The 56,184-nt window shown below is 72.2% G+C and carries 53 protein-coding genes and 1 pseudogene (1 of these 54 only partly in view); 32 read left to right on the forward strand and 22 right to left on the reverse strand.

Going from position 1 to position 56,184, the window contains the following annotated elements; genetic code table 11:
- Positions 1-19: 19 nt before the first annotated feature.
- From ABT034_RS26620 to ABT034_RS26630, 3 genes are all read right to left on the reverse strand, one after another.
- Entirely contained in the window at positions 20-1,330 is a 1,311-nt protein-coding gene (locus tag ABT034_RS26620) for a peptidoglycan-binding protein (RefSeq protein WP_351219456.1), read from the reverse strand.
- Positions 1,331-1,342: 12 nt separating this feature from the next.
- Positions 1,343-1,930 carry a hypothetical protein gene (locus tag ABT034_RS26625; RefSeq protein WP_351219458.1) on the reverse strand — a complete coding sequence of 196 codons (588 nt, stop codon included), beginning with the start codon at positions 1,928-1,930 and terminating at the stop codon, positions 1,343-1,345.
- A gap of 79 nt (positions 1,931-2,009) precedes the next feature.
- A complete protein-coding gene (locus ABT034_RS26630; protein ID WP_351219619.1) occupies positions 2,010-2,648 on the reverse strand; it encodes a MerR family transcriptional regulator in 639 nt (212 codons plus the stop codon).
- Positions 2,649-2,935: 287 nt separating this feature from the next.
- On the opposite strand from ABT034_RS26630, the gene ABT034_RS26635 reads away from it, so the two are divergent.
- The 4 genes from ABT034_RS26635 (at position 2,936) to ABT034_RS26650 (ending at position 6,706) form a co-directional block, all read left to right on the forward strand.
- Complete coding sequence (locus ABT034_RS26635) at positions 2,936-4,531, forward strand: flavin-containing monooxygenase (RefSeq protein ID WP_351219460.1); 1,596 nt, start codon at positions 2,936-2,938, stop codon at positions 4,529-4,531.
- On the forward strand, positions 4,528-5,454 hold the full coding sequence (locus tag ABT034_RS26640) for an alpha/beta fold hydrolase (protein ID WP_351219462.1): 927 nt from the start codon (positions 4,528-4,530) through the stop codon (positions 5,452-5,454). The genes ABT034_RS26635 and ABT034_RS26640 overlap by 4 nt, the downstream gene beginning before the upstream one ends.
- Positions 5,451-6,332 (forward strand): SDR family oxidoreductase, encoded by an 882-nt coding sequence (locus tag ABT034_RS26645; RefSeq protein ID WP_351219464.1) that lies wholly within the window; start codon positions 5,451-5,453, stop codon positions 6,330-6,332. The genes ABT034_RS26640 and ABT034_RS26645 overlap by 4 nt, the downstream gene beginning before the upstream one ends.
- A gap of 128 nt (positions 6,333-6,460) precedes the next feature.
- Positions 6,461-6,706 (forward strand): hypothetical protein, encoded by a 246-nt coding sequence (locus ABT034_RS26650; RefSeq protein WP_351219466.1) that lies wholly within the window; start codon positions 6,461-6,463, stop codon positions 6,704-6,706.
- A 57-nt stretch (positions 6,707-6,763) separates the two neighbouring features.
- On the opposite strand, the gene ABT034_RS26655 is transcribed toward ABT034_RS26650, so the two are convergent.
- Positions 6,764-7,072: a barstar family protein gene (locus ABT034_RS26655; protein ID WP_351219468.1), complete on the reverse strand. Its 309-nt coding sequence runs from the start codon at positions 7,070-7,072 to the stop codon at positions 6,764-6,766.
- Between the two features lie 43 nt (positions 7,073-7,115).
- On the opposite strand from ABT034_RS26655, the gene ABT034_RS26660 reads away from it, so the two are divergent.
- A complete protein-coding gene (locus ABT034_RS26660; RefSeq protein WP_351219470.1) occupies positions 7,116-7,625 on the forward strand; it encodes a GNAT family N-acetyltransferase in 510 nt (169 codons plus the stop codon).
- A gap of 60 nt (positions 7,626-7,685) precedes the next feature.
- Here the strand turns inward: ABT034_RS26660 and ABT034_RS26665 are convergent, their stop codons facing one another.
- On the reverse strand, positions 7,686-11,030 hold the full coding sequence (locus tag ABT034_RS26665) for a S41 family peptidase (RefSeq protein WP_351219472.1): 3,345 nt from the start codon (positions 11,028-11,030) through the stop codon (positions 7,686-7,688).
- A gap of 269 nt (positions 11,031-11,299) precedes the next feature.
- On the opposite strand from ABT034_RS26665, the gene ABT034_RS26670 reads away from it, so the two are divergent.
- On the forward strand, positions 11,300-11,872 hold the full coding sequence (locus ABT034_RS26670; protein ID WP_351219474.1) for a TetR/AcrR family transcriptional regulator: 573 nt from the start codon (positions 11,300-11,302) through the stop codon (positions 11,870-11,872).
- Positions 11,873-11,997: 125 nt separating this feature from the next.
- Complete coding sequence (locus ABT034_RS26675; RefSeq protein WP_351219476.1) at positions 11,998-14,166, forward strand: MMPL family transporter; 2,169 nt, start codon at positions 11,998-12,000, stop codon at positions 14,164-14,166.
- Positions 14,167-14,202: 36 nt separating this feature from the next.
- Here ABT034_RS26675 and ABT034_RS26680 read toward each other — a convergent pair whose 3' ends face one another.
- The gene (locus ABT034_RS26680; RefSeq protein ID WP_351219478.1) at positions 14,203-14,562 is read right to left on the reverse strand and encodes an SsgA family sporulation/cell division regulator; all 360 of its coding nucleotides are present in this window, start codon (positions 14,560-14,562) and stop codon (positions 14,203-14,205) included.
- Between the two features lie 178 nt (positions 14,563-14,740).
- Between ABT034_RS26680 and ABT034_RS26685 the strand changes: the two genes are divergently transcribed.
- From ABT034_RS26685 to ABT034_RS26705, 5 genes are read left to right on the forward strand one after another with little or no spacing between them, the layout of a single operon-like run.
- On the forward strand, positions 14,741-15,787 hold the full coding sequence (locus tag ABT034_RS26685) for an energy-coupling factor ABC transporter permease (protein ID WP_351219481.1): 1,047 nt from the start codon (positions 14,741-14,743) through the stop codon (positions 15,785-15,787).
- A 1-nt stretch (position 15,788) separates the two neighbouring features.
- Complete coding sequence (gene cbiQ, locus ABT034_RS26690) at positions 15,789-16,553, forward strand: cobalt ECF transporter T component CbiQ (protein WP_351219483.1); 765 nt, start codon at positions 15,789-15,791, stop codon at positions 16,551-16,553.
- Positions 16,550-17,296 carry an energy-coupling factor ABC transporter ATP-binding protein gene (locus ABT034_RS26695; protein WP_351219485.1) on the forward strand — a complete coding sequence of 249 codons (747 nt, stop codon included), beginning with the start codon at positions 16,550-16,552 and terminating at the stop codon, positions 17,294-17,296. Before cbiQ ends, ABT034_RS26695 begins: the two co-directional genes overlap by 4 nt.
- 37 nt (positions 17,297-17,333) lie before the next feature.
- Entirely contained in the window at positions 17,334-18,530 is a 1,197-nt protein-coding gene (locus ABT034_RS26700) for a serine hydrolase domain-containing protein (protein ID WP_502973062.1), read from the forward strand.
- Between the two features lie 53 nt (positions 18,531-18,583).
- Positions 18,584-19,099 (forward strand): YbaK/EbsC family protein, encoded by a 516-nt coding sequence (locus ABT034_RS26705; RefSeq protein ID WP_351219487.1) that lies wholly within the window; start codon positions 18,584-18,586, stop codon positions 19,097-19,099.
- 13 nt (positions 19,100-19,112) lie between these two features.
- On the opposite strand, the gene ABT034_RS26710 is transcribed toward ABT034_RS26705, so the two are convergent.
- Positions 19,113-19,730 (reverse strand): LysE family translocator, encoded by a 618-nt coding sequence (locus tag ABT034_RS26710; RefSeq protein WP_351219489.1) that lies wholly within the window; start codon positions 19,728-19,730, stop codon positions 19,113-19,115.
- A gap of 155 nt (positions 19,731-19,885) precedes the next feature.
- Here ABT034_RS26710 and ABT034_RS26715 point away from each other — a divergent pair, with 155 nt between their 5' ends.
- Entirely contained in the window at positions 19,886-20,677 is a 792-nt protein-coding gene (locus ABT034_RS26715) for an SDR family NAD(P)-dependent oxidoreductase (RefSeq protein ID WP_351219491.1), read from the forward strand.
- 91 nt (positions 20,678-20,768) lie between these two features.
- On the opposite strand, the gene ABT034_RS26720 is transcribed toward ABT034_RS26715, so the two are convergent.
- Genes ABT034_RS26720 through ABT034_RS26730 form a run of 3 tightly spaced genes read right to left on the reverse strand, consistent with a single transcriptional unit; the run spans position 20,769 to position 22,848 of the window.
- Positions 20,769-21,470: a DUF3618 domain-containing protein gene (locus tag ABT034_RS26720; protein ID WP_351219493.1), complete on the reverse strand. Its 702-nt coding sequence runs from the start codon at positions 21,468-21,470 to the stop codon at positions 20,769-20,771.
- On the reverse strand, positions 21,446-21,970 hold the full coding sequence (locus tag ABT034_RS26725) for a phage holin family protein (protein WP_351219495.1): 525 nt from the start codon (positions 21,968-21,970) through the stop codon (positions 21,446-21,448). The genes ABT034_RS26720 and ABT034_RS26725 overlap by 25 nt, the downstream gene beginning before the upstream one ends.
- A 2-nt stretch (positions 21,971-21,972) precedes the next feature.
- Positions 21,973-22,848 (reverse strand): hypothetical protein, encoded by an 876-nt coding sequence (locus tag ABT034_RS26730; RefSeq protein WP_351219497.1) that lies wholly within the window; start codon positions 22,846-22,848, stop codon positions 21,973-21,975.
- 280 nt (positions 22,849-23,128) lie between these two features.
- Here ABT034_RS26730 and ABT034_RS26735 point away from each other — a divergent pair, with 280 nt between their 5' ends.
- Positions 23,129-24,520 (forward strand): APC family permease, encoded by a 1,392-nt coding sequence (locus ABT034_RS26735; protein ID WP_351219499.1) that lies wholly within the window; start codon positions 23,129-23,131, stop codon positions 24,518-24,520.
- Between the two features lie 21 nt (positions 24,521-24,541).
- On the opposite strand, the gene ABT034_RS26740 is transcribed toward ABT034_RS26735, so the two are convergent.
- A complete protein-coding gene (locus tag ABT034_RS26740; RefSeq protein ID WP_351219501.1) occupies positions 24,542-26,014 on the reverse strand; it encodes a serine/threonine-protein kinase in 1,473 nt (490 codons plus the stop codon).
- A 487-nt stretch (positions 26,015-26,501) separates the two neighbouring features.
- Here ABT034_RS26740 and ABT034_RS26745 point away from each other — a divergent pair.
- Positions 26,502-26,924 (forward strand): annotated as a pseudogene (locus ABT034_RS26745) (protein kinase domain-containing protein); the annotation flags it as partial.
- On the opposite strand, the gene ABT034_RS26750 reads toward ABT034_RS26745, so the two are convergent.
- From ABT034_RS26750 to ABT034_RS26770, 5 genes are all read right to left on the reverse strand, one after another.
- Complete coding sequence (locus ABT034_RS26750) at positions 26,841-27,104, reverse strand: Scr1 family TA system antitoxin-like transcriptional regulator (RefSeq protein WP_351219623.1); 264 nt, start codon at positions 27,102-27,104, stop codon at positions 26,841-26,843. The pseudogene ABT034_RS26745 and the gene ABT034_RS26750 sit on opposite strands and share 84 nt — an antisense overlap.
- Positions 27,105-27,282: 178 nt before the next feature.
- Entirely contained in the window at positions 27,283-28,134 is an 852-nt protein-coding gene (locus tag ABT034_RS26755; protein WP_351219503.1) for an EamA family transporter, read from the reverse strand.
- Positions 28,131-28,655, reverse strand: a complete 525-nt coding sequence (locus ABT034_RS26760; protein ID WP_351219505.1) for a YbaK/EbsC family protein — start codon at positions 28,653-28,655, stop codon at positions 28,131-28,133. Before ABT034_RS26760 ends, ABT034_RS26755 begins: the two co-directional genes overlap by 4 nt.
- Before the next feature lie 60 nt (positions 28,656-28,715).
- The gene (locus ABT034_RS26765; protein ID WP_351219507.1) at positions 28,716-30,356 is read right to left on the reverse strand and encodes a penicillin-binding transpeptidase domain-containing protein; all 1,641 of its coding nucleotides are present in this window, start codon (positions 30,354-30,356) and stop codon (positions 28,716-28,718) included.
- A gap of 107 nt (positions 30,357-30,463) precedes the next feature.
- Positions 30,464-30,871, reverse strand: a complete 408-nt coding sequence (locus ABT034_RS26770; RefSeq protein WP_351219509.1) for a MerR family transcriptional regulator — start codon at positions 30,869-30,871, stop codon at positions 30,464-30,466.
- Positions 30,872-30,926: 55 nt separating this feature from the next.
- On the opposite strand from ABT034_RS26770, the gene ABT034_RS26775 reads away from it, so the two are divergent.
- Positions 30,927-31,838: an NAD(P)-dependent oxidoreductase gene (locus tag ABT034_RS26775; protein WP_351219511.1), complete on the forward strand. Its 912-nt coding sequence runs from the start codon at positions 30,927-30,929 to the stop codon at positions 31,836-31,838.
- A 173-nt stretch (positions 31,839-32,011) separates the two neighbouring features.
- Positions 32,012-32,845 carry an NAD(P)H-binding protein gene (locus tag ABT034_RS26780; protein ID WP_351219513.1) on the forward strand — a complete coding sequence of 278 codons (834 nt, stop codon included), beginning with the start codon at positions 32,012-32,014 and terminating at the stop codon, positions 32,843-32,845.
- An 18-nt stretch (positions 32,846-32,863) separates the two neighbouring features.
- Here ABT034_RS26780 and ABT034_RS26785 read toward each other — a convergent pair whose 3' ends face one another.
- Positions 32,864-33,433, reverse strand: coding sequence for a hypothetical protein (locus tag ABT034_RS26785; protein ID WP_351219515.1), 570 nt, complete (start codon positions 33,431-33,433; stop codon positions 32,864-32,866).
- A gap of 128 nt (positions 33,434-33,561) precedes the next feature.
- Positions 33,562-35,304 carry a dolichyl-phosphate-mannose--protein mannosyltransferase gene (locus tag ABT034_RS26790; protein ID WP_351219517.1) on the reverse strand — a complete coding sequence of 581 codons (1,743 nt, stop codon included), beginning with the start codon at positions 35,302-35,304 and terminating at the stop codon, positions 33,562-33,564.
- Between the two features lie 52 nt (positions 35,305-35,356).
- Here ABT034_RS26790 and rsmI point away from each other — a divergent pair, with 52 nt between their 5' ends.
- The 14 genes from rsmI (at position 35,357) to ABT034_RS26860 (ending at position 52,082) form a co-directional block, all read left to right on the forward strand.
- Positions 35,357-36,244 carry a 16S rRNA (cytidine(1402)-2'-O)-methyltransferase gene (gene rsmI / locus ABT034_RS26795; RefSeq protein ID WP_351219519.1) on the forward strand — a complete coding sequence of 296 codons (888 nt, stop codon included), beginning with the start codon at positions 35,357-35,359 and terminating at the stop codon, positions 36,242-36,244.
- A gap of 138 nt (positions 36,245-36,382) precedes the next feature.
- Positions 36,383-36,802, forward strand: coding sequence for a hypothetical protein (locus ABT034_RS26800; RefSeq protein WP_351219521.1), 420 nt, complete (start codon positions 36,383-36,385; stop codon positions 36,800-36,802).
- Between the two features lie 64 nt (positions 36,803-36,866).
- Complete coding sequence (locus tag ABT034_RS26805) at positions 36,867-37,736, forward strand: TatD family hydrolase (protein WP_351219523.1); 870 nt, start codon at positions 36,867-36,869, stop codon at positions 37,734-37,736.
- A gap of 95 nt (positions 37,737-37,831) precedes the next feature.
- Positions 37,832-39,166, forward strand: a complete 1,335-nt coding sequence (locus tag ABT034_RS26810) for a resuscitation-promoting factor (RefSeq protein ID WP_351219525.1) — start codon at positions 37,832-37,834, stop codon at positions 39,164-39,166.
- 16 nt (positions 39,167-39,182) lie between these two features.
- Positions 39,183-40,055, forward strand: a complete 873-nt coding sequence (gene rsmA, locus ABT034_RS26815; protein ID WP_351219527.1) for a 16S rRNA (adenine(1518)-N(6)/adenine(1519)-N(6))-dimethyltransferase RsmA — start codon at positions 39,183-39,185, stop codon at positions 40,053-40,055.
- The gene (locus tag ABT034_RS26820; protein ID WP_351219529.1) at positions 40,052-40,969 is read left to right on the forward strand and encodes a 4-(cytidine 5'-diphospho)-2-C-methyl-D-erythritol kinase; all 918 of its coding nucleotides are present in this window, start codon (positions 40,052-40,054) and stop codon (positions 40,967-40,969) included. The genes rsmA and ABT034_RS26820 overlap by 4 nt, the downstream gene beginning before the upstream one ends.
- Positions 40,970-41,084: 115 nt before the next feature.
- Positions 41,085-42,890, forward strand: coding sequence for an ABC-F family ATP-binding cassette domain-containing protein (locus ABT034_RS26825; RefSeq protein WP_351219531.1), 1,806 nt, complete (start codon positions 41,085-41,087; stop codon positions 42,888-42,890).
- Between the two features lie 113 nt (positions 42,891-43,003).
- Entirely contained in the window at positions 43,004-44,875 is a 1,872-nt protein-coding gene (locus ABT034_RS26830) for an outer membrane protein assembly factor BamB family protein (RefSeq protein WP_351219533.1), read from the forward strand.
- A 13-nt stretch (positions 44,876-44,888) separates the two neighbouring features.
- Complete coding sequence (locus ABT034_RS26835) at positions 44,889-46,790, forward strand: outer membrane protein assembly factor BamB family protein (RefSeq protein ID WP_351219535.1); 1,902 nt, start codon at positions 44,889-44,891, stop codon at positions 46,788-46,790.
- Between the two features lie 216 nt (positions 46,791-47,006).
- On the forward strand, positions 47,007-47,690 hold the full coding sequence (locus ABT034_RS26840; protein WP_351219625.1) for a response regulator transcription factor: 684 nt from the start codon (positions 47,007-47,009) through the stop codon (positions 47,688-47,690).
- Between the two features lie 124 nt (positions 47,691-47,814).
- Positions 47,815-48,858 carry a galactose-1-phosphate uridylyltransferase gene (gene galT / locus ABT034_RS26845; RefSeq protein WP_351219537.1) on the forward strand — a complete coding sequence of 348 codons (1,044 nt, stop codon included), beginning with the start codon at positions 47,815-47,817 and terminating at the stop codon, positions 48,856-48,858.
- Positions 48,855-49,883: a UDP-glucose 4-epimerase GalE gene (gene galE / locus ABT034_RS26850; RefSeq protein ID WP_351219539.1), complete on the forward strand. Its 1,029-nt coding sequence runs from the start codon at positions 48,855-48,857 to the stop codon at positions 49,881-49,883. The genes galT and galE overlap by 4 nt, the downstream gene beginning before the upstream one ends.
- Positions 49,880-51,019 carry a galactokinase gene (gene galK / locus ABT034_RS26855; RefSeq protein ID WP_351219541.1) on the forward strand — a complete coding sequence of 380 codons (1,140 nt, stop codon included), beginning with the start codon at positions 49,880-49,882 and terminating at the stop codon, positions 51,017-51,019. The genes galE and galK overlap by 4 nt, the downstream gene beginning before the upstream one ends.
- Before the next feature lie 241 nt (positions 51,020-51,260).
- A complete protein-coding gene (locus ABT034_RS26860; protein WP_351219543.1) occupies positions 51,261-52,082 on the forward strand; it encodes a LuxR C-terminal-related transcriptional regulator in 822 nt (273 codons plus the stop codon).
- On the opposite strand, the gene ABT034_RS26865 is transcribed toward ABT034_RS26860, so the two are convergent.
- Complete coding sequence (locus ABT034_RS26865) at positions 52,041-52,538, reverse strand: MarR family winged helix-turn-helix transcriptional regulator (RefSeq protein ID WP_351219545.1); 498 nt, start codon at positions 52,536-52,538, stop codon at positions 52,041-52,043. The genes ABT034_RS26860 and ABT034_RS26865 overlap by 42 nt on opposite strands.
- Before the next feature lie 163 nt (positions 52,539-52,701).
- Between ABT034_RS26865 and ABT034_RS26870 the strand changes: the two genes are divergently transcribed.
- Positions 52,702-53,535, forward strand: coding sequence for a trans-aconitate 2-methyltransferase (locus ABT034_RS26870; protein WP_351219547.1), 834 nt, complete (start codon positions 52,702-52,704; stop codon positions 53,533-53,535).
- Positions 53,536-53,586: 51 nt separating this feature from the next.
- On the opposite strand, the gene ABT034_RS26875 is transcribed toward ABT034_RS26870, so the two are convergent.
- The 3 genes from ABT034_RS26875 to ABT034_RS26885 all read right to left on the reverse strand — a co-directional run.
- Positions 53,587-55,296, reverse strand: a complete 1,710-nt coding sequence (locus ABT034_RS26875; protein ID WP_351219549.1) for an FG-GAP repeat domain-containing protein — start codon at positions 55,294-55,296, stop codon at positions 53,587-53,589.
- Between the two features lie 157 nt (positions 55,297-55,453).
- A complete protein-coding gene (locus tag ABT034_RS26880) occupies positions 55,454-56,137 on the reverse strand; it encodes a TetR/AcrR family transcriptional regulator (protein WP_351219627.1) in 684 nt (227 codons plus the stop codon).
- A protein-coding gene (locus tag ABT034_RS26885) for an acyl-CoA desaturase (protein WP_351219551.1) crosses the window boundary here: on the reverse strand, positions 56,137-56,184 show its 3' portion. 963 nt of this gene lie beyond the right edge of the window; the window shows 48 of its 1,011 coding nt (coding positions 964-1,011); its start codon lies off the right edge, out of view — the gene reads right to left on this strand; it ends in the stop codon at positions 56,137-56,139. The genes ABT034_RS26880 and ABT034_RS26885 overlap by 1 nt, the downstream gene beginning before the upstream one ends.

Genomic DNA, 56,184 nt, shown 5'->3' on the forward strand with positions numbered 1-56,184 from the left:
GCGGGATCCGTGCCGCCGCTCACTGCGGGATCCTCACCTTCAGGCCCGCGCGGAGCTTCGGGCCGCTGACCTCCACCATGCCCTCGGCGAAGAGGCCCGTCCGGGCGGTGACGAAGAGGCCGTCCTCGGTCTCCAGGCCGTGCCCGCCCTCGGCGAGCGCCACCAGGGCGGCCACCGGGACGGTCAGGACGTTCTCGCGCTTGCGGCCCACGTACTCGACGCTGACCGGGCCGCTCTCCAGGCGGCCCAGGGCCTGCTGGTCGGGGACGGTGATCGTGACCGGAACGGTCGGTGGTCCGCCGTTGCCGCCCTCTCCCTCGGGCGCGGTCGCCTGTTTGCCGACCGCCGCGACCTTGCCCTTCACCGGGCTTCCGTCGGGCAGGCCGACGGTGACGTCCGCGCCGCGTACGGCCCAGGAGGCTTCGAGCGCCGAGGCGTTGACCACGACCTTCCGGGTCGTGCCGGTGTAGGTGAGGGCGTTGTCACCGGCCGCCGCACCCAGTCGTACGCCGGCCTGGCCGAGGCGCACCCGGCCGGAGGCGTACACGACGTCACCGAGACCGATCCGGCCGGTCACGGGCACGCCGAGCGCCTTCTGCCAGCGCTTCACGGCCCGTTCGGTGCCGGAGGTGAACTTCTCGTCGACGGTGAAGCCGTCGTAGCCGAGCGCGGCGAGGTTGGACTCGAACTGGAGGACGTCCATGCCGCGGAGGGGCTGGGGCGGGGGCGGCGTCGCCGCTGGTGGGGGCGTGCCGGTGTCGTTTTCGGAGCCTGTACCCGCACCCGTACCCGCGCTCGTACCGGCGGTGCCCTTGCCTCCGGCGCCCCCCGGCGCCGGTGGCGTGGGGGCCCCGGACTCCGGGGCCGTTGGGGCCGCCGGTGCCGCCGTGAGGCCCAGCTCGCGGTACATCGGCAGCGTGCCGTAGAGCAGCACCACCGGCCGGTCGTCCACCCGCAGCAGGGTGTCCCCGCGCTCGGCGGTCGCACCCGCCTCCGGGAGCCAGGTCACTGTGCCGGTCGCCTTGACCGGCAGCGGTATCTCCGTCCCGTACCCCAACGTGCCCTCCACCTTGGTCCGTTCGACCAGGGTGGTGCGGGTGACGGCGACCGCGGAGCCCGCCCTCGGCGGGGCCTGCGGGCCCTTGTCCCCGCCGCCGAGGCCGAGCGCGCCGACCACGGCGACCGCCGTGACCACCACGAAGGCGGCGGCGATGAGCGCGGTACGGCTCCGCCGGCGGCCGGGCGCGTGCGGGGGAGCCGTCCCCTCCTGCGTCGACTCCACCTCCGCGCCGACGGCCGGTTCCGTACCCGTGCCCCTGTCCGTGAACATCCCGCTCAACGCTCAACCCTTCCCCGGGCCCTGCTCGACCGGGTCGCCGATGATCGGGGCGCAGGTGCGGGAAGCCTGCTTGGCGGCGGCCGTGGTCGAGTCCCACTGGATGTCCCCGTACACGTTGCCGTCGGGCTCGGGGTCGGGGAAATCGGGGGCGCCGTTCTTCTGCATGCACTCGGCGAACGCGAACTGGGTCTTGATCTGCTCGGGGGTGAGCTTGGGCGCCATCCTCCGCTCGATCTCCTTGGGGACCGGCGGGCTGAGCGGGGAGCACTTCTCCGAGGCCGTGAGGAAGGCCGGGTTCTTCTTGAGGGCCGTGTTGTCGCCGAAGTCGACCTGGCCGTTCGCGTCGGGGTCGGGCGCGTCGACGCCGTTCTCGCGCAGGCACTTCACCCAGGCGCGCCGGGCCTCGACGTACGCGGCGACCTCGTCCTTGCCCGAGCCGCCGGCGGCCGTGTCCGTCCCCGTACCGGTGGACGTGGTGCCGTCCGCGGCCGTCGGGATCTTCCCGGCCTCGTCGCTCCCGCCGCCGCAGCCGGTCAGCGCGAGCGCCACGACCGAAGCCGCCGCGACGGCCAGCATCCGTGTGGTCCTCATCGGTTCTCCCGTTCCTCGGTGGGTGGAGCCGACCGTAGGACGCGGGTGATGAAGAACTCTTGAAGAACCTGTCAGGCGATCATGAGGCCGGTTCTCCGGGGGCGTCCGGGCGCAGCCGCCGGTCGAGCGCCATCGACAGTTCGGCCTCCACCACGCTCTTGGCGAGCGGGCGCAGGCGCCACAGGTCGTCCTCGGCCGCGTGGGTGCGGAGCAGGTCGGTGAAGAGCTCCGCGAGGGCGTCGGCGTGCTCGCGGACGCGGGCGCCCGCCTTGAGGACCTCGGCGAGCGGGATGCCCTCGCGGACGAGGGCCGCGGAGACGTCGAGCAGGCGGCGGCTGATGTGGATGATCTCCTCGCCGTCGGTGACGAGGTAGCCGAGGTCGAGGGCGGCCGCGAGGTTCTCCGGGGTGACCTCGCCGGCGAAGTGGTCGGCGAGTTCCTCGGGGGTGAGGCGGACGGGCTCCTCCTCGGAGGGTGCGGGGAGGGCGAGAACCTCGCGGACGTTGCGGCCGCTCTCGAAGGCGGTGGTGAGGTCGGCGATGCCGTTGAGGGTGTGGCCGCGCTCCAGGAGGGCGGCGATGGTACGGAGCCGGGCCAGGTGCTGTTCGTCGTACCAGGCGATCCGGCCCTCGCGGCGGGGCGGGGGGATCAGGCCGCGCTCGCGGTAGAAGCGCAGGGTGCGCACGGTGATGCCGGCGGCGGCCGCCAGCTCTTCCACGCGGTACTCGCGTACGGCGCCGGTGCGCGTACCCGTGTCCGCGCCCGTGTGCGCGGCCGTCTGCGTGCCCGCGTCCGCGCCCGCGTCCGCGGCCGTCCGCGCGCCCGCGTCCGCGCCCCTGTCCGTCCCCGGTTCTCCGTCTGATCCGTCTGCCACGCACGCCAGCCTATGTTGTACCGCCGGTAACTTTCCCTCGCCCGACCCCTACCGCTTGGTAGGGAGCTGCTCTACAGTCCCGACTGTGCCAGTGATTGCTGGCGTGATTGGCCGGGTGTACGGGAGGCGGCATGGCGAAGCACGAGCACGTACGGGTGGTGGTGATCGGATCGGGATTCGGTGGCCTCGGCGCCGCCGTCCGGCTGCGCCGCGAGGGGATCACCGACTTCGTGGTCCTGGAGCGGGCCGACTCCGTGGGCGGTACATGGCGGGACAACAGCTACCCCGGCTGCGCCTGCGACGTCCCCTCCCACCTCTACTCCTTCTCCTTCGCGCCCAACCCCGACTGGCCGCGGACCTTCTCCGGACAGCGCCACATCCGCGCCTACCTGGAGCATGTCACGGACACCTTCGGGATCCGCCCCCACCTCCGCCTGAACCACGAGGTGCGGCGGATGGAGTGGGACGCCGAGGCGCTCCGCTGGGAGATCGAGACCAGCGCCGGCGGCTTCAGCGCCGAGGTCGTCGTCTCCGCGACCGGACCCCTCTCCGACCCCAAGATCCCCGACATCCCCGGCCTCGCCGACTTCCCCGGCAAGGTCTTCCACTCCGCCCGCTGGGACCACGACTACGACCTCACCGGCAAGCGGGTCGCCATGATCGGAACCGGCGCCTCCGCCATCCAGATCGTGCCCGCGATCCAGCCCCAGGTCGCGAAGCTGACCCTGTTCCAGCGCACGCCCCCGTGGGTGATGCGCCGCATGGACCGGGCCATCAGCGGCCCCGAGCGCTGGCTCCACCGCGCCCTGCCCGTCACCGGCACCCTCCGCCGCGGCCTGCTCTGGGGCATCCGCGAACTCCAGGTCGGGGCCTTCACCAAGCACCCGAACGAACTCGGGCTCGTCGAGAAGCTCGCCAAGGCCAACATCGCCAAGTCCGTCAAGGACCCGGTCCTGCGGGCCAAGTTGACCCCCTCGTACCGCATCGGCTGCAAGCGGATCCTGCTCTCCAGCACGTACTACCCGGCGGTCGCGCAGCCCAACGTCGACGTCGTCGCCTCCGGCCTGCGCGAGGTCCGCGGCTCGACCGTGGTCGCCGCCGACGGCACCGAGACCGAGGTCGACGCGATCGTCTTCGGCACCGGCTTCCACGTCACCGACATGCCGATCGCCGAGCGGATCGTCGGCGCCGAGGGGCGCACGCTCGCCGAGACCTGGAAGGGCGGCATGGAGGCGCTGCGCGGCGCCACCGCCGCCGGCTTCCCGAACTTCATGACGGTCATCGGCCCCAACACCGGCCTCGGGAACTCCTCGATGATCCTGATGATCGAGTCCCAGCTGAACTACATGGCCGACTACCTGCGCCAGCTGAACGTTCTCGGCGGGCGCGCCGCCCTCGCCGTCCGGCCCTCCGCCGTCGGCGCCTGGAACCGCAAGGTGCAGGCGCGGATGGAGCGGACCGTGTGGAAGGCGGGCGGCTGCGAGAGCTGGTACCTCGACGCCAACGGCCGCAACACCACGCTGTGGCCGGGCACCACGGGCGAGTTCCGGCGCGAGACCCGGCAGGTCGACCTCTCCGAGTACGAGGTGATCCGCGCCCCCAAGCCGGCGAAGCCGGCCGTCACGGAGGCGCCGGCCGTCACGGAGGCGCCGGCCGTCACGGAGGCGCCCGCCGTCACGGAGGCGCCCGCCACCGCGAAGGCCCGCAAGAAGGAGGCCGCCCAGTGAGCCGCCGTCTGATCTCGCTGCCCGTGTCCCGCGAACTCACCGCCGTCTCCGCCGACGGCGCCCGGATCCACGTCGAGGTGTACGGCCCCGAGGGCGCCCCCGCCGTCGTCCTGGCCCACGGCTGGACCTGCTCGACCACCTTCTGGGCCGAGCAGATACGGGCGCTCGCCTCCGACCACCGGGTCATCGCCTACGACCAACGCGGCCACGGCCGCTCCCCGGTGCCCGGCCCCGGCGGATACTCGACGACGGCGCTCGCTGACGACCTGGAGGCCGTGCTCGCGGCCACCCTCGGCCCCGGCGAACGGGCCGTCCTGGCCGGTCACTCCATGGGCGGCATGACGATCATGGCCGCCGCCGGGCGCCCCGGCTTCCGGCAGCACGCCGCCGCCGTCCTGCTCTGCTCCACCGGCCCGTCCCGGCTGACGGCCGAGGCCACCGTCGTACCGCTGCGGCCGGGCGGGCTCCGCACCCGGCTGACCAAGGCCGTCCTCGGCGCGAAGGCGCCGCTCGGCCCGGTCACGCCCGTGTCGAAGAAGGTCCTCAAGTACGCGACGATGGGACCGGGCACGGCGCCCGACCGCGTCGAAGCCTGCGCGCGGATCGTCCACGCCTGCCCCCGCACGTCCCGGTTCGGCTGGTCGCAGGTCCTGGCCGGGCTCGATCTCGGGGAGGGCCTGAGGGAGTTGCGGCTGCCCGTGGCCGTGCTCGTCGGCACCGCCGACCGGCTCACCCCGGCCGTCCACTCCCGCGCGATGGCGGACGCACTCCCGCACTGCACGGGTCTCGTCGAACTGGCCGGCATGGGCCACATGACACCGGTGGAGGCCCCGGAGGCCGTCACCGCGCAGATCCGCGAACTGACCCTCACGTACCTGGGCGTGAAGTCCGGGGAGCAGCCGAAGGAGAAGGAGCAGGCATGAGCAGGGTGAGCCTGGAAGGACAGGTCGCGGTCGTCACCGGAGGGGCCCGCGGGGTCGGTGAACTCCTGGCCCGCAAGCTCTCCGCGCGCGGCGCGCGGATCGCGCTCGTCGGCCTGGAGCCGGAGCAGCTCAAGGAGGTCGCGGGCCGACTGCACACCGAGGCCGACTGGTGGCACGCCGACGTCACCGACCACGAGGCGATGGCCAAGGTCGCGGCCGAGGTGAAGCAGCGGTTCGGGAAGGTCGACATCGTCGTCGCCAACGCCGGGGTGGCGGCGGGCGGGCCGTTCGTCGACTCCGACCCCGACGCCTGGCGGCGGGTCATCGAGGTCAACCTCATCGGTGGCGCGGTGACGGGCCGGGCGTTCCTGCCGGTCCTCATGGAGTCCCGGGGATACTTCCTCCAGATCGCCTCGCTCGCCGCGCTCACCCCGGCCCCGATGATGACGGCGTACTGCGCCTCCAAGTCGGGCGTGGAGGCGTTCGCGCACAGCCTGCGCGCCGAGGTCGCGTACAAGGGGGTGAAGGTCGGCGTCGGCTATCTCTCCTGGACCGACACGGACATGGTGCGGGGCGCCGACCAGGACGACGTGATGAAGGAGCTGCGGCAGCGGCTGCCGTGGCCCTCGAACCGCACGTACCCCCTCGGCCCGGCCGTCGACCGGATCGTGGCGGGCATCGAGCGGCGCTCCGCCCATGTGTACGCGCAGTGGTGGCTGCGCGGGATGCAGTCGGTCCGCGGCTATCTGCCGGGCGTGATCGCCGCGGTCGGGCAGCGCGAGATGAAGCGTTTCGAGCCACGGCTCGGCTCGGTGTCCAAGGGCCTGGTGGGCGCGGGCGGCGCGGCCGACGAACAGGCGCGGACGGGGAACGCCTGACCGCCCAGCGGGCCGCTCACCGTCCGTAACTGATCGAAATGCGTGGAATGTTCGCCCGTGCAAAGCTGGTCGAGGCCCAGGGGGCACGACGCCCCCTCCCCCGTACACCCTTCTAGGAGTGAACTTCCATGGGCATGCAGGACCAGTTCAAGGACAAGGCGGAGCAGCTGAAGCAGCAGGCCAAGGAGGCCATGGGCAAGGCGAGGGACGAAGCGTCCGAACGCGCCTCCCAGGGCCGAGGCCGCTCCGACGACGAGGCCCGCAAGGCCCAGCAGGAAGCCAAGGAGCGGATGGACCGGGACCGCCCGGACCAGGACCGCATGGACCGGGAGCGCATGGACCGGGACCGGATGGACCGGGAGTCCGGCGTCTGACGCCGGCCTTCCGTGAGCGAGGCGCACCCGCGACACCGGGTGCGCCTTTTGCGTGCGTCAGGCCTCCACCACGCGCATCCCGTCCTCCGCCAGGGCGTGGAGGACCGACGCGTAGAAGTCGTACGGCTCCCCCTCCGGCGTCAGCAGCCGGGAGAGGTGCGCGCGGGCGACGGCGGAGTCCCGCCAGACGAGCGTGCCCGGTGGGGTGAAGCCGAAGGTCCCGCCCAGGCAGTCGTGGAGGGCCTGGAAGCAGCCGCCGAAGTAGCCGCCGGGGCCCCGTACAGGCTCTCCACCGTGTGGCAGACGCCCCAGACGTGGTCGTCCTCGGACCTGATCAACGCGTGCACGGCAAGCATGATGGCGCATAACTCACGCGCGTCGGGATGCGGATCTTCGTACGGTGGCGTCCATGGCCGTACTTGAGCGACTGCGATCCGATCACGCCCCCGCCCTGCTCGCGTTCGAGCGGGAGAACCGGGGGTACTTCGCCGCGTCCGTGCCCGACCGGGGGGACGCGTACTTCACCGACTTCGAGCAGCGGCACCGGGCGCTGCTCGACGAGCAGGAGACCGGCACGATCCACTTCCATGTGCTGGTGGGGGAGGGCGGGGAGGTGCTCGGCCGGTTCAATCTGGTCGACGTCGACCTCGCCGACGGGGGCGCCGAGCTCGGCTACCGGGTGGCCGAGAAGGCGACCGGACGCGGCCTCGCGACGGCCGGCGTCAGGGAGGTGTGCCGGCTCGCGCGCGAGGAGTACGGGCTCAGCCGTCTCACCGCCGTCACGACCCTCGACAACGAGGGGTCGAGGGTCGTGCTCGGGCGGGTCGGCTTCGGCGCGGTCGGGAGCGTGACGATCGACGGACGGGCGGGGACCTCGTACGAGCTGGATCTCGGGGAGCTGATCGCCCTGGCCTGCTAGGGCGTGTCCGTTCAGGGCCTTCCTGTCTAAGGCGCCTCCGGCTTCAAGGCGCCTCTGGCTTCAAGGCGCCTCCGGCCTCGGCGGTAGTTTCGGGCGGGAGCGGTCCGGGAGGTCCTCGTAGGCCGGGGGGCTCGCCGCCGGGGTCTCCGTGAGGAGCGCGAGGGCGACGTGGACCGCGTCGTCGAGCTGGGCGTGGCGGCCCTCGGCCCAGTCCAGGGGGGTGCGGAGGACCGCGAGGTCGGGTTCGACGCCGTGGTTCTCCAGGGACCAGCCGTACTCGGGGAACCAGGCCGCGTTCATCGGAACCGTGATCTGGGTGCCGTCGCCGAGCCGGTGGCGGCCGGTCATGCCGACGACCCCGCCCCAGGTGCGCTGCCCGACGACGGGGCCGAGACCGAGGAGCTTGAACGCGGCGGTGATCATGTCGCCGTCGGACGAGGTGGCCTCGTCGGCGAGGGCGACGACCGGGCCGCGCGGGGCGTTGGAGGCGTACGCGACGGGCTGGGCGTTCCTGGTGAGGTCCCAGCCGAGGATGCGGCGGGTGAGCTTCTCGATGACGAGTTCGCTGATGTTGCCGCCGGCGTTGCCGCGTACGTCGACGATGAGGGCCGGCCGGGAGACCTCCATGCGCAGGTCGCGGTTGAACTGCGCCCAGCCCGAGCCGCCCATGTCGGGGATGTGGAGGTAGCCGCAGCGGCCGCCGCTGACCTCCCGTACCACCGCCCGGCGTTTGGCGACCCAGTCCTGGTAGCGCAGCGGGCGTTCGTCGACGAGGGGGACGACGGCGACGCGCCGCGCCCGGCCCTCGCCCTCGGCGGGGGTGAAGGTCAGCTCGACGGTGGTGCCGCCGGTGCCGGAGAGCAGCGGGTACGGCCCGGCGACCGGGTCCACGGGCCGGCCGTCGACATGGGTGAGGACGGCGCCCTCGCGGATGCCGGTGCCGGCGAGCGGGGAGCGGGCCTTGGAGTCGGAGGACTCGCCGGGCAGGATCCGTTTGACCGTCCAACCGGCTTCCCTCCGTACGAGGTTGGCGCCGAGGAGCCCCATGGGCCGCTGGTAGTGCGGCGGTCCCTCGTTGCGGCGGGCGGGCGTCACGTACGCGTGCGAGGTGCCCAGTTCGCCCATCACCTCCCGCAGCAGGTCGGCGAACTCGTCGGGGGACGCGACCCGTTCGACGAGCGGCCGGTACTGGTCGAGGACGGCCGTCCAGTCGACGCCGCCCATGCCGGGTTCCCAGAAGTAGGCGCGGACGATCCGTCCTGCCTCGTCGAAGGCCTGCCGCCACTCGGCGCCGGGGTCGACCTCGTGCAGGATGCGCCGCAGGTCCAGGTAGACGGTGGAGTCGCCGTCCCCGGACTCGGTGGCGGGTACGGCCCGCAGCTCGCCCTCGTCGGCGACGACGAGCCGGGTGCCGTCGCCGCTGACCGCGAACCAGTCGAGGTCCTTGGCGAGTTCGCTCTTGCGGGCCTTGACGATGGAGAAGTGCTCCAGGGTGGGGCGGCCCGAGGTGTCCGCCGGATTGGCGAAGGTCTCGCCGAGCGCGCCCGAGATGGGCCAGCGCAGCCAGACCAGGCCGCCGCCGCTGACCGGGTGCAGGGCGGAGTACTTGGAGGCGGCCACGGGGAAGGGGGTGACCCGCTCGGGGAGCCCCTCCAGCTCGACGGTGACGGTGCCGTCGCCGGTGTCCGTGTCGTCGTCGGCGGGGTCGAGACCGCCGGCCGCCGGGCGCCCGTCGGGGAGCAGCGCGAACGGCGAGGGCGTGGCGGAGGAGAGCGGGACGAGATAGGGGCGGCAGCCGAGCGGGAACGACAGGTCGCCGGTGTGGACGTCGTACACCGGGTCGAAGCCCCGCCAGGAGAGGAAGGCGAGGTAGCGGCCGTCCCGGGTGAAGACGGGGTTCTCGTCCTCGAAGCGCCCGTTGGTGACGTCGACGACGGTACGGGCGCCGGGGCCCGAGATCCGGGCCATCTTGATGGAGCGCAGGGACCGGCCGATGCCGGGGTGGGACCAGGTCAGCCAGGCGCCGTCGGGGGAGAAGGCGAGGTCGCGGACGGGCCCGTTGACGGACCTGATCAGTTCGGTGACCTCGCCTCCCCCAGACTCCGTCCGGGAGGTGCCCCCAGACTCCTCCGTGGCGTCGAGCAGGAGGAGCCGTCCGTCGTGGGAGGCGATGGCGAGCCGCTCGCCCTCGGGGTCGGCGACGAGCTCCTCGACCCGGCCGAGGTCGCCGGAGGCGAGGCGGCGCGGCGGCCGGTCGCCGGTGGCGCGCGGCAGATAGCCCACCTCGATGGCGTCCTCGCCCTCGGCGTCGGTGACGTACGCGACCTGGCCGCCGCTGCCGAGCATCTCGGGGAGCCGCACGCGGACGCCCGGCTCGTCGATGATCGTGCGGGCCGGGCCGTCGCGGTGGGTCAGCCAGTAGAGGCTGCCGCGCACGGAGACGGCGCTGGCGCGGCCGGTCTCGTCGACGGAGAGCGCGTCGATGTGGAGGGCGGCGGGCACCTGGTAGGCGCGCCGGCCGACACGCTGGCCGCCGAGCCGCACCTCCAGCTTCCGGGGGCGGGCTTCGGCGGCGAGCGAGTCGACGATCCACAGGTCGCCGGCGCACTGGTAGACGACCCGGCTGCCGTCGCTGGACGCGTGCCGGGCGTAGAACTCGTCGTGGTCGGTGTGGCGGCGCAGGTCGGTGCCGTCGGGCAGGCAGGAGTACAGGTTGCCGATGCCCTCGTGGTCGGAGAGGAACGCGATCCGGCCGTCGACGGCCATGGGGCAGTCGAGGTGGCCGCCGATGTCGGGCAGCAGCCGCTCGCCGTGCAGCCAGAGGCGTCCGGTGGCACCGCCCAGGTACCGCTTCCAGGCGGCCGGCTCGTGCGGCGGCTTGCCGGTGAGGAGGAGGGTGCGGTGGTTGTTGGCGGGTTGCTCGCCGTGACGGGTGGTGGCTGAGGCCGTGGTGACAGTGATGTCGGAGACCGGGCCCCAGGGCAGGCGCCGGCCGGGGGAGCCGTCGGTGGGGACGGTGTAGGCCCAGGAGTAGTACGAGAAGGGCTGGCCGTGCGAGGAGACGGCGAGGATGTCGGAGTGGCCGTCCTTGTCGGGGGGCGCCCAGCCGCACACCCGGGTGTCGGTGGAGCCCCAGTAGGTGAGCCGCCGGGCGGGCCCGCCGTCTATGGGGACGAGATGGATCTCCGGGTCGAGGCTGCGCCAGTTCGTGTACGCGATCCGGCGCCCGTCCGGCGAGAAGCGCGGGTGGCCGACCCGCGTCCGGTCGACGGTGAGCCGCCAGGCCCGGCCGGGGCGGTGGCCCTCGGGGACGAGCGGGGCGATCCAGAGATCGTCCTCGGCGGCGAAGCACAGCAGATCGTCGTGGAGGTGCGGGAAACGGAGGTACGCGACGTCGTGACTCACCTCCCCATGCTTTCCGCGTGGAGGGGGTGCGGCAACTCGTACATGTGTGGCAGGGCAACTCGTACGTGTGAACAGGCGTCTTCAGGGGTGTGACACCGATGCCAGTCGCGCCGCCGATGTCCGCCGTGACGCCGATGCCTGCCGTGCCGCCGCCGCCCGCCCGCTGTGGTCCAGGACACGTACGAAACGGTTTCGTTTCGTTGAGGGCGGGGGTATCTTCGTACTGTACGAAACCGTTTCGTTCGCTCATCCCGGATGGAGACCCGGCCATGGCACGCAGCAGACTCACTCCCGAGCGGGAGTCCGAGCTGTACGCGGCCGTGCTCGACCTCCTCCGCGAAGTCGGCTACGACGCCCTCACCATGGACGCCGTCGCCGCCCGCACCCACTCCAGCAAGGCCACCCTCTACCGCCAGTGGGGGAGCAAGCCCGAGCTGGTCGCCAGGGCGCTGCGCGCCAACAAGCCGGCCGACCTCTCCGAGATCGACACCGGCACGCTGCGCGGCGACTTCCACGAGCTGATGTCACGGACCGACGACTGCCAGATGGAGAAGGACTCCGCGCTGATGCGGGGTCTGGCCCATGCCGTGCACACCAACCCCGAACTGCACCGGGCGCTGCGCGAGCTGCTCATCGCACCCGAGATGAACGGCCTCGACGAAGTGCTGAACCGAGCGGTCCGCCGGGGAGAGGTCGACGCCGCCAACCCGGCGCTGAAGCTCGTTCCCCACATGCTGATCGGTGCGTTCGTCGCCCGGCCGCTGATCGAGGATCAGCCGGTCGACCGCGCTTTCCTGAGCGCCTACGTCGACGCCGTCGTGCTCCCCTCACTCGGCGTCTGAACCCCCCGCCGCACCGGTTTCCCCGGCCGGTACCGCACGACCCTTTCTCCACCTGACGACGAACCGCTCACGCCGTCGGGCCGGCTCCCCATGCCCTGTCCCACCCACACTGGGAGTACGCCCCCGTGGCCACGTTCCTGTACAAGCTCGGCCGTTCCGCCTTCCGGCGCCGACGGCTCGTCGCCCTCCTCTGGGTGGCCCTCCTGGCGATAGCCGGGGTCGGCGCCGCCACCGCACCCGCCCCGACCTCCGGCTCCTTCTCGATCCCGGGCACCGAGGCCCAGCGCGCCTTCGACCTGCTCGAAGAGCGCTTCCCCGGCGCCGGTGCCGACGGCGCCACCGCCCGGATCGTCTTCAAGGCCCCCGAGGGCCAGAAGATGACCGCGGCCGGCCACAAGGCCGTCGTCGAGGAGACCGTCTCCGCGCTGAAGTCCGGCTCGGACCAGATCGTCTCGGTCACCGACCCGTACACCGCGCAGGCCGTCTCCCGCGACGGCTCCACCGCCTACGTCTCCGTCGCCTACAAGGTCAACTCGATGGAGCTGACCGACGAGACGCGTGAGGCCCTGACCCAGGCAGGCGAGAACGCGCAGGGCAAGGGGCTGACCGTCGAGGTCGGCGGTGACGCCCTCCAGACCATGCCGGCCACCGGTGCGGGCGAGATCGTCGGCGTCGTCATCGCGGGCATCGTCCTCGTCCTGACCTTCGGCTCGCTCGTGGCCGCCGGACTCCCGCTGCTCACGGCGATCATCGGCGTCGGCATCGGCGTCTCCTCGATCGCCGCGCTCGCGAACGTCCTCGACCTCGGCTCCACCACCTCCACCCTCGCGATGATGATCGGCCTCGCGGTCGGCATCGACTACGCCCTCTTCATCGTCTCCCGCTACCGCGCGGAGCTCGCCGAGGGCCGCGAGAAGGAGGACGCCGCCGGGCACGCGGTCGGCACGGCCGGCTCCGCCGTCGTCTTCGCCGGACTCACCGTCGTCATCGCCCTGGTCGGCCTGGCCGTCGTCAACATCCCGATGCTGACGAAGATGGGCTTCGCCGCCGCCGGTACGGTCGTGATCGCCGTACTGATCGCGCTGACCCTGATCCCGGCGCTGCTGGGCTTCGCCGGCGACAAGGTCATCGGCCGCAAGCAGCGCAAGGGCACCGCGAAGGCGAGCGACAAGCCGAACGGCGGCACCCGCTGGGCCCGCTTCGTCCTGCGCCGTCCCGTGATGGTGCTGGTCGTCGGCGTCCTCGGACTCGGCGCGATCGCGCTGCCCGCCGCCTCCCTGGAGATGGGCCTCCCGGACGACGGCGTCAAGCCGACCTCCACCAGCGAGCGCCGGGCGTACGACGCGCTCTCGGACGGCTTCGGTCCCGGCTTCAACGGCCCGCTGCTCGTCGTCGTCGACGGCGACAAGGCCACCGCCGACAAGACGGTCTCCACGATCAAGGGTCTCGAAGGCTGGGCGGCCGTCACCCCGGCGACCCCGAACAAGGCCGGCGACGCCGCGATGATCACGGTGGTCCCGAAGGACCGGCCGTCCTCCGCCGCCACCGAGAGCCTCGTCCACGACATCCGGGACGCCACCGGGGACGACGTCCTCGTCACCGGCGCCACCGCGATGAACATCGACTTCTCGCAGAAGATGAACGACGCCCTGGTGCCCTACCTGGCCCTCGTCGTCGGCCTGGCCTTCCTGCTCCTGACCCTGGTCTTCCGCTCGGTCCTCGTCCCCCTGAAGGCGGCCCTCGGCTTCCTGCTCTCGGTGGTCGCGGCCCTCGGCGCGGTCGTCGCGGTCTTCCAGTGGGGCTGGCTCGGAAGCCTCTTCGGGGTCGAGCAGACCGGCCCGATCATGTCGATGATGCCGATCTTCATGGTGGGTGTCGTCTTCGGTCTCGCGATGGACTACGAGGTCTTCCTCGTCACCCGGATGCGCGAGGCGTACGTCCACGGGGAGCGGCCCGGCGAGGCGATCGTCACCGGCTTCCGGCACAGCGCCCGGGTCGTCGTCGCCGCGGCGGTCATCATGATCGCGGTCTTCTCCGGCTTCATCGGCATGACGGACCAGATGATCAAGATGATCGGCTTCGGTCTCGCCGTCGCGGTCCTCTTCGACGCCTTCGTGGTCCGGATGGCGATCGTCCCGGCCGTGCTCGCGCTCCTCGGGCACAAGGCCTGGTGGCTGCCGAAGTGGCTGGACCGGATCCTGCCGAACGTGGACGTGGAGGGCGAGGGCCTCGCGAAGCACACCCGGGAGACCGGGGAGACCGCCGGCACGAAGCCGGACCTCGTGAAGGCCTGATCACCAAGCCTCAGGCCTCAAGCCGCGTGTACGCCGTCAGTGGGTCGACATCGACGCACCGGCGGCGTACGTGTGCCGGAGGAAGCGCAGCAGTGCGGCGGTGTCGAACTGGACGACGGCGACCCCGTCGTCCGCGTGGAACTCGACGACCGTCTGCACCCGGCCGCAGGGCCAGACCTCGATGTCGCCGCGGCGGGCCGGGGCGCGCAGCCCGTTCTCCAGGAGGGTGCGGGGGAAGGACCACTCGACGCCGTGGGGGAAGACGAAGCGGACGGTCGCGGGGGAGGAGTCCGGGTCGTAGCGGAGGGCCACCGGGACGGGCCGGGAGAGTGGCGCGTCGCTGATGATCCTGCCCTTGGCGTGGTCGTCGACTTCACGGGCGTGCGCGGCGGCCATCGGGGGGCTCCTCACGGTTTGTCCTCTTATCGACTAATGTTCCACTCCTTCCCGGTGAGGGCGCGGCCCATACCTGGAGGGCCATGGGTGTGTGCGGAGTCACGCGCCACCGTGCGCCGCCGTTCTGTGACCTGTGCGCTCTTGCAAGCTCTTTGCAGGAGCGCTCATCATTCGGTACGTGCATGTACCTGACGGATTCATCAACGCCCCCGTATCGGTCGCCGCCGGTGTCGTCGCCGCCGGCGCCGTCGCCGTGAGCCTGCGGGGCGCCCGGCGCGAGCTGGACGACGGGCACGGCGGAGAGCGGACGGCCCCGCTGGCCGGGCTCGTCGCCGCCTTCATCTTCGCCGTGCAGATGCTGAACTTCCCGGTTGCCGCCGGGACCAGCGGACACCTCCTCGGCGGCGCGCTCGCGGCGATCCTCGTCGGCCCCTGGACCGGCGTCCTGTGCATAGCCGTCGTCCTGCTGATGCAGGGCATCCTCTTCGCCGACGGCGGCCTCACCGCCCTCGGCGTGAACATCACCGTCATGGGTGTCGTCACGGTCGTCGTCGCCTACGCGCTCTTCCGCGGCCTCGTCCTCGTGCTGCCCCGCACCCGCGCCTCGGTGACCGCGGCCTCCTTCGTCGCCGCGCTCGTCTCCGTACCGGCGTCGGCCGCCGCCTTCACCCTGCTCTACGCGATCGGCGGCACCACGGCCGTACCGGTGGGCAAGGTCCTCACGGCCATGGTCGGCGTGCACTTCCTCATCGGGATCGGCGAGGCCGTCATCACCATGCTGACCGTCGGCGCGGTCATCGCCGTCCGCCCCGACCTGGTGTACGGCGCCCGCGGCCTGACCGCCCCGCTCAAGCTCCGTGTGGACGGCGAACTGGTCGACGCGATCCCGGCCACCCCCGCGGCCACGCCCGCGAGGTCCCCGAAGAAGCTGTGGATCGGCGGAGTCGCCACCGCCCTGGTCCTCGCCGGCTTCGTCTCCTTCTACGCCTCCGCCGACCCCGACGGCCTGGAGAAGGTCGCCGCCGACAAGGGCTTCGACGCCAAGGTCGAGGACCACGCCGCCGCCGACTCCCCGCTCGCCGACTACGGCATCAAGGGCATCGACACCGCCCGGCTCTCCGGAGGCCTCGCCGGAGTGATCGGCGTGGGCGCGACCCTCGCCGCCGGCACCGGCGCGTTCTGGCTCGTCCGCCGCCGCAGGAACGAGACCGGGGCGCAGGTCTGACATGGGAGCGGGGCACGCGCACAAGCTCTACCGGCACGCGCACTCGCCGGTCCACGAGCTGCCCCCGCACACCAAGCTCGCCGCCGTCCTCGGCTTCGTCGTGGTCGTCGTCTCGACGCCCCGCGAGGCCGTCTGGGCCTTCGCCCTCTACGCCCTGCTGCTCGCGGGCGTCGCGGCGAAGGCCCGCGTCCCGGCCGGCTTCCTGCTGAAGCGGCTGCTGATCGAGGTCCCGTTCGTCGCGTTCGCGCTGCTCATGCCGTTCGTCGTGCCCGGCGAGCGGACGACCGTCCTCGGTGTGTCGCTGAGCGTCCCCGGCCTGTGGGGCGCCTGGAACGTCCTCGCCAAGGGCACCCTCGGCGTCGCCGCCTCCGTGCTCCTCGCCTCCACCACCGAACTGCGGGCCCTGCTCCTCGGCCTCCAGCGGCTCAAGCTGCCGCCGATGCTCGTCCAGATCGCCTCCTTCATGATCCGCTACGGCGACGTCATCACCGACGAGATGCGCCGGATGTCCGTCGCCCGCCGCTCCCGCGGCTTCGAGGCCCGGGGCGTACGGCACTGGGGAGTCCTCGCCAAGTCCGCGGGCGCGCTCTTCATCCGCTCGTACGAACGCGGGGAGCGGGTCCACCTCGCCATGATCAGCCGTGGCTACACGGGCAGCATGCCGGTCATCGACGAGGTCACCGCCACCCGCGCGCAATGGGCGTACGCCGCCGCGGTGCCGCTCACCGCACTCCTGATCTGCCTCCTGGGATGGACGCTCCGATGACCATCGTTCCCTCGCTCGACGTCCGAGGCCTGGCGTACGCGTACCCCGACGGCCACCAGGCCCTGTTCGGCGTGGACCTGACCGTGGGGCGGGGCGAACGGGTCGCACTCCTCGGCCCCAACGGCGCCGGCAAGACGACCCTGGTCCTCCACCTCAACGGCATCCTGACCGGCGGCGCGGGCGGTGTCACCGTCGCCGGGCTCCCGGTCGGCAGGAAGCACATGGCCGAGATCCGCCGGAAGGTCGGCATCGTCTTCCAGGACCCGGACGACCAGCTGTTCATGCCGACCGTCCGCGAGGACGTGGCCTTCGGCCCGGCGGCGGCGGGCCTCAGGGGCCCCGACCTGGAGGCCGTCGTGGCACGGGCGCTCCAGCGGGTCGGCATGGCCGAGTACGCGGACCGCCCGCCGCACCACCTGTCCTTCGGGCAGCGCCGCCGGGTCGCCGTCGCGACCGTCCTCGCCATGGAGCCGGAGATCCTCGTCCTCGACGAACCGTCCTCCAACCTGGACCCGGCCTCGCGCCGCGAGCTCGCGGACATCCTCCGCTCCCTTGACGTCACCGTCCTGATGGTCACCCACGACCTGCCGTACGCCCTGGAGCTCTGCCCGCGCGCGGTGATCCTCAGCGAGGGCGTCATCGCCGCCGACGGGCGGACCGGCGACATCCTCGCGGACGAGGAGCTGATGGCCCGGCACCGCCTGGAGCTGCCGTTCGGTTTCGTACCGGCCTCCGTGGTCTGAGCCCCCGGAATCGGCCGTCCACGTGCCGCGTTGCACCATGGGAGCCGGTCGAACGAGAGGGAGCGTGGCACAGGTGGACGTCCAGGGCACGGTGGCGGCGGGCTGGGAGCCGGTCAGGGACGCGTTCCTGCGGAACTTCGAACAGCGCGGCGAGCGCGGGGCGGCCGTCACGGTCCACCGCGACGGCGCGAAGGTCGTGGACCTGTGGGCGGGCAGCCGAGACGTCGACGGTACGGCCCCGTGGACCGAGGACACCGCCCAGGTCGTCCGCTCGGCCACCAAGGGCGTCGCCGCCGCCGTACCCCTGCTCCTGCACCAGCGGGGCCTGCTCGACCTGGACGCCCCGGTCGCCGCGTACTGGCCCGATTTCAAGGCGGCGGGGAAGGACCGGGTGACCGTACGCCAGCTCCTCGCGCACCAAGCCGGCGTCCCCGTCCTCGACCGCCCCCTCACCCTCGCCGAGGCGACCGACCTGCCGACGGCGACCGCCGCGATAGCCGCCCAGGCCCCCGTCTGGGAACCCGGCACCGCGCACGGCTACCACGCCCACACCTTCAGCTGGCTGCTCTCCGGCCTGGTCCACCGGGTCACGGGCCGCACCATCGGCCGCTGGGTCGCGGACGAGATCACCCGCCCGCTCGGCCTCGACCTGTGGATCGGGCTGCCCGAGGCGGAGGCCCACCGGGTCGGCAGGCTCGGCCCCGTGGAGGAGATCGAACCGGCCGGGAGCGGCGCCCTCAAGCTCCGCCCCAAGCGGTCCGTCTCCGAGGCGTACAAGGACCCGGACTCCCTCACCCGGCGCGCCTTCGGGGTCATCGACCCGAAGCCCGACGAGAACGACCCGGCCTACCGGGCGGCCGAACTGCCCGGCTCGGCGGGCGTGGCGACGGCCCGCGCCCTGGCCGGCTTCTACGCCGCAACGCTCGACGGGCTCTTCACCCCCGACACCCGTACGCGCGCGCGTACGGAGGAGTCCGCGGGCCCGGACAAGGTGCTGCTCGTCGGCACCCGCTTCGGCCTCGGCCACATGCTGCACGGCCCGGCTTCCCCGCTCCTGGGCCCGTCGTCATTCGGCCACCCCGGCCGCGGCGGCTCGCTCGGCTTCGCCGACCCCGACTCCGGTATCGCCTTCGGATACGTCACGAACGGCATGCGCAAGACGGTCACGGCGGACCCGCGCGCCCAGTCGCTGGTGCGGGCGGTGCGGTCGGTGGCGCTGCCGGCCGGCGAGTAGGGTCGAGGCGCCGGGGTCGTACCACGTCGCACGTCGCAAGGGGAGCAAGGCACATGACGGTAAGCCCGACGCACGGAACGTATGAGTCGCACGAGGCGTACGAGAAGCTGCTCGCCCTGCTCGACGAGCACGGGGCGGCCTACCGGGTGATCGAGCACGCCCCCGAAGGCGCCACCGAGGCGGTCAGCGCGCTGCGTGGCCATGCTCCCGCGCAGGCGGCCAAGTGCATCATCGCGATGGTGAAGATCGGCAAGAAGGAGAAGCGCTTCGCGCTCGTCGTCGTACCCGGCGACAAGCGGATCGACCTCGCGGCGGTGAAGGCGCTCTACGGCGGCACGTACGTCTCCTTCGCCTCCCCGGAGATCGCCGAGGAGCTCGCGGGCTCCCCGAGCGGCACCATTCTGCCGTTCGCCTTCGACGAGCGCCTCGACCTGTTCGTCGACCCGGGTCTGCTGGTCCACGAGGAGTTCTACTTCAACGCGGCACGTCTTGACCGCTCGCTGGCCCTGTCCACGAAGGACTACAGGTCGCTGACGGAGCCGCGGGTGGAGCGGGTGTCGACGGACTGACGGGCCGTCGGCATCAGGCCACGGCGGGCGTGAGCGCGAGCACCGCCCCGAGCGCGACGAGGACGGCCCCGATGACCTTGTTGAGCACGGTCTGCCGCCGCAACAGCCGCGCGCGCAGGCTCTCCTGGGAGAAGAGAACGGCGGCGAGCCCGAACCACACCAGGTGCGCGAACGACATGAACAGGCCGTAGCCGACCTGCTGGAAGACGGGGGTGTCGGCGCTGACGACCTGCGTGTACGTGCTGAGGACGAAGAGCATCGTCTTGGGATTGAGCGCGTTCGTCAGGAACCCGGTGCGCAGCGCCCCGGCCTTCGAAAGCCCGGAGTCGTCCGAAAGGTCGACGTCCACCTGGGACTTGGCGACGAAGGTCTTGTACCCGATGTACACCAGATACGCGGCGCCGATCAGCTTCATCGCGGTGAACAGCATCGGTGAACGGGACACCAGGAGGCCCACGCCGAGCATCGTGTACGTGACGTGGACGAGCACGCCGAGGGCGATCCCGACGGCCGCGAGAACGCCCGCCGTCCGCCCGTACAGATAACTGTTGCGGACGGTCATGGCGAAGTCCGCGCCGGGGCTGATGACGGCCAGCACCGTGATGACGGCGACGGCGATCAGCTGAGTCATGTTCCGGTCCCCCCACTTGCTCACTCACCCGCCCGCTCCGGACCTCAGGACGGCGGCCCTGCGACGCTAGCCGATCACCGGCCCGCCGCGCGAGGCGAGATGACAGAGTCGTGGCGCCCTGGTGCGAAGGGCGAGTTCGGTGCTGAGATCGGTTCATGGAACTCACCAGGCGATTCGAGGGGTACGCGGCACTGGTCACGGGCGCGGCGCGCGGTATCGGCGCGGCCACCGCCCGCCGCCTCGCGGCGGAGGGAGCCAGGGTCCTGGTCACCGACATCGACGAGGCGGAGGCCGGGAAGACGGCGGCGGACATCCCCGGGGCGGCGGCCCTGCGCTGCGACGTCGGCGACCAGTCGTCGGTGGAGGCGGCGGTCGCGCACGCCGTGGAGACCTTCGGCGGCCTGGATGTCCTCGTCAGCAACGCCCTCGGTCCCGTCGCCCCCGACCGGGACCGCTTCGAGGACGAGCTGGACGACGTCTGGGCCGTGCAGCACGACGTCACCTTCATGGGAGCCGTCCGCTGCTCCCGGGCGGCGCTTCCGCACCTGGCGGCGGCGGGCGGACGCGGGGCGATCGTCACCATCGGTTCGGTCAACGCCGAGGTGGACTTCGGCGGCCACGCGTACAGCGCGGCGAAGGCGGCCCTGGCGTCCTTCACCCGCACCCTGGCGGGCGACGCGGCGCCGCGCGGGGTCCGCGTCAACCAGATCAACCCGGGCACGATCGCGACGCAGGCGTGGGCGGGCAGGGAACCCGATCTCGCCGCCCTGGCCGAGCGCGTCTACCCCCTCGGCCGCGTCGGCGCCCCGGAGGACGTGGCCGCCGCCGTCGCGTTCCTCGCCTCCTGCGACGCGTCCTGGATCACGGGCACGGTCCTGCGGGTGGACGGCGGACTGCTCGCGGTGAACACCCACTTCGCGGAGGTGCTGGGCGAGGGCGCGCACTAGTCGGGGTACCGGGATGCGGAAGCGGCGGGGGCGCCGGTGCTTGCGCACGGCGCCCCCGCAGCTTCTTGAACGAGAGGGAGAGGCCCCGGTCTCAGGTCGGCGAGCCGGGGCGGCCGGTCTGGCCCCCGGCCTGGCCCCGGACCTCGTCCGCGGCGTCCTTGCCCACCTGGCGGAGCCCCTCGGCCGTGTCCTGACCGGCCGCTCGCGTCTCGTCCATGGTGGTCCGAGCCGCGCCCTGAGCCGTGGACTTCACCGCCTCCACCGCTTCGGCGGCCGGCTCGCGCAGCTCTTCCTTGATCTCCTGCGCCGCCTGGACGGCCTGCTGCTTCGCGGGCTCGAGCAACTCGTCGGAGTGTTCCCGCAGTTGCTGCCCGGCGCGCTCCTCGGCCTCGGTCGTCGGCAGCAACGCGGCCGCCAGCATGCCGGCGCCGAAGGCGATGAGGCCGGCGGCGAGAGGGCTGCCCTGGGTCTGCTGCCTGACCTGGGCGGGCGCCTGGGACACGGCGTCGCCGAGCCGGTCGGTCGTCTCCTTCGCCGTCTCGGCGATGCTCGTCGAGGTCTGACCGGCGGAGTCCGCGACGCCGTGCGTGGTCTCGGCCATCTTCGCGCTGGTCTCGCGGGCGGTGCCCATCACGCGCTCCTTCACTCCGCTCAGCCGGCCCTGGGCCGCGCCCATCTTGCGGCGCGCCACCTTGCGGGGGGTGACCCGGTCCGTCAGCAGGTCGACGTTGCGGGCCAGATGGGCGCGCCGGTACTCCACGTCCGTCCTCAGCTCATCGGGTGTCGGGCCCATCGGGCATCCTCCTTCACTGTCTCCACGGTCTGCTCCGGCTTGAGGTGGACGGTCCGCAGGCGCTTGCGTCCGGTGACGTAGAGGACCGCGCCGACGACGGCCCACACGGCGGTGACTATCAGGGCGGCCCAGGCCGGGTCCATGACGTTGGCGAGGGCGAAGACCACGGTCAGACTGCCGAGCAGCAGGACCAGGTGACCGGCGTAGCCGGCTCCGCCGAGCATGCCGACGGCCTTGCCCGCCTTGGTCGACTCCTGCTTGATCTCCGCCTTGGCCAGCTCGATCTCGTCGCGCACCAGCTGTGACAGGTCCGAACCGATCGCGCCGATCAGATCCCCGATCGACCGGTCGTCCTCAGGGCCTTCCACGGGCGGGGCGGTGTCGTACGGGGACGCCCCGAAGGCCGGGCCGGTGCCGGTGCCGGTACGGGTCGCAGCGCCCGGTGGACGCGGCACACCGTCCGTATCCGCCGGGGTGCGTTGCTTGTACGGGGTGACCACGCTCAGCTCCCTTGCGTCGGCCGCTGGGGGGCCGCCGGGGGCGTCTGCCCGTACGGCGGTGTCTCGTGGGGCGGCTGGGACTGCCCGTACGTGTCCAGCGGGTCTTCGTAGGCCGTCTGCGGGACGCCGGGGCTGCTGCCCGTAGCCCGGCCCTGGGGCGGGTTCGTCGGGAGCGGCGGCACGGCACCTCGGCCCGTACCGCCGGGCGGGGCGCCGGGGTACTCCGTACCGGCGTACTCAGTACCGGCGTACTCAGTACCGGGGTACTCCGTACCGGCGTACTCATACCCGGCGGGCCCTGTGCCACCGGCCTGCGTACCACCGGCCTGCGTACCACCAGCCCGTGTGCCGCCGGCGCTCGATGGCGATGAGGAGGAGGCCGCGCTGACGCCCTTGCCGACCCGTGCCACGGCGAATCCCGCCAGGGCCGCTCCGGCCAGGAACACGCCCGGCCGGCGCCTCGCGAAGTCCTGCAGATCGCTGACGAGCCCGTCAGGCCCTCGCTGCTCCAGGCGGGAGGCCACCTGCTGGCCTCCGTCGGCCAGTTGCCGCACGACGCCCGCCGCGCTGGAATCCGGCTTGCCGTTCTCGCTCATCTCCCGCAGCTCGTCCGCCAGCCGTCGTACGTTCTGCGCGAGGTTCCGCGTCTGGGTGTGAGCCTGCCCCTGGAGCTGGTCTCGCAGCTCCCCGACCAGGTCACGGGCCTGGTTCGTGGCTTCGCCGACGACCTCGGCTCCCTGTTCCCTGGCGGTGCCCGCGACGTCGGCGGCCTTGCCGCCGACCAGTCCGGCGCCTTCGCTCACCTTGGCCTGAGCCGTTTTCGCCACCGCCTCCGACGTGCTCCGGTCGGGACGGTTCCTGTCCTGGAAGTCGCTCAAGGCTCCTCCTGGTCCACTCGAAACAATCAGCTTTCCGGTCGCTCTCGCAGGTCTCGCGTACCCCTTTTTCGTGCATGTACGTCTATATCCGGAATGAGCCTCGATCTCGTTCCGCGTACTCGCTCGCTCGCTCACGCACGGTGTGGAGAGGCGTAGGGGCGTCTTCCCGCGCGGATGTCCCTGAATCGGCCCGGGCCGCCCGGCGCATGCATGCGCGTCTCAGGGGTGAAGTACGGGTGGGAAGGGTGTGCGGCCGATCATCCAGGGGACACGAGTCGACATGTCGACAGGTAGAACCGCACTCCCCACGGCCGCGACCGAGCCCTCCCTCCAGCGAACCCTCACCACACCCCTGCTCTTCTTCTTCATCCTCGGGGACGTCCTCGGCGCCGGTGTCTACGTCCTGGTCGGCCAGGTCGCCGCCGACGCGGGCGGCGCCGTGTGGGTGCCCCTCGTCGTCGCCCTTCTCCTCGCGCTCCTGACCGCCGCCTCCTACGCCGAGCTGGCGACGAAGTACCCGAGGGCGGGCGGGGCCTCCCACTACGCCACGCGGGCGTTCGGTCCGGGCGTCGGATTCGTCGCCGGGTTCTGCATGCTCGCCGCGGGGGTCGTCTCGGTGGCGGCCCTCGCGCGCGGCTTCGGCGGCGACTACCTGTCGGCGTTCGTGACGCTCCCCGTCGCAGGGGTGGCCGTGCTCTTCCTGGGCGCTCTCGCGCTGGTCAACGCGAGGGGCATCAGGGAATCGACCCGCGCGAACGTCGTCGCCACCGTCATCGAGGTCGGCGGCCTCGCCGTCATCGTCGTCCTCGGCGCCTGGCTCCTTGCACGCGGCGAGGGCGATCCGAGCCGTCTCGTCCAGCTCGGCACCCCGGAGAAGGGCGCTGCGGCGGCCGTACTGAGCGGTGCCGTCCTCGCGTACTACTCCTTCGTCGGGTTCGAGACGTCGGTGAACGTCGCGGAGGAGACCCGGGACCCGCGACGCTCCTACCCCCGGGCGCTGTTCGGCGCGCTCGCGACGGCGGGCGTGGTGTACGTACTGGTGGGCATCGCGGCCTCCGCCGCCGTGCCGACCGACAAGCTCGCCGCGTCGAGCGGACCGCTCCTCGAGGTGGTGAAGGCAGCGGGCGGTGTCCCCATCTGGCTGTTCAGCGCCGTCGCGCTCGTCGCCGTCGCCAACGGCGCGCTGCTCACCGGCATCATGTCGTCCCGGCTCGCCTACGGCATGGCGCGCGACGGGCTGCTGCCGGCCGGTCTGACGAAGGTCCTGCCGGGCCGCCGTACGCCCTGGGTCGCGATCGCGGCCACCACGGCACCGGCCATGCTCCTCGCGCTGACCGGCAGCGTCGCCGAACTGGCCTCCACACTGGTCCTGCTGCTCCTCGTGGTGTTCCTCATCGTCAACACGGCGGTCCTCGTCCTGCGCCGGGACCCGGGCGAGACCGACCACTTCCGGGCCCCGACCGCGATCCCCGTCCTGGGCGCGATCTCGTGTGTCGTACTCGCCACCCAGGTCGAGGCGGCGGTGTGGCTCCGTGGTCTCGCGGTGCTCGCGGTCGGCGTGGTGCTCGCGGCGGTCGCCGCGCGCAAGCGGCGGGGGGCCACCGGTACGAGGAGGGAGGAGCCGAGCACCGCGAGCGGCCCTGGCAGGGGCGCCGGGCCCGGGGACGGCTGAGAACGGGCCCGACGCCGACGTTCAGAGGGTCAGGGTGCGCCAGCCCCGAGTGATCTCGTCACGGACGGAGTCCAGCTGGGTCGGCTCGTGGCCCTGGCTCCCCTGGGAGGTGAGCAGGTCGACGAGGGCGGCGCCGTCCGCCGGCCGGCCCGCCGGGTCGGGGGTGAGCGCCCGGCCGACGGCGGCCGCGAGCTCAGGGGCGAGGGCGTGCACCGCCGCGAGCGCGGCCGGTTCGGGGCCGGTGTCCACGATGCGGCGGATCACCGCGCCCGTGTTGGTCGCCGCGAAGGGGCTGGTGCCGTGCGCGGCGCAGACCACGCAGCAGGCCCAGGCCCACACGTCGGCGGCGGGACCGACGCGCTCCTCGCCGAACTGCTCGGGCGCCATGTACGTCAGGGTTCCCGGCCCGGTGCCGGTACGGGTGAGCCGGGTGCCGTCGACGAGGTCCGCGATGCCGAAGTCGAGCAGACGCGGACCGGCCGTGGTCAGCATGATGTTGGCGGGCTTCAGGTCGCGGTGGACGAGACCGAGCCGGTGGACCCCGGACAGCGCGACAGCCAGCGCGAGGGCGAGCGCACGAAGAGCCTCGGGGGTACGGATGGGTCCCTGCACGCTCAGGTAGGCGTCGAGGGGCCGCCCGTCGAGCAACTCCATGGCGAGGTACGGCCGTCCGGCGTCGACACCGGAGTCGAGGACGCGGGCGGTGTAGGCGCCGGGGACCATGGACAGCACTTCGGACTCGCGCTGGAACCGGCGCAGCAGATCGGCGTTGTCGAGAAGCTCGGGGTTGATGGTCTTGAGCGCGACCTGAGTCGCCGCGCCCTCGCGCCGGGCGAGGTAGACCGTACCCATCCCGCCGGCACCGATACGGCCGAGCAGCTGATAGCCCCCGATGGTCCGGGCCTCGTTGGGGTGGAGGGGATGGTGGGGGACGGGGGATACGGGCGCGGCGGCCTGTGTGGGCACGTAGGGGGCGGGTTGCCGATGGGGCTGCGGCTGCGGATGTACGGGCGGGGCGGGGGCGGCGTAACCGGGCCCGACGGTGGGTGCGTCGGGCGTCGCGGGAACCTCGGCCCCGTTCCGGTACTTCCGGCTGGCGACGTAGGCGACGGCCTGCCAGACGACGACCATGAAGATCATGGCGAACGGCAGGACGACCGCCAGCGCGCACCGGAGGGCCACCACAACACCCACGCGGACCCGCGCCGCGACCGACGAGGGCCACGCTCCGCCGGGCGCACCGGTGGTCCGCAGCGTGCGCTGGGTCAGGAACCCCAGGAGGGGCCAGACGACCAGACCGAGTGCGATGCCCACGCCGACCAGGATCCACCCCACGGCCAGGGGGAGGCCGTGGTCCCTCGCCACGGCGTACCCACTGGAGAGGATGGTGCGCCCCAGGTAGCCGTGCCCCAGGTGGCCAGGCCAGACGAAGGCGACCAGGCGCGGCAGGAAGAAGCAGCCGACAACCCCCAGAACCAGCTCTCCCCAGGCCACTCCCGGAAGGGCCCAGCCGGACGCACCCGGCTCCGCTGAGGCCTTTCTGCGCACAGCCCTCTGAACTCGCGTCAGCAGCGGCCAGGCCGCAGCTCGCACCACGAGTGCCGATCCGACCATGACGCCGACGCCCACGGCCAGTGAGTCTTCGATCGCTTCCACAGTTCCCCCGTCTCTCCCCCGATGAAGCAGACGGAGTATAGGCCGCGAGGGGACTACGTAACCGAACAAGCGGGACGAGCAAAGGGGTTGGCGAAAACAAGGGCCTCTCAAGCAGGGACGGGCCGACTGGTGAACCCCCGTTCGCCGGGACGTACGTGACCCGGTGACCGGCCATCGCGGCGTCTCTGCCGAGTGCGACGGAAAGGTCCCAGCTGATATGGCGGAGCGTCAGGTGGTGGTTCTACCCTCGTGGGCGAATGCACGCGAGGGTCGAGTCGGGGGGCAGCCCAGGGGGCGGGAAGACAGGGGGAAGCTCTTCATGGCGATGGCAACATTCCGTTTTTCCGCGTTACGGCCGCACGACCCGGACATCCTGGGGGACTTTCGGCTGGTGGCGCGGCTGGGCGAGGGTGGTATGGGGCGGGTGTTCCTTGCCCTTTCTCCCGGCGGGCAGCCGACAGCCGTGAAGGTGATCCGTAGCGAGTTCGCCCAGGATCCGGAGTTCGGGCAGCGGTTTGCCGGCGAGGTCCGCGCCGCGCAGAAGGTCCGCGGTGCCCACCTCGCGCCGCTCCTGGACGCCGACCCCCGAGCCGAGCAGCCGTGGCTGGCTACCGCTTACGTCGCAGGGCCGTCACTGCGGGACCTGGTCGTGGGCAACGGCCCGCTACCGCCCGGCCAGGTGCTGCTGCTGGCCTGGGGCATCGCCCACGCCCTCATCGACATCCACGCAGGGAAAGTGGTCCACCGAGACCTCAAGCCCGGGAGCACGAGTGGTGAGTGCGGTCTCGTGGATGATGGCGCGGAGTTTCGGAGGCGAGGGCCGGGTCAGTACCGACTGGCGAGCCATGCGTACTTCGACAAGGGGGGCGACCACCTCGGGCGGAGCGGTCATGCTGATCGCGCTGATCTCGGCGCGCGCGTAGGCCATCACCCCTGACTGACCCCGGGCGCCGACGGCTGACCGCCGCAGCCGTCGGCGCCCCCTCAGGTGTACGCACCCCAGGCCCGCCCATGGCGGCCCAGCGGACCATGGTCTGTCCTTCGTTCGAAGGCGAGCGAACGTTTTTGCGCAACCGCCGCCCTACCTGACAGGCCCACCACCCCCCTCACCCCGCGTGCAGCATCAGCCCGATGCCCACCACCATCAGGCCCGCCGCCGCGATGCGCGGGCCGCCGAAGCGTTCCTTGAAGAAGAGGGCGCCGATCGCCGCGCCCACGATGATCGACGACTCGCGCAGGGCCGCGATCGGGGCCAGGGGGGCCTTCGTCTGGGCCCAGAGGACGAGGGCGTACGCCGCGACCGAGAGGGCCGCGCCGAGGAGGCCGCGCGCCGCGTACGGGCGGAGTTGGGGGAGGAGGGCCGCGCGGCGGGTCCACAGGGCGTACGCCGGGATCGCCAGGCCCTCCAGGATCATCAGCCACGCGATGTACCCGAGCGGGGTGCCGGAGGCGCGGACGCCGACGCCGTCGACGACCGTGTAGAGCGCGATCGACAGGCCCGTCGCGCCCGCCGCGAGCAGCGCCGGCCAGTGCGGGCGGGCGCCCTTGCCCCGGATGCCCCACAGGGCGAGACCCGTCAGGCCCGCGCACGCCACCGCCACCCCGAGCAGCTGCCAGCCGTCCGGCACCTCGTCGAGGAACACCGCCGCGAGCACGGTCACGACCAGCGGGGCCGTACCCCGCGCGATCGGGTACATCTGCCCGAAGTCCCCGAGCGTGAACGAGCGCATCAGGAGGGCGTAGTAGCCGACGTGGAGGAGCGCCGAGGCGATCAGGTACGGCCACGCCCCGGCCGCCGGAAGCGGTACGAACAAGGCCGTGACCAGCCCGATCGCCGCCCCGCCGCCCGAGATCAGCGTGAAGGAGAGCAGCTGGTCCTTGATGCCGTGCGCGATCGCGTTCCAGCTGGCGTGCGTGACGGCGGCGACGACGACCGCGAAGGTGACGAGCGGGGTCACGCCGAGGGCTCGCGGACGTCCGCCGGGGTGTCTCCGGCGGACTCGCGGACGTCCACCAAGGTCGCGCCGGCGTGCGCCACCAGCGACTTGGGGTCCATCGCGAAGACCGTGTGCGGGGTGCCCGCCGCCGCCCACACCACGTCGTGGTCGAGGATGCGCCGGTCGGCGAGGACCCGGGTCCGCGTCCGGTGCCCGAACGGCGGGACGCCCCCGATCGCGTACCCCGTGGTCTCCCGTACGGCCTTCGCATCGGCCCGGGTGACCTTCGCCGCGCACAGCTCCCACCGCACCCGCTCGACGTCCACCCGCGAGGCGCCGTCCATCAGGACGAGGACGGGCACCCCGTCGGCCGCGAAGATCAGCGACTTCACGATCTCGGAGACCCGGCAGCCGATGGCCTCTGCGGCCTGCTGGGCGGTGCGGGTCTCGTCGGGGAACCGGCGGATCTCGACGTCCAGGCCCAGCTCCTGGAGCGCGGCGGCGAACTGGGGGTGGGCGGCGGAGGCGTCGTCTGTGGTCATGGCCCGCACGCTAGCGGTAGCTGTACGGGCCACGCGACCGCGTTCCGATGCGCGGTGCGGTTACCCCGCCTTCAGGACGGTCGCGACCACCGGCCCGGCCGCGTCGCCGCCGTGCCCTCCGGCCTCCACGACCGCCGCCGCCGCGAGGTCACCGGAGTAGCCGGTGAACCAGCTGTTGGACACCTGGCCGTCGACCTCGGCGGAGCCGGTCTTGGCGCCCTTCGGGGAGGGGACGCCGGCCATCGCCTTCGCCGCCGTGCCGTTCGTCGCCGCCGCCTTCATCATCAGGCGCAGCCCCTTGGCGACCTCGGGGGACAGCGGGTCGGCCCGTGCGAACTCGCGGTCGTCGAGGCTCTTCGCCACCAGGTACGGCTGGAGGAAGCCGCCGTTCTGCGCGGTCGCGGAGAGCGAGGCGACGTTGAGGGCGCTCATGGTGATCCTGCCCTGGCCGATGTACGAGGCTGCCGTCTCACCGCCGGACGACTCGGGCACCTCGCCGTCCTCCGTCTGGACGCCGACCTTCCAAGGCAGACCGATGCCGAAGGAGTCGCGGGCGGTCTCGCCGAGGACGGTGTCCTCGATGTCCTTCTCGCTGAGGGGGCCGAGCGACTTGATGAAGGCGGTGTTGCAGGACTGCTGGAAGGACTCGGTGAAGGTGCCGCCGTCGATCTTGAAGTTCTTCAGGTTGTGGAAGGGGACACCCTTCCAGAAGACCTCGGCGGGACACTCGACCCTGCCACCGGGCGTCGCGAGACCCTGCTGCATCATCATCGTTGCCGTGACGATCTTCATCGTCGAGCCGGGGGCCTGCTTGCCCAGGAACGCCGTGTTGAAGCCGCCCGCCGGACTGTTCGCCACCGCCCGTATCGCGCCCGTCGACGGCTCGATCGCCGCCACCGCCGCCTGCCCGTACGCCTTGACCGCCTTCTCCGCCGCCGCCTGGACGTCCGGGTCGATGGTGGTCTTCAGGGTGCCCGGCTTGCCCTGCCGCAGGACCAGGACCGTGGTGTCCGGGACGGCCTCGCTGCCCGACTCGATCCACGTCTCGACGCCGATCGTGCCGCCCGCCTTCGACGCGTACCGGGTGCGCAGGTTGGCGATGATCGGTGCCAGCGAGGGGTACTTCTCCACCGACAGCTCGTCGCCGTTCTTGTCCACGGCCATGACGCTCGGGGCCTTCGCCATGCCCGTACGCAGGGTGCCGGCGGCGGTCAGCTTCGGGTGGAGCACCGTCGGCTGCCACTTCACCAGCGGCCGGCCGGTGGACTGCCCCCGCACCACGGTCAGTTCGGAGGCGTACGACCAGGGCTTCGACACGCCCTCGTACGTGATGGTCGCCTTCACCGTGAACGGCACCTTCGCCCCGACGGGCGCCCCCGGCGTGATGGTGGCCTCCGTCACGGACCCGCTGCCCCGGTAGGCGGCCACGGCGGGGCCGGCCGTGACCGGGTCGTTCGTCAGCTGCCCGGCCTTCTCGGGTTCCCCGGCCGCCCAGGCAGCCAGGAAGTCCCGCGCGGTCGTCGTGACCTCGTCGGGGGTGACCGGGCCCGTTCTCTTCGGTGCGTCCTCTTGAGAGCGGGTCTCCACGGTCTTGTTGCCGCCCGTGACGCCGTTCCACAGGTTGTAGCCCCCGTAGCCGACCCCGCCCGCCACGACGGCGAACACGCTCCCCACTATCGCGACCTTGGCTCCACTGCGCATGACTGCGTTCCCCTCCCCAGGTGGCCGTCCAGTCAAGCAGCGTCGGTTCGTTGTGTCGAGCAACTATTGCCACATACGTCACATGGCCTCCTGGGTGTCCGGGAGGATCAGGCGGAGACGGGATCCAGGCCTGCGCCGTCGAACGGCGGGTAGTTCTCGTCGCTCATCCGCTCGGCCGCGTCGATGTAGACGCCGAGAGCGGCGCGCGACCGCGCCAGCTGCTCCATCTGATCGTCGAGCCGCCGCATCCGCGACCTCATCGCGGTCAGCAGCTCGGGGCAACCGAGCAGCTCAGGCGTCTCGCCGACCGCGCAGGGCAGCAGATACGCGATGTCCTCGGAGGACAGCCCCGCGCCGAGCAGGTGCCGGATCTGCCGCACCCGCAGCACGGCGCCCTCGTCGTACGTGCGGTAGCCGTTCGTGCCGCGCTCGGCCTCCAGCAGGCCCTGGGCCTCGTAATAGCGCAGTTGGTGCGTGTGGACGCCCGTCCGGCGGCTCAGCTCTCCGATCCGCATCGAAGCTCCCCTCGGCCTTGACCTTCACACCGGTATCAACGTTGACGATGCTGCCATGACCGACAACAACACCACCGCGCCCTCCGATTCCTCTACTCCCGTCACCGTCACCGTCATCGGACTTGGCCTGATGGGCCAGGCCCTCGCCGCCGCCTTCCTGAAGGCCGGCCACCCCACCACCGTCTGGAACCGCACCGCCTCCAAGGCCGACCGTCTGGTCGCCGAGGGCGCCCGCCTCGCCCCCACGGTCGGCGACGCGGTCCGCGCGGGCTCCCTGACGATCGTCTGCGTCACCGACTACCGGGCCGTGCGCGAACTGCTCGGCGCGAGCGACGTCGACCTGGACGGTACGACCCTGGTCAACCTGACCTCGGGCGACTCGGCCCAGGCCAGGGAGACCGCCCGATGGGCCGAGGAGCGCGGCGCCCGCTACCTGGACGGGGCCATCATGGCCGTACCGCCGGTGATCGGGACCGCCGAGGCGGTGATCCTGCACAGCGGGCCGCAGTCCGTCTTCGAGGAGTACGAGCCCACTCTCGGCGCGCTCGGCACCGTCACCCACCTCGGCGCGGACCACGGGCTCGCGTCCCTGTACGACGTCGCCGGGCTCGCCATGATGTGGAGCGTCCTCAACGCCTGGCTCCAGGGCACCGCCCTGCTCAGGACGGCCGGCGTCGACGCCGCGACCTACGCGCCGTTCGCCCGGCAGATCGCCGCCGGGGTCGCCGACTGGCTGCCGGGGTACGCCGAGCAGATCGACCGGGGTTCCTTCCCGGCCGAGGTGTCGGCCCTGGAGACCGACGCCCGCGCGATGGCCCACCTCGTCGAGGAGAGCGAGGCGGTCGGCGTCAACGCGGAACTGCCGAAGCTGTTCAAGGCGATGGCCGACCGCGCGATCGCCGCCGGACACGGCGGGGAGCAGTACCCGGTCCTGATCGAGGAGTTCACCAAGCCGGCCGACGCCTGAGCCGATGGCCCGCGCCCTCCGGCCGGGGAAGCACGCGCTTCCCCGGCCGGGCGGCCGCGCGCGTCGCACCCGGGCGTCCCGAAAGGGCCAGGGGTCTTCTCCTTGACCTGAAGCATGATTGAGCTTCTAACGTGTTCTCTAGTTGATCATCTGACGGCGGGAGAAACACGCTCGTGATCCTCGTGACCGGAGCCACCGGAAACATAGGCAGCGCCCTGCTGAAGGAGCTGCACGCACGCAGTGCCGGGCCACTGAGGGGACTCACCCGTGATGCCGCACGGGCCGTCTTCCCCGACGGGGTCGAGGCCGTGGAGGGCGACTTCGCACAGCCGGCGTCGTTGAAGCCCGCGCTGCAAGGGGTGCGCTCGCTGTTTCTCGTGTCACGTCTGGGCTCGGACGCCGACATACTCGAAGCCGCCCGACAAGCGGGTGTGGAGCATGTCGTGCTGGTGTCGTCCATCACCGTTCAGACCCACCCGCACCTCGGCCCCGCCGCCGAGAACCTGGAGGTGGAGCAACTGCTCAAGGCGAGCGGCATGGCCTGGACGATCCTGCGGCCGACGCAGTTCGCCTCGAACGCGCTGATGTGGGCGGCGTCCATCCGTGGCCACGAGACCGTCCGCGCGCCGTACGCCGAGACCGCGCTGCCGACCATCCATCCCGCGGACATCGCGGCGGTGGCAGGGGTGGCACTGACCGAGCCCGGCCACCAGGGGCGCACGTATGCCTTGACCGGTCCAGAGCCGGTGACCGCCCGACAGCAGGTCGAGGCCATCGCGGCAGCACTGGGGCGGGAGGTTCCCTTCGCCGAAATCAGCCGCCTGCAGGCCCACGCACAGATGGCCGCGGTCTTCGGGGCCGAGGCCGCGGAAGCGGTACTCGACGTCACGGGCGGAGACGTGAACGACGAGCTGCTGATGGTGCGCGACACGGTTTCACAGATCACTGGAACCCCCGCCCGCCCGTTCCGGCAGTGGGCTTCGGAGAACGCCCACGCCTTCCGTTGAACCGCCTGCGGGCCGGGGTCAGTGCTGCACGCGCACACCAAGCGTCATGTGCGCGGTGGAAGCGAAGGAATGCCAAGCAACGCTTGCGTTCCTGTTGCAGGCTGCAACTTGCTCTTTGGTGGCGCTGACCTCTGCTGCGTCGCCGCTCTGAACTGCCCCGGGCCACCCGAGCGCCGCAACGTGGAGGTGCTGTGCTGCTGAGGACAGGTTGCGTGCCGATGAGACCAGGTTGTCAGGACCCCAGAGCTGAAGCTTGGCAGCGGCAATCGTGAGAGCTATGAACGCTTCGTGCAGCGCGGTGAACTGCTCTTCGGAGACGGCTTGGTCTCGTGAGATGCGACCTTGGCATTCCACGGAAACGGAATAGAACCGCATCCACGCGGACACGGTCTCGTCGCACGCCTGCCTCCGATGCTCGCGAGTCCACTGCTCGTGCTCGGCGGAGGCCTGATGCGCGACCTGTACATGGACGGCCTCAATCGTCTTCTGCGCGCCAACACGCGCTCCGTAGGCGGTCGCCAGGCCGCCGATGCCGGCACCCACCACTCCGGCGATCCCGGCCAGCGCTGCTGCTAGTCCTTGGTCCATGCCGTCATTCTGCTTCAGCCGGTGATTGACGGGGAGTCAGCCGCCCTGGTGGTCCATGCAGGCGGAGCCACCGACAACCACCAAGGGGGCGCGACCATCGGCCGCGCCCCCTTGGTGTCTTCACGCAGCTACACCCAGGTGTCCAGCCACATCCTGTTTCGCCACTGGTCTATCGGAATCGGCGTGCCCGTGTAGATCGGCCAGAAGTAGATGAAATTCCAGACGATCAGCAGCACCAGACATCCCGCCGCCACCGCGCCGAATGTGCGGCGTCTTTCCGTCGAGCCCGCGGGGCCGATGATCGCTCCCACCATCATCGCCACCGCCAGGCACAGGAAGGGCACGAAGACGACCGCGTAGAAGAGGAAGATCGTGCGTTCCTGGTAGAGGAACCACGGGACCCAGCCGGCCGCGATGCCGCAGGCGATCGCGCCCGCGCGCCAGTCGCGGCGGAAGGCCCAGCGCCACAGGATGTACAGGATGGCGAAGCAGGCGGCCCACCACAGGAGCGGGGTGCCGAGGGCCAGGACCTCCTGCGCGCACTTCTCCTTCGTCGTGGCCGGGCAGCCCGCCGTGCCGGGGGCGGGGGACTCGTAGAAGTAGGAGACCGGGCGGCCGAGGACGATCCACGACCACGGGTTCGACTCGTACGTGTGCGGCGAGGTCAGGCCGACGTGGAAGTTGAAGACCTCGTACTCGTAGTGCCAGAGGCTGCGCCACCAGTCCGGCAGCCAGCTCCACGTCCCGCCGCCGTCGAGCTTGTCCTGCTTCTCGGCCCAGTCGCGGAAGTAGCCCTTGTCGGAGACGAGCCAGCCCGTCCACGTCGCCAGGTACGTGGCGATCGCCACCGGCACCACCGACACGAACGCCGGGAGGAGGTCCCTCTTGAGCACCGCGAGGTACGGGCGGACCGCGCCCGCCGTGCGCCGGCCGCCGACGTCCCACAGGACCGTCATCAGGCCGAAGGCCGCCATGACGTAGAGGCCGTTCCACTTGGTTCCCGCCGCGAGCCCCAGCATCACACCGGCCGCGATCCGCCACGGCCGCCACCCCAGGCGCAGCGCGTCCGCGATCTCGCCGTCCGGTCGCAGCACCCCCTCCTCGTCCTCCGGGAGCGCCCCCGCGAGCCGCTTCCTGCTCCGGTCGCGGTCCAGGACCAGGCAGCCGAACGCGGCCAGCACGAAGAACATCAGGACCTGGTCGAGGAGCGCCGTGCGGCTCATCACGAAGTGCAGCCCGTCGACGGCGAGCAGCAGACCCGCCAGACAGCCCAGGAACGTCGACCGGAAGAGCCGCCGGCCGATCCGGCACAGCATCAGGACGGACAGCGTGCCGAGCAGCGCCACCATGAAGCGCCAGCCGAACGGCTCGAAGCCGAAGATCTTCTCGCCGACGCCGATGACCCACTTGCCCATCGGGGGATGGACGACGTACCCCGGATCGGTCGGTACGAGGATCGACCCCGGGTCCTGCAGGACCGTCTTGTCGATGTCCTTCGGCCACGCCCCCTCGTACCCCTGGTTGATGACGGCCCAGGAGTCCTTGGCGTAGTACGTCTCGTCGAATATCACCGCGTTCGGCTTGCCGAGGTTCCAGAACCTGAGCAGTCCTGCGACCGCCGTGACCAGGAGCGGACCGCCCCAGGCCATCAGCCGCCACAGCCGCTCGCCGCGGCCGGCGCCGATGCCGAGGAGCGACAGGACACGCTCGGACGGGCGGGTGTACGGGGGCACGAGCCGCTCCCGCAGCCCGATGGGTGCGGCGTTTCCGGCGGGCGGCACATAGCCGAAACGCCGGAGCCGCTGTTGCCACGAAGGGGGCTCTGCCACGGCGTGCCGGCCCTCCAGGGCCTCGGGTGCGGTACTGGTCACCGCGCCATCGTAGGGAACGCGCCTGTGCGCGTCGCCCGGCCGGGCTGGGAGGATGGCCCGTGTGACAGGAACGCTGGTACTCGCAGGGACCCCCATCGGTGACATCGCGGACGCTCCGCCCCGACTCGCCACCGAACTGGAGAACGCGGACATCGTGGCCGCCGAGGACACCCGGAGGCTGCGGGGTCTGACCCGGGCCCTCGGCATCCACACCTCGGGACGGGTCGTCTCGTACTTCGAGGGCAACGAGTCCGCCCGTACGCCGGAGCTGGTCGAGGCGCTGGTCGGCGGTGCCCGGGTGCTCCTCGTGACCGACGCGGGCATGCCGTCCGTCTCGGACCCCGGCTACCGGCTCGTCGCCGCCGCCGTCGAGCAGGACATCAAGGTCACGGCCGTCCCCGGCCCGTCCGCCGTGCTCACCGCCCTCGCCCTCTCCGGGCTCCCCGTGGACCGCTTCTGCTTCGAGGGCTTCCTGCCCCGGAAGGCGGGGGAGCGGCTCGGGAAGCTGCGCGAGGTGGCGGACGAGCGCCGGACCCTCGTCTACTTCGAGGCCCCGCACCGGCTCGACGACACGCTCGCCGCCATGGCGGAGGTCTTCGGCGCCGAGCGCAGGGCCGCCGTCTGCCGCGAGCTGACCAAGACGTACGAGGAGGTCAAGCGAGGCCCGCTGGCCGAGCTCGCCGCCTGGGCGGCCGAGGGCGTACGCGGCGAGATCACGGTCGTCGTCGAGGGCGCCCCGGAGACCGGCCCGGCCGAGCTCGACGCCGAGGAGCTGGTGCGCAGGGTGCAGGTGCGCGAGGAGGCGGGGGAGCGGCGCAAGGAGGCGATCGCCGCGGTCGCCGCCGACGCGGGGCTGCCCAAGCGCGAGGTGTTCGATGCCGTCGTCGCGGCAAAGAACGCGGCTGGAAAAGGCCCAGGAAACGGCAAAGAGCTAATCTGAGAGGCAAAGCCGAACCCGGCGCCGGGACCTTTCCTTGGGCGCTTGGCAAGGGAAGAGCCAAAAGCCTTCCATGGTTCGACCCGCGCTGATGCGCTCCGGCCCGAAAAGGCGTCCACTGATCAGTGGAGAGGAGCTGGCATGAGCGAGATCACCGGCACCGGCATATCCGTCGCCCATGAGGCGTACGCCTTCGCCTGCATGCGCTGCGGATACGGCTGGGAGCAGGCGTACGACATCGAGCACCACGTCGACGCCGCCGGCCATGAATTCGTCGTCTACAAGGCCGAGGGAGAGCGGGTCCCGTCCCCGCTGTCCAGCCCCACCTGCATGAACTGCGGCGGACACGTCGTCCGCATCATGCGCGCGGGGCAGGTGTCGTCCGTGCTCGACCTGATCGCGGCGACGGAGAAGCACCAGCAGGGGGCGAGGGCGACCAGGCCCGTCTCGATGGCCGGCCCCATCGGTCAGGAGCTGACCGAGAACGGCCCCGAGAGGCCCCCGGTGCCGCACCACTGGCACCTGTCGGACCTCCTGCATCCCTTCCGGCGCCGCGAGTGACCGACCCCGCGCACGGGCGCTGACCCCGCGCAGAGGCGCTCGTGGCCCTCGTACGATCGGGGGCATGAGTGCCAAGGACGCCCCGCCGCCGCTGCCCGAACCCCTCCTCGTCGAGGTCGCGGACTCGCACACCCACCTCGACCTGCAGTCCGGGACCGTCGAGGAGGCCCTCGTCAAGGCCGCCGCCGTCGGGGTGACCACGGTCGTGCAGGTCGGCTGCGACGTGAAGGGCTCCCAGTGGGCGGCCGAGACCGCCGCCGCCCACGAGCACGTCCACGCGGCCGTCGCCCTGCACCCCAACGAAGCCCCGCGGATCGTCCTCGGCGACCCCGACGGCTGGTCCCGGCAGGGCGCGCGCCCGGGCGGCGGCGAGGCGGCCCTCGACGACGCGCTCGGCGAGATCGACCGCCTCGCCGCCCTCCCGTACGTCCGCGGTGTCGGCGAGACCGGGCTCGACTTCTTCCGTACGGGCCCCGAGGGCATCGCCGCGCAGGAGCGTTCCTTCCGCGCCCACATCGAGATCGCCAAGCGCCACGGCAAGGCGCTCGTCATCCACGACCGCGAGGCCCACGCCGACGTGCTGCGCGTCCTCGACGAGGAGGGCGCCCCCGAGCGGACCGTCTTCCACTGCTACTCCGGCGACGCCGCCATGGCCGAGATCTGCGCCGCCAAGGGCTACTACATGTCCTTCGCGGGCAACGTCACCTTCAAGAACGCCCAGCACCTGCGGGACGCGCTCGCCGTCGCCCCCCTGGAGCTCGTCCTCGTCGAGACGGACGCGCCCTTCCTCACCCCGGCGCCCTACCGGGGCCGCCCGAACGCCCCGTACCTGATCCCGGTCACCCTGCGGGCGATGGCGGAGGTGCGGGGCATCGAGGAGAACGAGATGGCCGAGGCCATCGCCGTGAACACCGCCCGCGCCTTCGACTACTGATCCCCGATCCCCGCCGGACACGGACCATAACGATTACGTGTCGTAGTCGGGTCGTTCGGGAGAGTCACCGAACGCGAGGCTAGGGTCCCGGCCTCGTGAGCACTTCCCAGGGCAGTCACCGAGCGGGACGCCGCGGCGCGGGCGCGAGCGCGACCCTGCCCGTGCACGAGCAGCCGACGATGGCGGCACCACTGGCGCCACCCGTGGCAGGAGCCGTCCCAGGCGTCGGCGCGGGATCCGTGCCGGGCCAGGGCTCCCCCGGCCAGGGCTCCCCCGCCCAAGGCCCCCGCGCCGGATCCCGCCGCGCCGCCCGCCGCCGCAAGGCCTCCGGGCCCGCCGGGGAGGGTCTGCGGCGGCTCGTCCCGCAGGCACTCGTCGTCGCCTTCCTCGCCGGCGGCACCAGCGCCTTCGTCGCCGACGACAAGGCGATCAGGCTGTCCGTCGACGGCGTCCCCCGCACCTTCCACACCTTCGCCGACGACGTCGACGAGCTCCTCGCCGACGAGGGCCTCACCGTCGGCGCCCACGACATCGTCGCGCCCGCCCCCGCCGAGGCCCTGGTCAGCGGCGACGAGGTCGTCGTCCGGTACGGGCGCCCCGTCGCCCTCACCCTCGACGGGCACCGCCGCCAGGTGTGGACGACCGCCCGCACCGTCGAGGGCGCCCTGCGCCAGCTCGGGGTCCGGGCCGAGGGCGCGTACCTCTCGGTCTCCCGCGGCGCCTCCATCTCCCGCGAGGGCCTCACCCTCGACGTCCGTACCGAGCGGACGATCACCTTCCTCGCCGACGGGCGCGAGCGGACCGTCCGTACCAACGCCGCCACCGTCCGCGAGGCCCTCGCCGAGGCCGGGATCACCCTCTCCGGCCAGGACGCCGTCTCCGTCGCCCCCGGCTCCTTCCCCCGCGACGGCCAGACCGTGTCCGTGCTGCGGATCACCGGCTCCCGGCAGGTACGGGAGGAGGCGATCCCGTACGCCGTCGAGCGGGTCCGCGACCCCGACCTCTTCGCCGGCACCGAGGTCGTCGAACGGCAGGGCGTCAGCGGCGTCCGCCGTGTCACGTACAGCATCCGCAGCGTCAACGGGGTGAAGCAGAAGCCCCGCCGCACCGGCGAGGAGATCGTCCGCGAACCCGTCAGCCGCAAGGTGCGGGTCGGCACCCGGCAGCTGCCCACCTCCGTCGCCGGCGCCGACGGCCTCGACTGGGGCGCGCTCGCCGCCTGCGAGTCCGGCGGCCGACCGGGCGCGGTCGACCCCTCGGGGACGTACGGCGGGCTCTACCAGTTCGACCCCGGCACCTGGCACTCCCTCGGCGGTAGCGGCGTCGCCCAGGACGCGCCCGCCGCCGAGCAGACGTTCCGGGCCAAGAAGCTGTACGTGCAGCGGGGGGCGAGTCCGTGGCCCCACTGCGGCCGACGCCTCCACGGGTGAGCCGTAGGCTGTACCGGTGAGCACCACCACCGGCCCCGAAAGCCCCGACGCCCTCCTCGGCCCCGCCGACATCCGTGAGCTGGCCGCCGCCCTCGGCGTGCGCCCCACGAAGCAGAAGGGCCAGAACTTCGTCATCGACGCCAACACCGTCCGGCGGATCGTCCGCACGGCCGAGGTGCGGCCCGACGACGTGGTCGTGGAGGTGGGGCCGGGACTCGGCTCCCTCACCCTGGCCCTCCTGGAGGCCGCGGACCGGGTGACGGCCGTCGAGATCGACGACGTCCTCGCCGCCGCGCTGCCCGCGACGATCGCCGCCCGCATGCCCGCGCGTGCGGACCGTTTCGCGCTCGTCCACTCCGACGCCATGCAGGTCCAGGAGCTGCCGGGCCCGGCGCCGACCGCGCTCGTCGCGAACCTGCCGTACAACGTGGCCGTGCCGGTCCTGCTCCACATGCTGGAGCGGTTCCCGAGCATCGAGCGGACCCTCGTCATGGTCCAGGCGGAGGTCGCCGACCGGCTGGCCGCCAAGCCGGGGAACAAGGTGTACGGCGTCCCCTCGGTCAAGGCCAACTGGTACGCGGAGGTCAAGCGGGCCGGGTCCATCGGCCGCAACGTCTTCTGGCCCGCGCCGAACGTCGACTCGGGCCTCGTCGCCCTGGTCCGGCGTACCGAGCCGCTCGCGACCACCGCGACCCGGCAGGAGGTCTTCGCGGTCGTCGACGCGGCCTTCGCGCAGCGCCGCAAGACCCTGCGGGCGGCCCTCGCGACCTGGGCGGGTTCGCCCGCGGCGGCGGAGGAGGCCCTGGTGAAGGCCGGGATCTCGCCGCAGGCGCGCGGCGAGGCGCTGACGGTGGAGGAGTTCGCCCGGATCGCGGAGGCGAAGGCGTGAGCGCCTCCCGTCCGGGTGCCGTCACCGTCCGCGTGCCCGCCAAGGTCAACGTCCAGCTCGCGGTGGGCGCGGCCCGCCCCGACGGCTTCCACGACCTGGCCAACGTCTTCCTCGCCGTCTCCCTGTACGACGAGGTCACGGCCACGCCCGCCGCCGAACTGACCGTCACCTGCGAGGGTCCGGACGCCGACAAGGTGCCGCTGGACCGCACGAACCTGGCGGCGCGGGCCGCGGAGCTGCTCGCGGCCCGGCACGGCATCTCCCCGGACGTGCACCTGCACATCGTCAAGGACATCCCGGTCGCGGGCGGCATGGCGGGCGGCAGCGCGGACGGCGCGGGCGCCCTGCTCGCCTGCGACGCGCTGTGGGGCCTGAACACCCCCCGCGAGGACCTCCTGGAGATCTGCGCCGAGCTCGGCTCCGACGTGCCCTTCAGCCTGGTCGGCGGGGCGGCGCTCGGCACCGGGCGCGGGGAGAAGCTGACCGGGCTGCCGGTCGGCGGGACCTTCCACTGGGTGTTCGCCGTCGCCGACGGCGGGCTTTCGACCCCGGCGGTGTACGGCGAGTTCGACCGTCTCACCGAGGGCGTCGAGGTCCCGGAACCGGCCGCGTCCCCTGCCCTCCTCCAGGCCCTGCGCGCCGGCGACACGACCGCGCTCGCGGGCGTCCTCGCCAACGACCTCCAGGCGGCGGCGCTCTCCCTGCGCCCGTCGCTCAGGGCGACCCTGACGGCGGGCACCGAGGCGGGCGCGCTGGCCGCCCTCGTCTCCGGCTCGGGCCCGACGACGGCGTTCCTGGTGAAGGACGCGGAGACGGCGGAGACGGTGGCCAGGGCCCTCGTCGCCTCGGGCACGTGCCGAACGGCCCGCACGGCGACGTCCCCCGCCCCCGGCGCCGCGATCCTCCCCGCCTGACACCCGGCGCCCCAGGGGCCTCATGCCCCTGCGGAAACAGACCATCACAGAGAGTGACCACGGCGGCTCACCGTCTACTCTGGGATGTCGAACGATCCCCCCGTACAGGAGTGAAATGGCCGTCAACCTGGTCAATGTCGAGGCCGTCACCAAGGTCTACGGCACCCGTGCCCTCCTCGACGGGGTCTCGCTCGGTGTCTCCGAGGGGGACCGGATCGGGGTCGTGGGCCGCAACGGCGACGGCAAGACCACCCTCATCCGGATGCTCGCCAAGCTGGAGGAGGCCGACACCGGCCGGGTCACCCACAGTGGCGGGCTGCGGCTCGGGGTGCTCACGCAGCACGACTCGCTCGACCCGGAGGCCACCATCCGGCACGAGGTCATCGGCGTCATGGCCGACCACGAGTGGGCCGGCAGCGCCAAGATCCGGGACGTGCTCACCGGGCTCTTCGGCGGGCTCGACCTGCCCGGTTTCGAGCAGGGGCTCGACACCGTCATCGGTCCGCTCTCCGGCGGCGAGCGGCGGCGCATCGCGCTCGCCAAGCTCCTCATCGACGACCAGGACCTGATCGTCCTCGACGAGCCCACCAACCACCTCGACGTCGAGGGCATCTCCTGGCTCGCCCAGCACCTCCAGAACCGCCGCTCCGCGCTCGTCTGCGTCACCCACGACCGCTGGTTCCTCGACCAGGTCTGCACCCGCATGTGGGACGTGCAGCGCGGTGACGTGCACGAGTACGAGGGCGGCTACTCGGACTACGTCTTCGCGCGCGCCGAGCGCGAGCGCATCGCCGCCACCGAGGAGACCAAGCGGCAGAACCTGATGCGCAAGGAGCTGGCCTGGCTGCGGCGCGGTGCCCCCGCCCGTACGTCCAAGCCGCGCTACCGCATCGAGGCCGCCAACGAGCTGATCGCCGACGTGCCGCCGCCGCGCGACACCTCCGAGCTGATGAAGTTCGCCAACGCCCGCCTCGGCAAGACGGTCTTCGACCTGGAGGACGTGACCGTCACCGCCGGTCCCAAGACGCTCCTCCAGCACCTCACCTGGCAGCTCGGCCCCGGCGACCGCATCGGTCTCGTCGGCGTCAACGGCGCGGGCAAGACGTCACTCCTGCGGGCACTCGCGGACGCCGCCGTCAGTCAGGGCGAGATCCAGCCCGCGGCCGGCTCCGTCACCGTCGGCAAGACCGTCCGGCTCGCCTACCTCTCCCAGGACGTCACCGAACTCCCCGCCTCCCTGCGGGTCCTGGAGGCCGTCCAGCAGATCCGCGACCGGGTCGACCTCGGCAAGGGCCGCGAGATGACGGCCGGTCAGCTCTGCGAGCAGTTCGGCTTCACCAAGGAGAAGCAGTGGACGCCCGTCGGCGACCTCTCCGGCGGTGAGCGCCGCCGTCTCCAGCTGCTGCGCCTCCTGATGGACGAGCCGAACGTCCTCTTCCTCGACGAGCCCACCAACGACCTCGACATCGAGACCCTCACCCAGCTGGAGGACCTCCTCGACGGCTGGCCCGGCTCCATGGTCGTCATCTCCCACGACCGGTTCTTCATCGAACGCACCACCGACAAGACGCTCGCGCTGCTCGGCGACAAGGCGCTGCGGATGCTGCCGCGCGGCATCGACGAGTACCTGGAGCGGCGCCGGAAGATGATCGAGGCGTCCGTCCCGACGCCGGCCGCCGCGCCCGCGCAGACGAAGCCCGGTGTCTCGGCTGCCGACTCACGCGCCGCCAAGAAGGAGCTGCAGAAGGTCGAGCGTCAGCTCGACAAGGTCTCCCAGAAGGAGGCCAGGCTGCACACGCAGATCGCCGACAACGCCACCGACTTCGAGAAGGTGGCGAAGCTCGACGCGGAGCTGCGTGAACTCGTGGGGGAGCGCGAGGAACTGGAGATGCGTTGGCTCGAACTGGCCGAGGACGCATAACGAGGGCATCACAGGCCGGTCCTCCCTTGGGTACAAGGGACGGACCGGTCGCTTTTGCGCCACGGCGTGAGTGGTAGAAAGAAAACCCGTTCACGTCAAGGGGGAAACCGCTGATGACCCAGCCGCCCAGCAACCAGCCGCCGGGGGGCTTCGGAGCCCCCCAGGACCCGAACCAGGGCCCCTCGCACCAGGGCCAGCCCCAGGGCATGCCGCCCGTGCCGCCCGTCCCGCCGCAGGCGCCCCAGGCGCCTCCGGCACCCCAGTCCCCGCCGCCCGCCGCGCCCGGACCGTACGGCCAGCCGCCGCAGCCCGGTTACGGGTACCCGCAGCAGGCCCCCGGGCCGTACGGCCAGCAGCCCGCGCCGCAGCAGCCGTACGGCTACCCGCAGCAGGGCCAGCAGCCCGGATACGGCCAACAGGGCGGCCCCGGCTACCCGCAGCAGCCCGGACCGTACGGCCAGCAGCAGAACCCGTACGGCGGCTACCCCAGCCAGCCGGGGTACCCGGGCGCCCCCACCCCGCCGCCCTCCGGCGGCGGACTCAAGGGCCGGACCGGTGTCGTCGCCGCCGTGGCCGCCGCGGCCGTCCTGGTGGCCGCCGTCACCACCTGGGCCGTCGTCGGCGGTGACGACGAGAAGGACCCGGTCGCCCTTCCGACCGCCACCGCCCCCGTGACGTCCTCCTCCGGAGCCCCCGCGCCCACCGAGTCGGTGGACAAGGGCGACGGCTCCGGCGACGGCTCGAACGGCGAGGAGGACCTCAACGCGGGCCGCCAGGCCGGCGAGGCCAAGATCAACTACCTGCTCAAGAACAACGTCGACCTGCCCCGCAACGGCGCCGACGTCCTCGGCCCGTGGATCATCGGCGACACCGTCGTCAAGGCCATGTACAAGAGCATCGACGGCTACAGCCTGAGCGACGGCTCCGCCAAGTGGCACATCGACGTGCCGTTCGAGCTGTGCGCGGCGCCGCCGGCGCCCGCCGCCAACGGCACCATGGTCTTCGCGTACGGGGACAGCGCCAAGGACGGCGCCAAGTGCACCGAGCTCCAGCAGATCGACCTCAAGACCGGCAAGAAGGGCTGGAAGAAGTCGGTCCCCAAGGCCACCGGCCTGTTCGCCTTCTCCGACAACACCCTGGCGATCAGCGGCAACACGGTCACCGCGGCCGGTTCCAGCACCGCCTACGGCTTCTCCCTCACCGACGGCAAGCAGCTGTTCAAGGGCGCCACCACGGGCTGCAAGCCCTTCGCGTACGCGGGCGGCAGCAAGCTGATCGCCGCCATGGACTGCCCCTCGGGCAGCACCACCAAGAAGGTCCAGGCCGTCGGCGAGGTCGACCCGGCCACCGGCAAGCCCCGGTTCACCTTCCAGCTGGAGGCGGACTGGGAGGTCGACAAGGTCTACTCGGTCGACCCGCTCGTCGTCTCCGCCACCCAGCGCGAGCAGAAGAAGTGGACCATCTTCGCGCTCGACGCCAAGGGCAAGCTGCGCTCGCAGATCCAGGGCGGCAAGGACAAGTTCGCCCCGTCCTGCGGCGGCAGCTTCGTCGTCTTCGGCAAGAACCTCCAGGGCTGCACCGGAGTCGCCGCCGACGCCAACACCTTCTACATGTCCACCGAGACCTCGTACGGCAAGCCCAACGAGGTCGTCGCCTTCGACCTGAAGACGGGCAAGGCAAAGTGGCGCTCCAAGGCGCCGGGTGAGCAGTCGATGATCCCGCTGCGCATGGAAGGCGGTCAGGTCCTGGTCTACGTCGACCCGGCGTACGACAAGGGCGGCGCCGTCGCGACCATCGCCCCGACCGGCGGCGCGCCGAAGATCCTGCTCCAGCACCCGGCGTCGTCGGCCCAGGTCGAGAGCAGCTTCTACGACCCGGGGTTCGCCTACGGCAGCGGCACCTTCGTCGTGACGAGCGGGCGCGTCTCCGCGTCGAACGACAAGGAAGAGAAGCAGGTCAAGACGATGATGGCGTTCAGCAAGTGAGGTATTCGGACCGATGACGCAGCCACCTCCGCCCCCGCCGAACCAACCCCCGGACCCCCAGGGCGGCTTCGGCGCACCGACGCCCCCGCCGCACCAGCAGCCGGAGCCGGGCTACGGCTACCCGCAGCAGCCGCCGCCGCAGCCGGACCAGAGCTACGGCTACCCGCAGCAGCAGCCCGACCAGAGCTACGGGTACCCCCAGCAGCCCGACCAGGGCCAGGGGTACGGCTATCCGCAGCAGCCGCCGGCGCCTCCGCAGCAGCAGCCGTACGGCTACCCCACCGCGCCGCAGCAGCAGCCGCAGCAGCCCTACGGCGGCTACCAGCAGCCGACCCAGCCCCCGTACGGTTATCCGACCCAGCCCCAGCCGTCCTACGACGGCTACCAGCAGCCCGTCCCGGCCCCCGCGTCCGGCGGCGGCAAGAAGCTGTCGGCGCAGCTCCAGATCATCATCGCGGCGGCCGTCGCCGTCGTCCTGATCGTCGGCGCCGGCATCTGGTACGCCAACTCCGGCAGCGGCGGCGGCCCGGGCGAGGAGGCCAAGGGCACGGCCGGCACCTCGCAGGGCACCGGCGGCGCCGGAGACACGGGCGGCACCGGCGGGACCGGCGGCTCGAACGGTCTCGGCGGCGGCGGCAAGGAGAAGCCGCCCGCGAGCACGCAGGCGAAGATGGCCTTCTCGGTCGGCCAGCCGAAGGTCCCGGACCTCACCGACGTCTCGGGCTCCTGGATCACCGACAAGGCGTACGTGAAGACCGGGGTCACCTCGATCGTCGCCTACGACCTGGACAAGGGCTCGGTCCTGTGGACCCTGCCGCTGACCGGCCAGGTCTGCGGCGCCTCGCGCCACCAGACCGCCGACCACAAGGTGCCGATCCTCTTCGAGGCCAAGAAGCGGGTCGCGCCGCGCTACTACCAGACCTGCACCGAGGTCGGCATGGTCGACCTGAACACCGGCAAGCTGCTCTGGTCCACCTCGGTCACCGGCGGCAGCGCCGGCGACCAGAAGGCCCGGTTCAGCGAGGTCACGCTCAGCGGGAAGACCGTCGCGGCCGGCGGCACCGACGGAGGCGCGGCCTTCGACATCGCCAACGGCAACCCGCGCTGGAAGCCGCAGGCCGACAAGCAGAGCTGCTACGACCTGGGCTACGGCGGCGGCGAGGGACTCGTCGCGGTCCGCAAGTGCGGTTCGTACAACAGCCAGTACGTCATGATCCAGAACCTCGACCCGATGACGGGCGCCCCGCTCTCCCAGTTCAAGATGCCGACCGGTGTCCAGTACGCGTCGGTGGTCTCCACCAAGCCGCTGGTCGTCGCGGCCGACGTCGGCGACAGCGCCGGTGACGGCAGCGGCATCTCGGACTTCTTCTCGATCGACGAGAAGACCGGGAAGCTGAAGGCGAAGATCACGGCGGACGCCGACCAGTACGCGGCCCGCTGCCGCTCGACCAGGGTCGAGTCCTGCTCGCAGGCGCTCGTCGGCAACGGCCGGCTCTACGTGCCGACCGAGGAGCACGAGGGCGCGAGCGGCGAGTACGGCGACGAGACGAACGAGATCATCGCCTTCGACCTCGCCACCGGGCGGACGGTACCGGAGAAGGCGGACGCGGGCGACAAGTACACGCTCGTCCCGCTGCGCATGGACGGCGGCGATCTCATCGCGTACAAGGCCCCGCCGTACAACAAGGGCGGCCGGATCGTGTCGATCAACGGCGGCACGATGAAGGAGACGCTGCTCCTGGAGAACCCCGGGGACCGGACGATCCGGGACGCCGAGACCAGCTTCAGCCTGAACGGCTCCGAACTCGCCTACGCCGACGGTCGGTTCTTCCTCTCGGGGACGATGGTCAGCAAGGAAGACTCGACGTCCAACTACAAGAAGTACCTGATCGTGGCCTTCGCCGTCGCGCGCTGACGGCCGGCACGCGAAGGGGCCCCTCCGGTGACCACCGGAGGGGCCCTCTTCTTTTCCCGGGGTGATGGAGGGACAGTTCGTCACCGTGAAGAGGGAATTCGGGGCCGGGGGCGGCGGCCCCGCATGGGTTCGGGCGATACCGGGTCGGGGAGCGTGTACCTTGCCGGGTCAGGCGTGCCGGGGGACGGCGGGCGCGGAGGATGGGGGATGACCGGGATGGGCGTACGCCTCGTGGTGGTGGACGAGCACCGCCTGCTCGCGGAGGCGCTGGCCTCGGCGCTGAAGCTGCGCGGGCACCGGGTGCTCGCGGCGGCCGCGCCGGTGGCGGGGGCGGCGGAGCTCGTGGTGAGCCGGGCGCCGGAGGTCTGCCTCCTGGGCACGGCCGCGCCGGCCGAGCCGGGGGCCTTCGACGTGGTCGTACGGATCAAGCGGGAGCGGCCGCAGGTGGCGGTGGTGGTGCTCGGCCCCGTGCCGTCGCCGCGCGGGATCGCGGCGGCGTTCGCGGCCGGGGCCTCGGGGTACGTACGGCATGACGAGCGCATCGAGGGCGTCGAGCGGGCGCTCGTGAAGGCGCGGGCGGGGGAGTCGGCGGTGGCGCCGCAGCTGCTGCGCGCGGCCTTCGCGGAGCTGCTGCATCCCACGGCGCAGCCGGACGACGAGGGGCAGCGGCTGCTCCGGCTGCTCACCCAGCGGGAGGTGGAGGTCCTCGTCCGGGTCGCGGAGGGGGAGGACACCCGGCTGATCGCGGCGGGGATGGGGATCGCGTCGAGCACGGCGCGGACGCATGTGCAGCGGGTCCTGATGAAGCTGGGGGTCGGGTCGCGCCTTGAGGCGGCGGCCCTCGCGGCCCGTACGGGGCTGCTGGACCGCGCGGTGCCGCGGCCGCGGGACCCCTCCTGAGTCACGGTGCCGTGAAGGCCGGTCCGCGCCCCTGCGGGCGGACCGGGGCTCAGCCGTTGACGGTGTTGTTGGAATATGATTCCTTGTGCGTGGTTCTGTTTGATGCTGCCCGGAGGGCACCGCCGTGAAGAAGACCGTCACCAAACTCGCCGACGGGCGCGAGCTGATCTACTACGACGAGCGCGACGACGCCGTCCGCGCCGACGTCGACCGCAGGCCGCTCGACCCCGTCTCCTCCGCCACCGAGCTGCGGTACGACGAGCTCCTCGGGGACTCCGTCGCCGTCGCCTCGCACCGCCAGGGGCGTACGTACCACCCGCCCGCCGGCGAGTGCCCCCTCTGCCCCTCCATCGATGGGCGGCAGAGCGAGATCCCGGCCCCGGCGTACGAGGTCGCCGTCTTCGAGAACCGCTTCCCCACGCTCGCCGGGGAGTCCGGCCGGTGCGAGGTCGTCTGCTTCACCTCCGACCACGAGGCCTCCTTCGCCGACCTCACGCCCGAGCGGGCCGCGCTCGTGCTCGCCGCGTGGACCGACCGGACCACCGAGCTCGCGGAGCGGCCCGGCGTCGAACAGGTGTACTGCTTCGAGAACCGCGGCGCCGAGATCGGTGTCACCCTCGCCCACCCCCACGGGCAGATCTACGCCTACCCGTTCGCCACGCCCCGGACCGCCCTCATGCAGCGCCGGGCCGCCGAGCACCGGGCCCGCACCGGCGGCAACCTCTTCGACGACGTCGTCGCACGGGAACGCGCCGACGCCGTGCGCGTCGTCCTGGAGACCGAGCACTGGATCGCCTTCGTGCCGTACGCCGCCCACTGGCCGTACGAGGTCCACCTCTACCCGGTCCGCCGGGTGCCCGACCTGCGGGTGCTCGACGAGGCGGCCCGCACAGAGTTCCCACAGGTCTATCTGGAACTCTTGAGGCGGTTCGACCGGATCTTCGGTCCGGACGAGCCCCCCACGCCGTACATCTCCGCCTGGCACCAGGCGCCGTTCACGAGCGAGGACCGCGAGGAGTTCGGGCTGCACCTGGAACTCTTCACCGTCCGGCGGACGTCCGGCAGGCTGAAGTACCTGGCGGGCACCGAGTCCGGCATGAGCGCGTTCAGCAACGACGTGCCGCCGGAGGACGCGGCCCGACGACTCCGAGAGGTGGCGACCAAGTGACCGAGGCCGTGAAGAAGTACCTCGTGACCGGCGGGGCCGGATACGTGGGCAGCGTCGTCGCCGCCCACCTCCTGGAGCGCGGCCACCGCGTCACCGTCCTCGACGACCTCTCCACCGGCTTCGCCGAGGCCGTCCCCGAGGGCGCCGAGTTCATCGAGGGCCGCATCCAGGACGCGGCGAAGTGGCTGGACGGCTCCTACGACGGCGTCCTGCACTTCGCCGCCTTCTCCCAGGTCGGCGAGTCCGTCGCCAAGCCCGAGAAGTACTGGGAGAACAACGTCGGCGGCACCCTGGCCCTGCTCGCCGCGGCACGCGCCGCCGGCGTCCGCAAGCTGGTCTTCTCCTCCACCGCCGCGACCTACGGCGAGCCGGAGACCGTGCCGATCACCGAATCCGCGGTGACCGCCCCCACCAGCCCCTACGGGGCGAGCAAGCTGGCCGTCGACCACATGATCGGCGCCGAGTGCGTCGCCCACGGCCTGGCCGCCGTCTCGCTGCGCTACTTCAACGTGGCCGGGGCGTACGGCTCGCTCGGCGAGCGGCACGAGCCCGAGTCGCACCTGATCCCGCTCGTCCTCCAGGTCGCCCTGGGCCGCCGCGAGGCGATCTCCGTGTACGGCGAGGACTACCCGACCCCGGACGGCACCTGCGTCCGCGACTACATCCACGTCGCCGACCTCGCCGAGGCCCACGTCCTGGCGCTCGACGCGATGACCGCCGGTGCCGTGCCGGCCGGCGAGCACCTGATCTGCAACCTGGGCAACGGCAACGGCTTCTCCGTACGCGAGGTCGTCGAGACCGTGCGCGAGGTCACCGGGCACCCCATCCCGGAGATCACCGCCCCGCGCCGCGCCGGCGACCCCGCGGTCCTCGTCGCCTCCGCCGACGCCGCCCGCGAGCGGCTCGGCTGGACGCCGTCCCGGCCCGACCTGGCGGCCGTCGTCGCCGACGCGTGGGCGTTCGCGCAGCAGCAGCAGGCCACGCAGCAGCAGTCCGCGCCGCAGCGGGAAGGAGCGCGCTCGTGAGTGTCGCCGACGACTTCGAGGCGCTGTACGGCGCCGCCCCCGACGGTGTCTGGGCCGCCCCCGGGCGGGTCAACCTCATCGGGGAGTACACCGACTTCAACGACGGCTTCGTGCTGCCGCTCGCGCTGCCGCACACCACCGTCGCCGCCGTCTCCCGCCGCGACGACGGCGTGCTCCGCCTGCACTCCGCCGACATCGACGGCGGCATCGTGCAGCTGGCGGTCGACGCCCTCGAACCGCTCTCCGGCGGCGGCTGGGCGGCCTACCCCGCCGGGATCGTCTGGGCCCTGCGGGAGGCCGGGCACCCGGTGACGGGCGCGGACGTCCACCTCACCTCGACCGTGCCGACCGGCGCCGGGCTCTCCTCGTCCGCCGCCCTGGAGGTCGTCACGGCGCTCGCCCTGAACGACCTGTTCGGCCTCGGGCTCTCCCGGCCCGAGCTCGCCCGGCTCGCCCAGCGCGCCGAGAACGCCTTCGTCGGCGTCCCCTGCGGGGTCATGGACCAGATGGCCTCCGCCTGCGCCGAGGAGGGCCATGCCCTCCATCTGGACACCCGGGACCTCTCGTACCGCCAGGTCCCCTTCGACCTGGCCCGCGAGGGGCTGCGGCTGCTCGTCGTCGACACCCGCGTGAAGCACGCGCTCGGGGACGGCGCGTACGCCGAGCGGCGCGCCGGTTGTGAAGCGGGTGCGCGGGCGCTCGGCGTGAAGGTCCTGCGCGAGGTGAGCGCCGTGCAACTCCCCGAAGCCCTCGCACGGTTGAGCGACGAGACGATTCTGCGGTACGTCCGGCACGTCGTCACCGACAACGCGCGCGTGGAGCGGACCATCGCGCTCCTCGAAGCCGGGGACACCCGGGCCGTCGGCCCCGTCCTCACCGAGGGGCACGCCTCGCTCCGGGACGACCTGCGCGTCTCCTGCCCCGAACTGGACCTCGTCGTCGAGGCGGCGAACGCCGCCGGGGCGCTCGGTGCCCGCATGACCGGCGGCGGCTTCGGCGGTTCGGCCCTCGTCCTCGTCGACACCGACCGGGCCGAGGCGGTCGCCGCCGCCGTCGTGAAGGCCTTCGCCGCGGCCGGATACGCGGCCCCCGGCATCTTCCCCGCCGTGCCCGCGGAGGGCGCACGCCGGCTCTGATCACCCACCAGGTCCGCACGACTTCGGACAGTTCCGCGAAACGGCCCCCACCGCGCCGCCCCGCCCCTACTCTGAGGGGCAGCGCCGGTGGGGGCCGGTGCTGTTCAGGGGGCGATACCCGGTCGGGTACGGCGCGGGGGAAGCGGGGTAACTGTCCACGCACGGCGGCGGCCGCGCGAGCGACGACCCGCCCCCGGCGCCGTGCCCGCGTCGGTCCGTTCCTCGACCCTTGGGGGTGTCCGTGGCACGTATCCGTGTCCTGGTGGTGGACGACCACCGCGTCTTCGCCGAATCGCTGGCCGCCGCGCTCGCGGCGGAGCCCGACGTGGACGTCGCCGCCGCGGGAAGCGGCCCGGCCGCCCTGCGCTGCCTGGAGCGGGGCGCGGCGGAGGGGCGCAGGTTCGACGTGCTGCTCGTCGACGCCGAGCTGGGCGCGGGGCCCCCGGGAGCCGCCGTGGCCCGGGTGGTGCCGGACGACGCCGAGGGCGCCGTCGACGGGATCTCCCTGGTCGCCGGGGTGCGCCAGGTCCAGCCCGCCGTCCGTACCGTCGTACTCGCGGAGAAGGACGACCCGCGGCGGGCCGCGCTCGCCCTCCAGGCGGGCGCTTCCGGCTGGGTCGCGAAGGACTGCTCGCTCCAGCGGCTCCTCGCGGTGGTCCGGGGCGTGCTGCGGGACGAGACCCATCTGCCTCCCGCGCTGCTCACCGGCGTCCTGCGGGAGCTGACGGCGGCCCGCAAGCACCGGACGGACAGCGAGCGGCTGGTGGAGTCGCTGACCCCGCGCGAGCGGGAGGTGCTGCGCTGCATGGTCGCGGGCCTCGGCCGCAAGGCGGTCGCCGAGCGGCTCTTCCTGTCGCCGCACACCGTCCGTACGCACATGCAGAACGTGCTGGGGAAGCTGGGCGTCCACTCGACCCTGGCGGCGGTGGCGCTGGCCCGCCGGGCGGGCGTGGGCCCGGCGCAGCTGGGTGAGGCCCCGGCGCGGCTGGCGGAGATCCCGGCGCAGCCGGACGGGGCCCCGCTAGCCCGGGATGTTGTCGAACGGCCCGGTCAGCCGGCGTAGCAGCGCGGCCAGTTCGCCGCGCTGGGCGCGGGAGAGCTGGGCCAGGATGGCGCGCTCCTGGGCGAGGAGCCCGGCGAGGGCCTCGTCGGCGCGGTCGCGGCCTTCCGGGGTGAGCCGGACGAGGACGCCGCGCCGGTCGCTGGGGTCGGGGAGCCGCTCGACGAGGCCCTTCTTGGTGAGCCGGTCGATGCGGTTGGTCATGGTGCCCGAGGTCACCAGGGTCTGCGTCAGGAGTTGGCCGGGGGAGAGCTGGTAGGGCGCGCCGGCCCGGCGCAGTGAGGTGAGGACGTCGAACTCCCACGGCTCCAGCTGGTGCTCGGAGAAGGCGAGCCGGCGGGCGCGGTCGAGGTGCCGGGCGAGGCGGGAGACGCGGCTGAGCACCTCGAGTGGTTCCACGTCGAGGTCGGGGCGCTCGCGGCGCCATGCTGCGACCAGTCGGTCGACCTCGTCCTCCATGACGATCAGTGTAGAGGGTCTGTTGACATAAAGTCTCTTGTGTTCGAGTTTATCGATGTCAAGTTTCTTGACGTCGAGAAATAGTCCGCTGGACTATGGGGAAGGGACCGGCCGGAACTTCCGTTCCGCTTCGGCCTTTCCGTCCAGCAAGGGGGCTTCGAACATGCATTCCGTGTCATCCGCCGCACCCACGTGGGACCCGCAGCAGTACCTCCGCCACGCCGGCCACCGCACCCGTCCCTTCCTCGACCTGCTCGCCCGAATACCGGACCTGCCCGCCCACGACCGGCCCGCCCGGATCGCCGACCTCGGCTGCGGCCCCGGCAATGTGACGGCCCTCCTCGCCGACCGCTGGCCCGACGCCCACATCACCGGCTTCGACCTCTCGCCCGAGATGCTGGAGCGGGCCGAGAAGGACTGGTCCGGCACCACGAGGGGCGGCGGCTGGCTCGACTTCCGGCCCGCCGACGCCGCCCACTGGACCCCCACCGAGCCCTACGACCTGATCATCTCCAACGCGGCCCTCCAGTGGGTGCCCAACCACCCCGAGTCCTTCGCCGCGTGGATCGACGGCCTCCGCCCGGGCGGCACCCTCGCCTTCCAGGTCCCCGGCAACTTCACCGCGCCCAGCCACGCCCTGCTCGGCGAACTCTGCGAGACCCCCGAGTGGCGCGGCCGGGTCGGCGACCAGGGCCGCCGCTTCGTCCACATCCTCGACGCCGCCGACTACCTCACCCGCCTCACCGGCCTCGGCTGCGAGACGGAGGTCTGGGAGACCGTGTACTGCCAGCTGCTCCAGGGCGAGGACCCCGTCCTCGACTGGGTCAAGGGCACGGCCCTGCGGCCCGTCCTGACCGCCCTGGGCGACGACCAGGAGGCGGTCGACGCCTTCCTCGGCGCGTACCGCACCCTCCTCCGCGAGGCCTACCCACCAGGCCCCCACGGCACGGTCTTCCCCTTCCGCCGCGTCTTCGCCCTCGCCCGCAAACGCCCGTGAACGCACGGGCGCCCCGCACCGGAACACCGGTGCGGGGCGCCCGAGGAACCTCTAGAACAGCTGCGTGTAGGCCTGGTAGCCGGAGCCGATCCCCACGCGGGGCGCGATGGCCGAGCCGGTGCCCGTGCCCAGGTAGCGGAACAGCTCGCCCGCCGCGTTCACCGCGAGCAGGTCGGCCTTGCCGTCGCCGTTGAGGTCGCCCGGCGCCGCCAGCTTGTTGTACGTGTTCCAGCCGGTGCCGATGTCCTTCCTCCGCGCGAAGGGGGCCTGCTGGGAGCCGGTGCCCGGGTACAGCCACAGGACGCCGCGGGCGTCACGGGCCAGCAGGTCCGTACGGCCGTCACCCGTGTAGTCGCCCGCGCCCAGGATCCGGTTGTACGCGTTCCAGCCGCTACCGATCCGGATCCGCGGCGCCACGCCGCTGCCCGTGCCGTAGCCCCGGTACAGCCACAGGACGCCCGACGCGTCGCGCGCCACCAGGTCGGCCTTGCCGTCACCGTTCAGGTCGCCGGGGCCGACGAGCAGGTTGTACGCCTGCCAGCCGGGACCGAAGTCCCTGTCGCCGTTGTACAGGTGACCCTGGTAGGTCTCCAGGAGGTCCGCGTACGGGCCGCCGTCCAGCGCGGAGACGAACGTGATATTCGCGCCGGCCCAGCCGCCGGTGGAGCCCTGCTGCTCGCGCGGGGTCACCTGGCCGTTGTTCAGACCGCCGTACCAGAACAGCGTCCCGGCCTTGTCGCGGGCGAGGAACGCGCTCTTCCCCGCTGCGGGGATGTTGCCCGCCCCGCCGAACTGGTCCACGTCGATCCAGGAGCCGCTGAGCTTCGTCCGCGCCGTGAACGTACCGTTCCCCCGGCCGCTGTAGGCCCAGAGGGCGCCGCTCTGGTCGCGGCCGAGCAGGTCCGCGTTGCCGTCGCCGTTGACGTCGTCGGCGGCGATCATCTGGTTGTAGAGCTGCCAGCCGGTGGCGATCGGCTTGCGGACCTTGAACGGCGACGCCTTGTCGCCGGTGCTGCCGTGGAAGTACACCTGGCCGGCCGGGGTGCGGGCCAGCACGTCGCCCTTCCCGTCGCCGTCGTTGTCGCCGAGGCCGACGATCTGGTCGTACCCGCCCCAGGCCGAGCCCACCTGCACCCGGGCGGCCAGCGGCGCGGAGGCCGAGCCCGTCCACCGGTAGAAGTACAGGTCGCCGTCGTGCTCCCGGGCCATCACGTCCGCGTGACCGTCGCCGTCGACGTCACCCGGCGAGAACACCTTGTTGTAGATGTACCAGCCGCCGCCCGACCAGACGAACCCGCCCGCCGTCGTGGACGCGTCCGAGTACAGCCGGAGCTGGCCGTTCGCGGAGACCGAGAGCACCTCCGGCAGACCCGAGCCGTTCTGGTCACCGAGCGGGACCAGGTCGAGGTCGAGGGGCGCGCCCAGGGTCTGGTACTCGACGGGCTCCGACGACGTCGTCGTCGCGACGTACGTCCGGCCGTTCCACTTGCGGTGGATCAGATCGGACTTGCCGTCGCCGTCCACGTCGAAACGCGGCGCCGACGCGGCCGCCACCTGCGCGGTGCGGGCCATGCCGGCCCGGCCGGCCACCGGCGAGAGGTCCAGCGTCGAGGGCGACGTCACGCCCCGCTGCGGCTGCTCCACGACGGGCCGGGGTGCCGGGTCGGCCGTGGCGGGTGACGCCATGACCATGCCGGCGGACAGGGCGAGCGCGGTGCAGGTGGTGACACGACCGGCACGCCCGAAGAATGCGGAACGCAAAAGATCCCCCCCTGGGGAACGTCAGAACCAGGACCGGAACGGGGGTCAGCGACGCCTCCGCACGGCCATGGGCACGTGCGGAGGGCGACCCCCCCGGATGTGGGGAGGAGTGTACTCCTGGGCGTCTACGGGAAGTCGAACGGGTTTCCGCACTCCGTCAGCTCTTGCGGTGCCCTATCAACCGCGGCTTCGGCTCCAGCCCGTCGAGCCCGTGCCACGCCAGGTTCACCAGATGCGCCGCGACCTCCGCCTTCTTCGGCTTGCGGACGTCCAGCCACCACTGGCCCGTCAGCGCCACACTGCCCACCAGGGCCTGCGCGTACAGCGGCGCCAACTTCGGGTCGAAGCCGCGGGCCTTGAACTCCAGGCCCAGGATGTCCTCCACCTGCGTGGCGATGTCACTGATCAGCGACGCGAACGTACCCGTCGACTGCGCCACCGGAGAATCCCGTACGAGGATCCGGAAGCCGTCCGTGTAGTTCTCGATGTAGTCGAGCAGCGCGAACGCCGCCTGCTCCAGGAGCTCCCGCGGATGCCCGGCCGTCAGCGCGCCCGTCACCCCTTCGAGGAGCTGCCGCATCTCCCGGTCGACCACGACCGCGTACAGCCCCTCCTTGCCGCCGAAGTGCTCGTACACCACCGGCTTGGAGACCCCGGCCTTCGCCGCGATCTCCTCGACCGACGTGCCCTCGAAGCCCTTCTCGGCGAAGAGCGTGCGGCCGATGTCGAGCAGCTGCTCCCGCCGCTCCGCGCCCGTCATCCGCACCCGGCGACCGCGCCGGGGCTTCTGCTCGCCGCTGCCGGTGCCGCTGGTCCTGCCGTCGATCGCCACGTCTTCCATCATGCCGCGTCTGCGGACGCGCTCTGGCGGCGGGCTTCGATGCGCTC

This window comes from Streptomyces sp. NPDC002773, assembly GCF_040295605.1.
Classification (GTDB): Bacteria; Actinomycetota; Actinomycetes; order Streptomycetales; family Streptomycetaceae; genus Streptomyces.

What these genes read in the sequence shown, in the direction of transcription:
- ABT034_RS26620 (WP_351219456.1), bottom strand. Translation starts at nt 1,330, where the DNA reads ATGTTCACGGACAGGGGCACGGGTACGGAACCGGCCGTCGGCGCGGAG.
- ABT034_RS26625 (WP_351219458.1), bottom strand. Translation starts at nt 1,930, where the DNA reads ATGAGGACCACACGGATGCTGGCCGTCGCGGCGGCTTCGGTCGTGGCG.
- ABT034_RS26635 (WP_351219460.1), top strand. Translation starts at nt 2,936, where the DNA reads ATGGCGAAGCACGAGCACGTACGGGTGGTGGTGATCGGATCGGGATTC.
- ABT034_RS26645 (WP_351219464.1), top strand. Translation starts at nt 5,451, where the DNA reads ATGAGCAGGGTGAGCCTGGAAGGACAGGTCGCGGTCGTCACCGGAGGG.
- ABT034_RS26650 (WP_351219466.1), top strand. Translation starts at nt 6,461, where the DNA reads ATGGGCATGCAGGACCAGTTCAAGGACAAGGCGGAGCAGCTGAAGCAG.
- ABT034_RS26655 (WP_351219468.1), bottom strand. Translation starts at nt 7,072, where the DNA reads ATGCGCCATCATGCTTGCCGTGCACGCGTTGATCAGGTCCGAGGACGA.
- ABT034_RS26660 (WP_351219470.1), top strand. Translation starts at nt 7,116, where the DNA reads ATGGCCGTACTTGAGCGACTGCGATCCGATCACGCCCCCGCCCTGCTC.
- ABT034_RS26670 (WP_351219474.1), top strand. Translation starts at nt 11,300, where the DNA reads ATGGCACGCAGCAGACTCACTCCCGAGCGGGAGTCCGAGCTGTACGCG.
- ABT034_RS26680 (WP_351219478.1), bottom strand. Translation starts at nt 14,562, where the DNA reads ATGGCCGCCGCGCACGCCCGTGAAGTCGACGACCACGCCAAGGGCAGG.
- cbiQ (WP_351219483.1), top strand. Translation starts at nt 15,789, where the DNA reads ATGGGAGCGGGGCACGCGCACAAGCTCTACCGGCACGCGCACTCGCCG.
- ABT034_RS26695 (WP_351219485.1), top strand. Translation starts at nt 16,550, where the DNA reads ATGACCATCGTTCCCTCGCTCGACGTCCGAGGCCTGGCGTACGCGTAC.
- ABT034_RS26700 (WP_502973062.1), top strand. Translation starts at nt 17,334, where the DNA reads ATGGGAGCCGGTCGAACGAGAGGGAGCGTGGCACAGGTGGACGTCCAG.
- ABT034_RS26705 (WP_351219487.1), top strand. Translation starts at nt 18,584, where the DNA reads ATGACGGTAAGCCCGACGCACGGAACGTATGAGTCGCACGAGGCGTAC.
- ABT034_RS26710 (WP_351219489.1), bottom strand. Translation starts at nt 19,730, where the DNA reads ATGACTCAGCTGATCGCCGTCGCCGTCATCACGGTGCTGGCCGTCATC.
- ABT034_RS26715 (WP_351219491.1), top strand. Translation starts at nt 19,886, where the DNA reads ATGGAACTCACCAGGCGATTCGAGGGGTACGCGGCACTGGTCACGGGC.
- ABT034_RS26720 (WP_351219493.1), bottom strand. Translation starts at nt 21,470, where the DNA reads ATGGGCCCGACACCCGATGAGCTGAGGACGGACGTGGAGTACCGGCGC.
- ABT034_RS26735 (WP_351219499.1), top strand. Translation starts at nt 23,129, where the DNA reads ATGTCGACAGGTAGAACCGCACTCCCCACGGCCGCGACCGAGCCCTCC.
- ABT034_RS26750 (WP_351219623.1), bottom strand. Translation starts at nt 27,104, where the DNA reads ATGGCCTACGCGCGCGCCGAGATCAGCGCGATCAGCATGACCGCTCCG.
- ABT034_RS26760 (WP_351219505.1), bottom strand. Translation starts at nt 28,655, where the DNA reads ATGACCACAGACGACGCCTCCGCCGCCCACCCCCAGTTCGCCGCCGCG.
- ABT034_RS26765 (WP_351219507.1), bottom strand. Translation starts at nt 30,356, where the DNA reads ATGCGCAGTGGAGCCAAGGTCGCGATAGTGGGGAGCGTGTTCGCCGTC.
- ABT034_RS26770 (WP_351219509.1), bottom strand. Translation starts at nt 30,871, where the DNA reads ATGCGGATCGGAGAGCTGAGCCGCCGGACGGGCGTCCACACGCACCAA.
- ABT034_RS26775 (WP_351219511.1), top strand. Translation starts at nt 30,927, where the DNA reads ATGACCGACAACAACACCACCGCGCCCTCCGATTCCTCTACTCCCGTC.
- ABT034_RS26785 (WP_351219515.1), bottom strand. Translation starts at nt 33,433, where the DNA reads ATGGACCAAGGACTAGCAGCAGCGCTGGCCGGGATCGCCGGAGTGGTG.
- rsmI (WP_351219519.1), top strand. Translation starts at nt 35,357, where the DNA reads ATGGCCCGTGTGACAGGAACGCTGGTACTCGCAGGGACCCCCATCGGT.
- ABT034_RS26800 (WP_351219521.1), top strand. Translation starts at nt 36,383, where the DNA reads ATGAGCGAGATCACCGGCACCGGCATATCCGTCGCCCATGAGGCGTAC.
- ABT034_RS26805 (WP_351219523.1), top strand. Translation starts at nt 36,867, where the DNA reads ATGAGTGCCAAGGACGCCCCGCCGCCGCTGCCCGAACCCCTCCTCGTC.
- ABT034_RS26825 (WP_351219531.1), top strand. Translation starts at nt 41,085, where the DNA reads ATGGCCGTCAACCTGGTCAATGTCGAGGCCGTCACCAAGGTCTACGGC.
- ABT034_RS26830 (WP_351219533.1), top strand. Translation starts at nt 43,004, where the DNA reads ATGACCCAGCCGCCCAGCAACCAGCCGCCGGGGGGCTTCGGAGCCCCC.
- ABT034_RS26835 (WP_351219535.1), top strand. Translation starts at nt 44,889, where the DNA reads ATGACGCAGCCACCTCCGCCCCCGCCGAACCAACCCCCGGACCCCCAG.
- ABT034_RS26840 (WP_351219625.1), top strand. Translation starts at nt 47,007, where the DNA reads ATGGGCGTACGCCTCGTGGTGGTGGACGAGCACCGCCTGCTCGCGGAG.
- ABT034_RS26865 (WP_351219545.1), bottom strand. Translation starts at nt 52,538, where the DNA reads ATGGAGGACGAGGTCGACCGACTGGTCGCAGCATGGCGCCGCGAGCGC.
- ABT034_RS26870 (WP_351219547.1), top strand. Translation starts at nt 52,702, where the DNA reads ATGCATTCCGTGTCATCCGCCGCACCCACGTGGGACCCGCAGCAGTAC.
- ABT034_RS26880 (WP_351219627.1), bottom strand. Translation starts at nt 56,137, where the DNA reads ATGGAAGACGTGGCGATCGACGGCAGGACCAGCGGCACCGGCAGCGGC.